Source organism: Acinetobacter sp. GSS19, from assembly GCF_028621895.1.
Lineage (GTDB): Bacteria > Pseudomonadota > Gammaproteobacteria > Pseudomonadales > Moraxellaceae > Acinetobacter.
The window spans coordinates 749,731-807,401 of the sequence record NZ_CP117520.1; the positions used below are offsets into that span (position 1 = coordinate 749,731).

48 protein-coding genes, 6 tRNA genes and 1 other RNA gene (2 of these 55 only partly in view) are annotated in these 57,671 nt (G+C 46.2%); 28 read left to right on the forward strand and 27 right to left on the reverse strand.

Translation table 11 applies throughout. The features are described 5' to 3' along the window. The 4 genes from PGW99_RS03625 to PGW99_RS03640 form a co-directional block, all read right to left on the reverse strand. A protein-coding gene (locus PGW99_RS03625) for a sensor domain-containing diguanylate cyclase (protein ID WP_273778758.1) crosses the window boundary here: on the reverse strand, positions 1-220 show its beginning. The gene continues 1,394 nt to the left of window position 1, outside the view; the window shows 220 of its 1,614 coding nt (coding positions 1-220); it begins with the start codon at positions 218-220; its stop codon lies beyond the left edge, outside the window. A 521-nt stretch (positions 221-741) separates the two neighbouring features. Next, positions 742-926, reverse strand: a non-coding RNA gene (ssrS, locus tag PGW99_RS03630) — 6S RNA. Between the two features lie 102 nt (positions 927-1,028). Beyond that, entirely contained in the window at positions 1,029-1,313 is a 285-nt protein-coding gene (locus PGW99_RS03635) for a cell division protein ZapA (RefSeq protein WP_273778759.1), read from the reverse strand. After that, positions 1,310-1,867, reverse strand: coding sequence for a hypothetical protein (locus PGW99_RS03640; RefSeq protein ID WP_273778761.1), 558 nt, complete (start codon positions 1,865-1,867; stop codon positions 1,310-1,312). The genes PGW99_RS03635 and PGW99_RS03640 overlap by 4 nt, the downstream gene beginning before the upstream one ends. A 64-nt stretch (positions 1,868-1,931) precedes the next feature. Here PGW99_RS03640 and PGW99_RS03645 point away from each other — a divergent pair, with 64 nt between their 5' ends. The 5 genes from PGW99_RS03645 to PGW99_RS03665 all read left to right on the forward strand — a co-directional run bounded on the left by PGW99_RS03645 (position 1,932) and on the right by PGW99_RS03665 (position 6,830). Further along, entirely contained in the window at positions 1,932-2,564 is a 633-nt protein-coding gene (locus PGW99_RS03645; protein ID WP_273778762.1) for a UPF0149 family protein, read from the forward strand. A gap of 60 nt (positions 2,565-2,624) precedes the next feature. Beyond that, positions 2,625-3,950, forward strand: a complete 1,326-nt coding sequence (gene pepP / locus PGW99_RS03650) for a Xaa-Pro aminopeptidase (protein ID WP_273778763.1) — start codon at positions 2,625-2,627, stop codon at positions 3,948-3,950. 28 nt (positions 3,951-3,978) lie between these two features. Continuing rightward, positions 3,979-5,184, forward strand: coding sequence for a 2-octaprenyl-6-methoxyphenyl hydroxylase (gene ubiH, locus PGW99_RS03655; RefSeq protein WP_273779420.1), 1,206 nt, complete (start codon positions 3,979-3,981; stop codon positions 5,182-5,184). Then, a complete protein-coding gene (locus PGW99_RS03660) occupies positions 5,181-6,413 on the forward strand; it encodes an FAD-dependent monooxygenase (RefSeq protein WP_273778764.1) in 1,233 nt (410 codons plus the stop codon). The genes ubiH and PGW99_RS03660 overlap by 4 nt, the downstream gene beginning before the upstream one ends. Positions 6,414-6,587: 174 nt before the next feature. Further along, entirely contained in the window at positions 6,588-6,830 is a 243-nt protein-coding gene (locus PGW99_RS03665) for a hypothetical protein (protein ID WP_273778765.1), read from the forward strand. Positions 6,831-6,889: 59 nt separating this feature from the next. On the opposite strand, the gene rsmI is transcribed toward PGW99_RS03665, so the two are convergent. After that, positions 6,890-7,729 carry a 16S rRNA (cytidine(1402)-2'-O)-methyltransferase gene (gene rsmI, locus PGW99_RS03670; RefSeq protein ID WP_273778766.1) on the reverse strand — a complete coding sequence of 280 codons (840 nt, stop codon included), beginning with the start codon at positions 7,727-7,729 and terminating at the stop codon, positions 6,890-6,892. A 179-nt stretch (positions 7,730-7,908) separates the two neighbouring features. Here rsmI and PGW99_RS03675 point away from each other — a divergent pair, with 179 nt between their 5' ends. The 3 genes from PGW99_RS03675 to PGW99_RS03685 all read left to right on the forward strand — a co-directional run bounded on the left by PGW99_RS03675 (position 7,909) and on the right by PGW99_RS03685 (position 9,961). Further along, complete coding sequence (locus PGW99_RS03675; RefSeq protein ID WP_273779421.1) at positions 7,909-8,313, forward strand: YraN family protein; 405 nt, start codon at positions 7,909-7,911, stop codon at positions 8,311-8,313. 84 nt (positions 8,314-8,397) lie between these two features. Continuing rightward, complete coding sequence (locus PGW99_RS03680) at positions 8,398-9,093, forward strand: BON domain-containing protein (protein WP_273778767.1); 696 nt, start codon at positions 8,398-8,400, stop codon at positions 9,091-9,093. Further along, positions 9,083-9,961, forward strand: coding sequence for an alpha/beta hydrolase (locus PGW99_RS03685; RefSeq protein WP_273778768.1), 879 nt, complete (start codon positions 9,083-9,085; stop codon positions 9,959-9,961). Before PGW99_RS03680 ends, PGW99_RS03685 begins: the two co-directional genes overlap by 11 nt. A 12-nt stretch (positions 9,962-9,973) precedes the next feature. On the opposite strand, the gene nudC is transcribed toward PGW99_RS03685, so the two are convergent. From nudC to dnaQ, 3 genes are all read right to left on the reverse strand, one after another. Further along, the gene (gene nudC / locus PGW99_RS03690) at positions 9,974-10,720 is read right to left on the reverse strand and encodes an NAD(+) diphosphatase (RefSeq protein ID WP_273778769.1); all 747 of its coding nucleotides are present in this window, start codon (positions 10,718-10,720) and stop codon (positions 9,974-9,976) included. After that, the gene (locus tag PGW99_RS03695) at positions 10,721-12,367 is read right to left on the reverse strand and encodes a chemotaxis protein (RefSeq protein ID WP_273778771.1); all 1,647 of its coding nucleotides are present in this window, start codon (positions 12,365-12,367) and stop codon (positions 10,721-10,723) included. 126 nt (positions 12,368-12,493) lie between these two features. Then, positions 12,494-13,852, reverse strand: coding sequence for a DNA polymerase III subunit epsilon (dnaQ, locus tag PGW99_RS03700; protein ID WP_273778772.1), 1,359 nt, complete (start codon positions 13,850-13,852; stop codon positions 12,494-12,496). A gap of 220 nt (positions 13,853-14,072) precedes the next feature. Between dnaQ and PGW99_RS03705 the strand changes: the two genes are divergently transcribed. The 6 genes from PGW99_RS03705 (at position 14,073) to PGW99_RS03730 (ending at position 24,179) form a co-directional block, all read left to right on the forward strand. Then, the gene (locus PGW99_RS03705; protein ID WP_273778773.1) at positions 14,073-17,297 is read left to right on the forward strand and encodes a lytic transglycosylase; all 3,225 of its coding nucleotides are present in this window, start codon (positions 14,073-14,075) and stop codon (positions 17,295-17,297) included. Between the two features lie 16 nt (positions 17,298-17,313). Further along, complete coding sequence (locus PGW99_RS03710; protein ID WP_273779422.1) at positions 17,314-19,158, forward strand: extracellular solute-binding protein; 1,845 nt, start codon at positions 17,314-17,316, stop codon at positions 19,156-19,158. 33 nt (positions 19,159-19,191) lie between these two features. Continuing rightward, on the forward strand, positions 19,192-20,262 hold the full coding sequence (locus PGW99_RS03715) for a microcin C ABC transporter permease YejB (RefSeq protein WP_273778774.1): 1,071 nt from the start codon (positions 19,192-19,194) through the stop codon (positions 20,260-20,262). Then, entirely contained in the window at positions 20,262-21,275 is a 1,014-nt protein-coding gene (locus tag PGW99_RS03720; protein WP_273778777.1) for an ABC transporter permease, read from the forward strand. The genes PGW99_RS03715 and PGW99_RS03720 overlap by 1 nt, the downstream gene beginning before the upstream one ends. Continuing rightward, a complete protein-coding gene (locus PGW99_RS03725) occupies positions 21,250-22,866 on the forward strand; it encodes an ABC transporter ATP-binding protein (RefSeq protein WP_273778779.1) in 1,617 nt (538 codons plus the stop codon). The genes PGW99_RS03720 and PGW99_RS03725 overlap by 26 nt, the downstream gene beginning before the upstream one ends. A 62-nt stretch (positions 22,867-22,928) precedes the next feature. Further along, positions 22,929-24,179: an NADH:flavin oxidoreductase/NADH oxidase family protein gene (locus tag PGW99_RS03730; RefSeq protein WP_273778780.1), complete on the forward strand. Its 1,251-nt coding sequence runs from the start codon at positions 22,929-22,931 to the stop codon at positions 24,177-24,179. A gap of 94 nt (positions 24,180-24,273) precedes the next feature. Here the strand turns inward: PGW99_RS03730 and PGW99_RS03735 are convergent. The 11 genes from PGW99_RS03735 to argG form a co-directional block, all read right to left on the reverse strand. Further along, positions 24,274-24,349: transfer RNA gene (locus PGW99_RS03735), tRNA-Glu, on the reverse strand. Positions 24,350-24,372: 23 nt separating this feature from the next. Continuing rightward, positions 24,373-24,448 (reverse strand) — tRNA-Glu (locus PGW99_RS03740). A 23-nt stretch (positions 24,449-24,471) separates the two neighbouring features. After that, positions 24,472-24,547, reverse strand: a tRNA-Glu gene (locus PGW99_RS03745). A gap of 194 nt (positions 24,548-24,741) precedes the next feature. Next, positions 24,742-25,656 (reverse strand): hypothetical protein, encoded by a 915-nt coding sequence (locus PGW99_RS03750; protein ID WP_273778782.1) that lies wholly within the window; start codon positions 25,654-25,656, stop codon positions 24,742-24,744. A 130-nt stretch (positions 25,657-25,786) separates the two neighbouring features. Next, entirely contained in the window at positions 25,787-27,205 is a 1,419-nt protein-coding gene (locus tag PGW99_RS03755) for an amino acid permease (RefSeq protein WP_273778784.1), read from the reverse strand. Positions 27,206-27,312: 107 nt separating this feature from the next. Next, positions 27,313-27,388: transfer RNA gene (locus PGW99_RS03760), tRNA-Glu, on the reverse strand. A 142-nt stretch (positions 27,389-27,530) separates the two neighbouring features. Further along, positions 27,531-27,683, reverse strand: coding sequence for a hypothetical protein (locus PGW99_RS03765; RefSeq protein ID WP_273778785.1), 153 nt, complete (start codon positions 27,681-27,683; stop codon positions 27,531-27,533). 147 nt (positions 27,684-27,830) lie between these two features. Next, positions 27,831-27,906: transfer RNA gene (locus tag PGW99_RS03770), tRNA-Glu, on the reverse strand. Positions 27,907-27,926: 20 nt separating this feature from the next. Beyond that, positions 27,927-28,586, reverse strand: a complete 660-nt coding sequence (gene rnt, locus PGW99_RS03775) for a ribonuclease T (protein WP_273778787.1) — start codon at positions 28,584-28,586, stop codon at positions 27,927-27,929. Next, entirely contained in the window at positions 28,571-29,605 is a 1,035-nt protein-coding gene (gene pyrC, locus PGW99_RS03780) for a dihydroorotase (protein ID WP_273778789.1), read from the reverse strand. The genes rnt and pyrC overlap by 16 nt, the downstream gene beginning before the upstream one ends. A 228-nt stretch (positions 29,606-29,833) precedes the next feature. Then, complete coding sequence (argG, locus tag PGW99_RS03785) at positions 29,834-31,192, reverse strand: argininosuccinate synthase (protein WP_273778790.1); 1,359 nt, start codon at positions 31,190-31,192, stop codon at positions 29,834-29,836. A 201-nt stretch (positions 31,193-31,393) separates the two neighbouring features. Here argG and PGW99_RS03790 point away from each other — a divergent pair, with 201 nt between their 5' ends. From PGW99_RS03790 to PGW99_RS03800, 3 genes are all read left to right on the forward strand, one after another. Further along, a complete protein-coding gene (locus tag PGW99_RS03790) occupies positions 31,394-31,828 on the forward strand; it encodes a hypothetical protein (RefSeq protein ID WP_326519140.1) in 435 nt (144 codons plus the stop codon). 169 nt (positions 31,829-31,997) lie between these two features. Beyond that, positions 31,998-34,019 carry an NADPH-dependent 2,4-dienoyl-CoA reductase gene (locus PGW99_RS03795; protein WP_273778791.1) on the forward strand — a complete coding sequence of 674 codons (2,022 nt, stop codon included), beginning with the start codon at positions 31,998-32,000 and terminating at the stop codon, positions 34,017-34,019. Positions 34,020-34,106: 87 nt separating this feature from the next. Further along, positions 34,107-34,196: transfer RNA gene (locus PGW99_RS03800), tRNA-Ser, on the forward strand. Positions 34,197-34,441: 245 nt separating this feature from the next. Here the strand turns inward: PGW99_RS03800 and PGW99_RS03805 are convergent. From PGW99_RS03805 to PGW99_RS03825, 5 genes are all read right to left on the reverse strand, one after another. Further along, positions 34,442-36,151, reverse strand: coding sequence for an electron transfer flavoprotein-ubiquinone oxidoreductase (locus PGW99_RS03805; protein WP_273778792.1), 1,710 nt, complete (start codon positions 36,149-36,151; stop codon positions 34,442-34,444). Between the two features lie 85 nt (positions 36,152-36,236). After that, positions 36,237-37,085, reverse strand: a complete 849-nt coding sequence (locus PGW99_RS03810; protein ID WP_273778795.1) for an IclR family transcriptional regulator — start codon at positions 37,083-37,085, stop codon at positions 36,237-36,239. 99 nt (positions 37,086-37,184) lie between these two features. Beyond that, entirely contained in the window at positions 37,185-38,402 is a 1,218-nt protein-coding gene (locus tag PGW99_RS03815; RefSeq protein WP_273778797.1) for a 3-oxoadipyl-CoA thiolase, read from the reverse strand. A gap of 48 nt (positions 38,403-38,450) precedes the next feature. Then, the gene (locus PGW99_RS03820; protein ID WP_273778798.1) at positions 38,451-39,971 is read right to left on the reverse strand and encodes a 3-hydroxyacyl-CoA dehydrogenase; all 1,521 of its coding nucleotides are present in this window, start codon (positions 39,969-39,971) and stop codon (positions 38,451-38,453) included. A gap of 19 nt (positions 39,972-39,990) precedes the next feature. Next, positions 39,991-40,767 carry an enoyl-CoA hydratase gene (locus tag PGW99_RS03825; RefSeq protein WP_273778799.1) on the reverse strand — a complete coding sequence of 259 codons (777 nt, stop codon included), beginning with the start codon at positions 40,765-40,767 and terminating at the stop codon, positions 39,991-39,993. Between the two features lie 288 nt (positions 40,768-41,055). On the opposite strand from PGW99_RS03825, the gene PGW99_RS03830 reads away from it, so the two are divergent. From PGW99_RS03830 to epmA, 9 genes are all read left to right on the forward strand, one after another. After that, positions 41,056-42,210, forward strand: coding sequence for an acyl-CoA dehydrogenase family protein (locus PGW99_RS03830; RefSeq protein ID WP_273778800.1), 1,155 nt, complete (start codon positions 41,056-41,058; stop codon positions 42,208-42,210). Positions 42,211-42,247: 37 nt separating this feature from the next. After that, a complete protein-coding gene (locus PGW99_RS03835; RefSeq protein ID WP_273778801.1) occupies positions 42,248-43,444 on the forward strand; it encodes an acyl-CoA dehydrogenase in 1,197 nt (398 codons plus the stop codon). 491 nt (positions 43,445-43,935) lie between these two features. Continuing rightward, entirely contained in the window at positions 43,936-44,703 is a 768-nt protein-coding gene (gene badH, locus PGW99_RS03840) for a 2-hydroxycyclohexanecarboxyl-CoA dehydrogenase (protein ID WP_273778802.1), read from the forward strand. A 60-nt stretch (positions 44,704-44,763) separates the two neighbouring features. Beyond that, entirely contained in the window at positions 44,764-45,546 is a 783-nt protein-coding gene (gene badI, locus PGW99_RS03845; protein WP_273778804.1) for a 2-ketocyclohexanecarboxyl-CoA hydrolase, read from the forward strand. 14 nt (positions 45,547-45,560) lie between these two features. After that, a complete protein-coding gene (gene aliB / locus PGW99_RS03850; protein WP_273778805.1) occupies positions 45,561-46,718 on the forward strand; it encodes a cyclohexanecarboxyl-CoA dehydrogenase in 1,158 nt (385 codons plus the stop codon). Between the two features lie 142 nt (positions 46,719-46,860). Beyond that, entirely contained in the window at positions 46,861-48,519 is a 1,659-nt protein-coding gene (aliA, locus tag PGW99_RS03855; protein WP_273778807.1) for a cyclohexanecarboxylate-CoA ligase, read from the forward strand. A 725-nt stretch (positions 48,520-49,244) separates the two neighbouring features. After that, on the forward strand, positions 49,245-49,742 hold the full coding sequence (locus PGW99_RS03860; RefSeq protein ID WP_273778816.1) for a hypothetical protein: 498 nt from the start codon (positions 49,245-49,247) through the stop codon (positions 49,740-49,742). A 107-nt stretch (positions 49,743-49,849) separates the two neighbouring features. Continuing rightward, the gene (locus tag PGW99_RS03865) at positions 49,850-50,917 is read left to right on the forward strand and encodes a 4-phosphoerythronate dehydrogenase (protein WP_273778817.1); all 1,068 of its coding nucleotides are present in this window, start codon (positions 49,850-49,852) and stop codon (positions 50,915-50,917) included. Continuing rightward, positions 50,914-51,885, forward strand: a complete 972-nt coding sequence (gene epmA, locus PGW99_RS03870) for an EF-P lysine aminoacylase EpmA (protein ID WP_273778819.1) — start codon at positions 50,914-50,916, stop codon at positions 51,883-51,885. The genes PGW99_RS03865 and epmA overlap by 4 nt, the downstream gene beginning before the upstream one ends. Positions 51,886-52,007: 122 nt before the next feature. On the opposite strand, the gene ruvB is transcribed toward epmA, so the two are convergent. The 3 genes from ruvB to PGW99_RS03885 are packed head-to-tail and all read right to left on the reverse strand — an operon-like array spanning position 52,008 to position 54,987. After that, the gene (gene ruvB, locus PGW99_RS03875; protein ID WP_273778821.1) at positions 52,008-53,015 is read right to left on the reverse strand and encodes a Holliday junction branch migration DNA helicase RuvB; all 1,008 of its coding nucleotides are present in this window, start codon (positions 53,013-53,015) and stop codon (positions 52,008-52,010) included. Between the two features lie 7 nt (positions 53,016-53,022). Next, positions 53,023-53,625: a Holliday junction branch migration protein RuvA gene (gene ruvA / locus PGW99_RS03880; protein WP_273778823.1), complete on the reverse strand. Its 603-nt coding sequence runs from the start codon at positions 53,623-53,625 to the stop codon at positions 53,023-53,025. Positions 53,626-53,646: 21 nt separating this feature from the next. Continuing rightward, on the reverse strand, positions 53,647-54,987 hold the full coding sequence (locus PGW99_RS03885; RefSeq protein ID WP_273778824.1) for a deoxyguanosinetriphosphate triphosphohydrolase: 1,341 nt from the start codon (positions 54,985-54,987) through the stop codon (positions 53,647-53,649). 198 nt (positions 54,988-55,185) lie between these two features. Here PGW99_RS03885 and PGW99_RS03890 point away from each other — a divergent pair, with 198 nt between their 5' ends. Together PGW99_RS03890 and purL are read left to right on the forward strand one after the other, a co-directional pair. Beyond that, positions 55,186-55,887 (forward strand): VIT1/CCC1 transporter family protein, encoded by a 702-nt coding sequence (locus PGW99_RS03890; protein WP_273778825.1) that lies wholly within the window; start codon positions 55,186-55,188, stop codon positions 55,885-55,887. A gap of 161 nt (positions 55,888-56,048) precedes the next feature. Further along, positions 56,049-57,671: the start of a phosphoribosylformylglycinamidine synthase gene (gene purL / locus PGW99_RS03895; protein ID WP_273778826.1), read on the forward strand. 2,211 nt of this gene lie beyond the right edge of the window; only the first 1,623 of its 3,834 coding nucleotides appear in the window; the start codon lies at positions 56,049-56,051; its stop codon lies beyond the right edge, outside the window.

Below are 57,671 nucleotides of genomic sequence, written 5' to 3' on the forward strand. Positions count from 1 at the left end.
CAGCATTAAGTGAAACTTTATGAGCATAATCATAGTTAAGTGATAAAGAATTCTCGATCAGCTGTTTTTTCTGAATGTAGTAACTCACGGCCAGTGAGATCAGAAATAAGCTGGCAACACTGAATATAACGAGATATAAAATTAAGGTTCTAAGATTAATCTTTAGCGAATCATTGTACTGACGGTGAAAAGCATGAATAAAATATTTGACCTTAGACATATTGTTGTCTATTCCGCGCCCCGATAAAAAGAAAAATTAGACTTTATTGCTAAACAAGCATAAGTCATTAAAATAATTGTGTTTCGTTTCTCATATTACAATATAAGTGCGCTTTGTATAGGATTATTTACCGCTTCAGGGTAATCCCTCGCTAAAAATAATAGGATCTAAAAACAGTAGAATTTTTTCTTAAGCTATAAAACTCGGTGAGGATAAGACAGGGCAGTATTAATGTAATGGTCTGGAAAAACTGATCATGCTCTAAGATCCAGTGGGCAGGGGAAATTTATTCGTGGGCTTGCGAGTCTCTATCAATGATTTTATTGTCTTGAGTGAATGGGAGTGAGCCTAAAACATTTTAGTTAATTTAACTTTTTTCCATATCATGAATTTATTTTAATAACAGTATTAAACTGCATTAAGCAACTTTTGAAGTTATACATGGAGTATAAAAAAGCTTGAAAATTAGATTGGAGTGGAATATGGAAGTTTTTATTATATTGTTGACATTAAAAGCTAAAAAATGCTCCGAAGATGCCGCTGCATGTCGTTACCCTTGAACCCTAAAGTTCAAGGTGGAGGCGACGCATACTTGCTGGGTTTCCTACTCGGGGTAGGCATACGCTCTAAATATGCAGAACGCCATCCTAAAGTGATGATATCGGCTCAGGGGAATCAGACCCGCTGGCGAACATCTCAGAGACAACTTTAGTATAACCCATCTTGCTACGATGGCAATGCTCTCGCGGCTGGATATGTAAACTTAGGTGACAACTGTTGCTGCTTTAAACAGAATGATTCAATTCATTCAGACCAAGCTTTCTACATCTTCTAAAATCGCGTCGAGAAGGCGTTCACAGTGTGCATATTCCTGTAGCGATTTATTGAGACTCAAAACTTCCTGCATTAATTCAAGTGCGACCATAATCACCAATTTGTTATGCTCAACACGTGGAGCTTTACGGCGGAATTCATGAAATTTTTCATTTAACAGGGCAGCCGCACGCTCTAGGTCTGCCTGTTCATCTGCAGTTGTTGCAACACGGAAAATCTGTTCAATCAGGCGTAGCTCAACGGTGACTTGTTCACTCATGATTCAACCTCTTCATTAACTTCTGTCGGGTGAGCAAGTTGCTGAATTTCTTGCGCGTTCTGATCCTGTGTGGTGCCAAGAATCGCCAAACGTTGGATAATCGCTTCTACTTTTGCACGTGCATGTTCATTTTTAAGCCGCAAACGTTCCCGATCCTGTTGCAGCTCCTGAATTTCCTGTTGACTCCGTCGTTGTTCATTTTGCAACTTTTCTTTTACAACGCGCAGTTCGTTACGTTCAGCTAAAATTTCCTGAAAACGGTTTTTTAAGTCGGTACTGCTTTTTTCAAGACGTCCATAACGTTCAGCCAAAGCGGTAGCATCTTGGTTAAGCTGATGATACTGGCTTTGTAAAGCTGACAGTTGCTCGGTCAGATTATCAATTTCTTCTTGTTTCTGGGTGATCAGACCATTCTTATGCACCACTTGCGCATGATGCTGTTCATCTGCCTGCGCTTTGTCGTGAATCAAAGCCTGATTTTCATTTTGGTAATCCGCTAAACGCGTTTTTAAAACGCCAATATGCGCTTGTAGACGCTGTAATTCTTCTAACATAACGTGGTCGCACAGTGTTGCAAACAAAGGTAATATATACGCAGTATAGAGATTGGATAAGCGAATGCAAGACGATATTTCAGGTTGGTCAGAATGGCACCGCAATTTTGTAGGCATTGAAGAAATTTCAAGCCCGAGTGAGTTACACGGGCTGTTGACCGGTATAGTTTGTGTTACACAGGCACCAAGTCGTGAAGAGTGGATCCAGATTTTATCCACCCTCAATGTGCCGGAATTACAAGATGATGCCCTGGTGATTTTGACGGATGAAGCTGATGATGTAGCGCATGCCTTGACAGAGGATGAACTGGACTATTTACCACTCTTACCTGATGACGATCACGTTTTGGCAGATCGTGTACAAGCCCTTGCGGATTGGTGTGCGGGTGTCGTGTTAGGTTTTGGTTTGGCATCGGGACATATCCGTGCTGATGAAATGGAACTGATTGAACATTTGCAAGATGTGGCGGCCGTCGAGTTTGAAGATTCAGACGATGATGAGGAAGGTGAAATTAGCTATCAAGAACTGTATGAATTTGTACGCTTGATTCCTGTGAGTTTATCGATTGGACGCAAGAAAATCAGTGTTGCTGAAAGTTCCTTGTTGCAAAACTTCCATGCGAAAGCAAAAAAGGGCCAAACAGCCTCTGAAAGCAATAGCGTTGTCGAAATGTTTACCCCGCACCGTCCGAGTTAATCGGACGCGTTGCGTCAATTTTTTTCTTTATCACCTTGCCGATTAAAAATAAGAGCCATCATGAAATTGACACAGACCGATTTTCGCCTCCGCCGAGACCGCCTTGCAGCCAAGATGGGGCCACAAAGTATCGCCATCATTGCGACCAGTCCGGTTGCGTACCGGAATCGTGATGCTGATTATAAATTTCGTGCTGATAGTAGCTTTTATTACCTGACGGGATTTGCTGAGCCGGAAGCGGTTGCGGTCATTGAAACGTTTGAGTCGGGTGAGGATTATTGCTATAGCCTGTTCTGTCGTGAACGCAACCGTGAAATGGAAATCTGGAATGGCTATCGTGCGGGGATGGATGGTGCAATCCAGGATTATGAGGCGGATGAGGCTTATGCAATCGATCTGCTGGATGAAGAAATACTGAAAAAACTGCTCGATAAACAGCGCTTGTATTATCGTATTGGACATCAGGCTGATTTTGATGCACGTGTGAGCCAGTGGATTAAGCAGGCTGATAGCCAGCAGCGCCGGGGGCATGGTTCGCCGGCTCAGGTCATACAGCTGGATCGGCTTCTGGATGAGATGCGTCTGATCAAGTCTGCTGAGGAAATTGAATTGATGCAGATCGCATCAAATATCAGTGCGCAAGCACATACCCGTGCGATGCAACGGGTACGTCCAGGCATGATGGAATATGCACTAGAAGCGGAACTGAATTATATTTTCGGTCAAAATGGCTGTGTACCTTCTTATAACAGTATTGTCGGTGGCGGGGCGAATGCTTGCATTCTGCATTATGTGGAAAACAATCAAATGCTGAAAAGCGGTGATCTGGTCTTGATCGATGCTGCTTGTGAATATGAATGTTATGCCTCGGATATTACGCGAACGTTCCCGGTCAATGGCAAATTCAGTCCAGAACAAAAAGCACTTTATGAGGTTGTTCTACAGGCACAGTTAGCCGCGATTGATGCTGTACGGATTGACCATTCTTACCGTGAGCCACATGAGGTTGCCGTAAAAATTCTCACTGAAGGTCTGCTGGATTTAGGCTTATTGCAGGGTGAGCTGAATGAACTGATTGAAACTGAAGCCTACCGTCAGTTCTATATGCATGGGACGGGACACTGGTTAGGGATGGATGTCCATGATGTGGGATCATATAAGGCAGAAGGTGAGTGGCGTCCTTATCAAGAGGGCATGGTGGTCACCGTAGAACCTGGCCTGTATATCGCTCCAGATGACGAAACTGTGGAAGAGAAATGGCGTGGCATTGGCATCCGGATCGAAGATGATGTCGTTGCTACAGCGGATGGACCTCGTATTTTAACAGCAGGTGTTGTAAAAACAGTCGCAGACATTGAACAGTTAATGGCTCAAGCCCAAGCATAATGGGTAGCAGCGATAAGGAGTAGAAATGGTGCAGCAGCAAGTCATGATTGTGGGTGGAGGGATGGTGGGACTCAGCTTGGCGCTGATGTTAGCCAAACAGAATATTGCTGTGAAGCTGCTGGAGGCCATTCGCTATCCACAAGAGCAGCAGGCTGAAGTGCCTTATCACTCCAGTTTTGATGCACGGAATACCGCTTTGTCACGTCGTACCGTACAGATCTATCAAAAGTTGGGGCTATGGTCAGCCTTGCAGCAGCATGCCACACCCATTTTGCAGGTTCATATTACTGAACAGGGCAGTTTTGGTAAGGCGCGTTTGTTGGCGGATCAGGAAAAAGTCGAAAGTTTTGGTCAGGTCATTGAAAATGCTTGGCTTGGCCGTGTGTTGCTGAGCCAGGTACGTCAGCAGCCTCTGATTGAACTGATTGATGGGGTTACCGTCACAGCGTTGCGTCAGGATGATCAGCAAGTCTATCTAGAAGCGACCCGTGGTGATGAAACCTTAAGCCTGAGTACCCAATTGCTGATCGCAGCAGATGGACGGGATTCATTCTGCCGTCAAGCACTCGGTGTGGGTGTGGATGTGCATGATTATGAGCAAGCTGCAATTGTAACCACAGTGCAAACCTCGAAACCGCATCAGCACATCGGTTTTGAACGTTTTAGCCCGCTTGGGCCATTGGCTTTATTGCCACTGCCTGGAGAATACCGTCGTTCCGTGGTTTGGCCAGTAAAAAAAGGCACTGAACAGGAATGGCTCGGTGAAGAAAATGACCAGCATTTTCTGGATGCCTTGCAAAAAACCTATGGTGATCGGGCTGGAAAATTTCTGAAAACAGCACAACGTTTTAGCTATCCATTGTCACAAGTACTGGCCCATCGCCAGGCTGTGGGACGTGTGGTATTGATGGGGAATGCTGCGCATACCATTCATCCGGTGGCCGGTCAGGGCTTTAACCTGTGTATGCGTGATGCCGATGTGTTATTACGCTATTTGAACCAGCAACAGGCAAATGATGCTGATTTGGGTGATCCAGAAGTATTAAAAGCCTATGAACAGGCACGTCTTCCCGATCAGCGACGCGTGATCAAGTTCTGTGATTCCGTGGTGCGTGGCTTTAGTAACAACAATCCATTGCTGAAATTATTACGCAATACCGGATTGATTGCTTTTGATGTCATTCCGGGGGTGAAACCACTGGTGGCGAATTATGCTATGGGGTTAAAAGCATGAATGAAACCAAAGATGTGGTGATTATTGGCGGTGGTCTGGTCGGGGGGCTGACCGCCTTATTACTGGCACAGGCCGGTGTACAGGCGACTGTACTTGATGCTGCACCGATTCAGGATGAGGCTCAAGTTTTGGCTGTTGCCAATCCACGGGTATTGGCACTGAGTCAGGCCACCATGCACTTGCTCCGCACAGTCGGGGTGTGGGACAAACTGGCACGTCATATGCCCTATACAGGCATGCACGTCTGGAACAAAAATGGCTATGGTGAAATCATGTTTGGCCAGGCATCTGACCGATTCCCCGCTGCTGAACAATGGTTAGGTTCCATGGTTGAACCGAGCATTTTGAACCTGGCGATCCAGCAACAGATGGTGCAGCAGGTGCAGGATTACCGTACGCAGGTCAAAGTGACACGACTGGAACAGGATGTGCAAGGATGGCGCATTCAGCTGGCAGATGGTACCCAACTCAAGGCTAAGCTAGTGATTGGTGCCGATGGAGCCAACTCTTTTGTACGCGAGCAGGCGATGATCGGTTTGGATCTCTTGGATTATCGTCAGGCAGCGATCAGTTGCGCGATTAAAACAGCCCAACCGCATTTACACGTGGCACGACAAATCTTCTTGCCGACCGGTCCATTGGCTTATTTGCCGATGGCCAGCCTGCATGCTGCCGAGCAGGGCTTCTGGCAGTCGATTGTCTGGACGTTGCCAGATGATTTTGCTGATGAGTATTCCGCCTTGGACGATGAGCAGTTCAAACAACTGCTTACACGGGAAAGTCATTATATGTTGGGTGAAGTGCTTGAGGTTCGTTCGCGTGCACAGTTTCCTTTAAAAGCACGTTCTGCACAGTTGTATGTGAAACCGGGGTTGGCTCTGGTCGGTGATGCAGCGCATGTCATCCATCCTTTGGCAGGACAAGGCGTGAATATTGGTTGTCTGGATGCGGCAGTGTTGTGTGATGTCTTGTTGCATGATTTACAGCGTGGGGTCTGGGCACACGAGCAAACTTTACAGCGCTACGCTCACCGCCGTAAAGGACAAAATGAGGCCATGATGCATAGCATGTCCGCGATTGGCTGGCTGGAAAGCTCTGAATTTTCTCCATTGATCTGGGCGCGTAATTTTGGTTTGAAGCAGGTCAATCAGTCTGAATTGCTTAAGCAGATGTTTATGCAGCAGGCCGCTGGATTACAGGCATTACAGGGAACCCGTTACGCCGCTTGAGGCAAGTGTGTTGTTTTTTAAACAAACATCAATATAAGATTACTAAGATGGCTAAAAAAAATACGATTTTTTCGTATTTAGCTCTTTGCGAAACTCAGAGAGATTGCTAAATTTCTTCGTAATTCATTCCCATGCAGGATGGGGTAACAGGATGTCATTTGTGGGGAGAGAGAAATGACGGATATTAATGATTTTGACGATGCAGAAGATGTAACAGTCGACGAAGACGAGGCGAAGGCTGCCGAAAAAGGTGCAGATAGCGAAGATGGCACCTCTGATGCAGACCTTGCTGAAGCTGAAACGCTCACTGTTACCGCAAAACAAAAACAGCGCCAGGCCCTAGAAGATGAAATAGCGGCTTTCTTGGCGCGCGGTGGAAAAATTACCGAAGTTCCACCGGATGAAGGTCAGGCGTAGTTAATACGACAAGCACAAAAAAGCATCACAAATGTGATGCTTTTTTTATATAAGGTTGCTTATTTTTGTTCGGTCAGTTCTAGTGCACGTTGATAGGCAATTTTCTTTTTGATCCCGGTAAGATCCGCAGCAAGCTGAGAAGCTGCTTTGACCGACAGATCTTGTAATAACCGTGTCAATAACTGATCCAGTTTTTCCTGTTCCATGTTCTTTTCTTGTGTGGCTCCACCTACCACCACGACAATTTCACCTTTCTGCTGGTGATGATCCTGTGCAATAAAGGTGGCCAGTTCACCTAAGGTCATTTTTTTGATGGTTTCAAAGGTTTTGGTGATTTCACGGGCAAAGCCAACGGGACGTTCTGCACCAAATACCTTAGCCATGTCTTGAATGCATTCCAGAATGCGATGCGGCGCTTCATAAAAGATCAGGGTTTGTGTCTCATCTTTGAGCTTTTCTAATTGCTGTAAACGTTGGGATTGTTTGGATGCAAGAAAGCCTTCAAAACTGAAACGGTCACTGGGTAAACCCACTGCACTTAAAGCGGCAATTGCAGCACAAGCGCCTGGAACAGGAATGACACGGATCTGATGCTCCTGTGCCGCACGTACCAGTTTAAAGCCAGGATCACTAATTAACGGGGTCCCTGCATCGCTCACCAAAGCTAGACTTTCACCAGCCAACAGTTTTTCAATCAGACTATGAATTTTGTTGCTTTCATTATGATCATGGCAGGCGGTCAAGGGGGTACTGATATTAAAGTGCTTGAGCAATTGTGCAGACTGGCGGGTATCCTCTGCAGCGATCAGCGAAACCGACTTTAACACTTCTACGGCACGAAAGCTCATATCATCCAGGTGCCCAATCGGGGTAGCAACAACGTATAGCGGGGCACTCATGTGGAACTCCAGGATCAGATCAGCAAAATCGGTGTTTCTCTTAAAGATGAGAAAGCGAAAGAAAGGATGCTGCTGATTGTACCTGAAATGCCTGTTGAGGTCTAAGCGCTTTGCAAATCAACAAAAAACTGTTATCACATCAGGTGTTCGCACAAGATAAGAAAAATAACGAGGTTCTGATGGCACTTGCATCACGCACTTTGGGTCAATGGGCTGAACAGCAAGCCAGCCATTTTCTGCAGCAGCAAGGCTATCAGCTGCTACGGCAAAATTATCATTCCCGTTATGGGGAAATTGATTTGATCATGCTACAGGCTCAGCAACTGGTCTTCGTTGAAGTGAAAGCACGTCAGCGAGGCGGTTTGCTGCGAGCTGAGGAGAGCATTAGTTCCAGCAAACAACGGAAAATTATTCAGACTGCCCAGCATTTTTTGGCTCATGCGATTGAATATCAGGATTTTTACTGCCGTTTTGATGTGATTTGCCTAGAGATTTCTTCAACAATTGCAAAAACAGTACAGCAAGATTTTCCTCACCTCATTTATGATCTGCAATGGATTGAAAACGCATTTACATTGGATTAAGAGTTCATTACTCTTTGAAATAGATCTAAATATAAACGCTGATTGAATAGACCAACATTGAAGATGAATAGGGAGTCTGACGGAGTGTCTAAACGTATTGTAATGGCTCTGCTCTGTGTAGCAAGTTTATCAGGTTGTGCAAGTTTTATTGCAAGTGGTACAGGGCCAGCACCGGTCGGGAATGACCTCGGCACTCGCTCTTTGGGGCAGGTATTTATCGATTCTTCGATTGAGCGGACGGCCAATATTAATCTTTATAAACTGGATCCACGCTTCAAACAGTCACGGGTAAATATTGAAAGTTTTCATAGCAATGTGTTGTTGACTGGGCAGGTGCCAGACCAGCATTTAAAACAGTTAGCTGAAGACAACGTCCGCGCGATGAGTGATGTCAAAGCCGTGCACAACTACATTACCATTGGCGATAAAATTGGTTATGCCAGCATCATGCAGGATGCTGCGGTAACAGCGAATACCCGTGGTCTGATTGTGAAAGCGCCAATTGTGAATAGCAATAAAGTGCTGGTGCATACAGAAAATGGCGTATTGTATGTCATGGGTCGTTTAAACAATGCTGAAATTAATGACCTGAATCAGGTCCTGCAGCAAGTTGGCAATGTAAGTAAAATCATCACCTTGATTGATAATACGGAACAGATGCAATCTGCCATACAACCCATCGCAATGGTGAATCCGGGGCAGAGCAATTTTGTACAGCCGGACGTGCAGACACCTGTTGCAATTGATCCTGATGCCGCCGAGCCAACAAATGCCCAGTAAACCACAACAAATTGTCCAGCGTCTGAATGATAAAGTACAGCAGGTCTCTCAGAATTTCCGGTTGTATGATATCGGCAGTTACGCACTGAACCGTTTTATTGCAACCGAGTATTTTGAGCTGCTGCCGAATATTGCCTATGGTTTGAAAGGGCGTCAGCGCTTAGATTTGTATCGCTCCTGCATGCCACGACCGCATCGCCCTTTATTGGTGTTTGTACACGGGGGTTCCTGGCAACATGGTGACAAGAAAGACTATAAGTTTATTGCCGAGGCTTTTTGTCGTGAAGGCTATGATGTGGCGGTGGTGAATTATCATCTGGCACCAGAACACATTTTTCCGGCTTACATTGATGACCTGACATTGGCATTAAATCATTTGCATCAACATCAGCACAAATATCAGATCTCAACCGAGAATCTGGTCCTGATGGGGCACTCCGCGGGTGCCTTTAATGTGATGTCCGCTTTGTATCATCCTGAGCCTTGTAGCCTGCATTGTCGTGAACAGATTAAAGCGGTTGTAGGGATTGCAGGGCCATATCATTTTGATTACAAGGGTGATCCACTATCACAGCATGCGTTCGATGAGCATATTCCTTTCCAGCAGGTCATGCCCTATTACTTCGTGGATCAAAATCCGGTACATCACTACTTGTTGATGGCAGCAAATGACCAGATTGTGCAGGAGAGTAACAGTTGGGATTTGCATCAGGTATTACAAGAAAAGGGGAATCACAGCCAGGTGGCTGTGATCCCGAATACCGGACATATTACCATTGTGGGCAGTTTGTCGAGCTGGTTTAGTCGTTATTTCAAGACGAAGGAGACCATCTTGCAGATGTTAGAGCAGACTTTTGCTCAGCGATGAAAGCATTTTGGCTTACATCGCATGTCCGTGAATGATGTGCATGATCATGGCATGTGCCACGCTACCTTTAAAAGGAATTTCAGGTAGCTGATCAAATTTAAAGAAAGCGGCATCATAAATTTCGTCTTCCTGAATTTTGATCTTACCGGAGTCATATTCAGCATGGAAAGCGATCATCAGATTGCTTGGGAAGGGCCAAGGCTGGCTAGAAATATAGCGAATATTTTTCACCTTAACACCGACTTCTTCTAATGTTTCGCGCTCAACCGCCTGTTCAAGCGTTTCACCCACTTCCACGAAGCCGGCAATCAGGCCATACATTTTGCCCTTATTGCGAATTGACTGTGCCAACAGGATTTCATTGCCTTTGGTAATAATCGTAATGACACAAGGCTGAATTCGCGGATATTGGCTGTATTTACAGGCCGGGCAGACCATGGCGTATTGTGTTGGGTGAATTTCGGTAGCATGGCCACAATGGCTGCAAAACTTGTGATTGCGGCGCCATTCTAGTAATTGAACCGCTCGGCTGGCCTGTTCAAATTGGGTGCGATCCCAAATGGTCACGAGTTGCCGAATGGGAACGAGTTGAAAACCTTCAGGAATGGTTTCGCTATCAAGTAGATCCCGAGCAATGACGTGGTCACCTTCAGTGAAGAGTAGATCGTCTTCTAGACGTTCAACTTGAGGGAGTTGAAACTGCTCGTCAACGAGCAGTTTCTGTTCATGAAAAATATAAGCAAGTGATAATTCAGACATTTAGATCGTTGCAGAAGCGAGTTGTTGACTACTCGATAATGCTACATCAAACATTGAATGTAAAACAGGTTGTTTATTTTTTAAATTCTCGATGAGCATTTCAGCACTGGCCAGTGTGTCCAACACCAGGTTGATCTGAGCTTTCTCAACACTCTTTTGTTGCTCAATCTGTTGCTGAATAAATATCGCAGATTGCAAGAGGGCATTTTGTCCTTCCTGAGCGCCTAAGAATAAAATGGCACCGCCAACCTCTTTCAGCTGGGCAGGAACAGCCGTTAAACTGTTCACATCCTGATCCTGTAAATATTGTACCAATGACTGGCTACAGAGCTCGATCAGACTTTGCGTTTCAGTTAATAAAACCACATGGGCTTCATCCAGACGATCCAGTGAAATTTTCATGTTGTTGACTGGAAGCTGCAGGCGACTAGAAGTATGGCGACGTTCCAGAATTCCGATGGCATTCATAGCAGACAAAATCGCATTCATCAGGTTGTGGGCAAAATTTTCCTCATGCAGAACGTCTGGCTGAGTCAACGCTGCGGCCTGATTACAGAGCTCATGATAGGCATCATGCAGATCTAATACTTTAAAGATATTCGCCAGTTCTTTCAGTTTACCTTGCAGTTCCTGGGTTTTTTCAGGACTCATGTTTTGGTAGTTGTATTCAATCTCGTTACGGATTTGTGCCATTTCGGTCGTTACCAGCGTACTGATATTGCGAATGGTGTCATAATCCGGACCATATAACTGTGTGCTAAACACACGTAATTGGGTGTCGGTGAGGGAATCTTCAGCAATATTTAGCTGTTCACGAATGTGATGCGAAATCTCATCTTCTTGGCTGATACATAAACTCAGTACATCTGCACTATCTGCCAAGCTAGCCTTGAATTCACTAGGTGCTGCAAAGAACTGGGCCATATTGTATTCGATCTGGATGAATGCGCGTAGACGGGCATCGTTCAGGAACAGTTCATCAATATGGTTGAAAGCGACATAAACCAGATTCCAGTATTGCTCGCTTGGCTGTTGCTGAGCGAGACCTGCCAGATAAGTACCGACCAGTTTAATTCCCTGACGATCTAATTCAGCGGCCTGTTGTTGAAGCAGCTTGTGCAGGCAGAGTTTATAAAGCTGATGCACATAGCCTGATTTTTCCAATTGTGGTGCTTGTGGAAGCTGAAAATTCGGGTTGACGCAGTCTAAGAGTGGCTCAATGTGTTGGCCTTCATTGGTGAGTGCCTTGCCCAAGGCGAGTTCTAATCGATTCAAGGTGTCATGCAAGAACTGCGGGACGGTCACTTCACGTAAGCAAATGAATTCGATATAGCGCTTCAACATGGTGGTGCCTTCACTCAGCGCCAGCATGTCCTGTGTATTAATTTCACTTGGATTGGCCATGATCTTGTGCATCAATTCTGCTGAATACTGCGCAATCCGGGCAAGTTGTGGCATGTCGATTAGAGCAAGGACTTGAGCACACTGTTCAAACTGATTGAGTGCATCATCTATACCAAAAGGAAGGGTCTGGTCTTCGGCCAACGCACTTACTGCAGATTCCACCAGTTTAATCGAGTTATCAACCTCATTTTTTATTATCAATAATGCAGTCGGGTCGAAGTGAATAGAGGTTTGGTAAGACATGTATCTGCACCTTTCCTAGTGTTATTTCTGTTGTGTAGGCCCCAAAAAAGGGGCTAATTTGTTCAAGCTCAAATATAGCCTAACTTTTCAGGCTTTAAATACAAAAAATAACAAAGCCTTCAAAATTTATTTAGCAAAAAAGCAAGACTCTCCATGTTTTTCTTCATATTGTTTGACCCAAGTCTCATGTATGGCGAGCTCTTGCTCACTTGGCAGAATAACCGGCAAGTCGACTTGCAACAGTGGTCGGCTACTTTGGCCGGACTGGCTTTCGTGATGTGAAAGAGCGTCCATATCGAAAGAGACCTGACCGCCGGTCATCGCCAAATAGACATCTGACAGAATCTCTGCATCAAGTAACGCACCATGGAAGGTACGATCACGTGCAGGGATTTCATAACGTCTAACGAGGGCATCCAAGGAGTTTTTCTGTCCAGGGTGTTTGCTCTTGGCCAAGGCCAAGGTGTCCGTCACTTCACAGACCTCGGATAATGCCAGTAGTCCTGCACGTTTGAACTCCATATCCAGAAAGTTCATATCGAAGGTGGCGTTGTGCGCAATAATTTCGGCGCCTTTTAGGTATTCGAACAAAACATCGGCGATTTCGGCATAGGTCGGTTTGTCCTGCAAGAACTCATCAGTAATACCGTGCACGTTCACTGAATCACCGACCGGTTTTTGCGGATTGATATAAATGTGAATCGAGCTACCCGTAAGTTTGCGGTTGACCATTTCAATCGCACCGACCTCAATGATGCGATCCCCATCTTGATAATAAAAACCGGTGGTTTCTGTATCGAGGATTAGTTGGCGTGGACCATGTAATTCGAGTTGAGCTGGGGTGATTTTAATTTGTGGATGTACTGCACCTAATCCTATTTCTGATTCTTGAGTGGTTACAGTTTCTTCTGCCGCTTCCATTAAGGTTGTTTCTTCCTCAGCTGAATCATCGTCTAATAATTCAAAGCCGAAAGGATCATCGAGGAGCCAGTCCTGTTCTTGAGGTGTATCCGTATCGATGACTGTTTCGCTCAGCAGGTTTTCACTACTTTTAAGATGGTTCTGGCTGACCTGATCTGCACCGAGATTGGCCAGTTGGTCGGCCATTTCATTACCGGGATGACCGGCATGGCCTTTGATCCAGTTCCATTCAATCTGGCGTTTTTGACAAACGGCATCCAGTTTTTGCCATAAATCCGGATTTTTGACATCTTTCCAGTTTTTCTTTTTCCAGCCCTGAATCCACTCTGTAATGCCCTGTTTGACGTAATTGGAGTCAGTCCAGACAATCAGTTTCGCCTCCATTGGGCAAAACGAAACGCCTTCAATCGCGGCAGTTAGCTCCATGCGGTTATTGGTGGTTTGTGCTTCACCACCAAACAGTTTGTGCTCACCTTGTTCAGTAATGATATATGCGCCCCAACCGCCCAAGCCCGGATTGCCGCGGCAAGCTCCATCAACATAGAGAGTGATTGTTTGTGACATAGATCAAAAATCCAAAAACGTGTGAGTGGGAAAAAGCGAAAACATGAAAAGTTATTGTATACGGAAATGGCTTTTTTCAACCTTGCCAAAATGCTTTTTTTAAATTTCTTGTAACATTTCTGCCTGAAACCCGCTAAATTATGGCCTTGTCTCTCAGACATGCTTCAATAAAATGGCATATCTAAAAAATAAATTTTCACGCGAGTTGTTGGAACTTTTTATGTATAAATCCACCACTGCGATGTGGCAGCCTTCTGCATCGGTCTTTTTTAAAATTACGCTCTTAAGTTCGGCCTTGGCAGCGTTGGGGATTACGACAGGTTGTTCTTCCACTCAAAGTGCAACAACAGTAAATAAATCTAATAACTTAAACTCGAATTATTTAGATGCAGACAGTCTCGATTCACTCGAAGATTTGTTATCCGCAACGGATATGCAGGCAGTAGAGGGGGATCGTCTGCTCATTCTGAAGCATGGTGATGTGTGGAAGCGCATGACGGTGGGTTTCAAAATGGATCTGGATCATTGGGATCCGCGTATTGAAGCACAGCGTAACTGGTTTATTTCGCGTCAGCCCTATCTGGATCGTCTAAGTGCGCGTGCCAGTCGCTATTTGTATCACACGGTGAAAGAAGCCGAGCGTCGTGGCTTGCCTACTGAACTCGCTCTGTTACCTGTGATTGAAAGCTCTTATGATCCCGCAGCGACCAGTAGTGCAGCAGCAGCGGGTTTATGGCAGTTTATTCCGAGTACCGGACGCATCTATGGTCTAAAGCAAACCGATTTATATGACGGCCGTCGTGATGTCGTGGAGTCTACCCGCGCTGCCTATGAGTTTTTAGGTGGCTTGTATAATCAGTTTGGTTCTTGGGAGCTGGCATTAGCGGCATATAACGCGGGCCCAGGCCGTATTCAGCAGGCAATTAACCGCAATAAAGCAGCCGGTTTGCCGACAGATTATTGGTCATTAAAACTGCCGCAGGAAACCATGAACTATGTGCCGCGTTTCCTGGCTGTCGCTCAAATTATCAAAAATCCGCAAGCATATAATGTACGTTTGCCTGCCATCGCGAATCGTCCGCACTTTCGTGAAGTTCAGGTGCCAGCTGCCGTATCCTTGAATGAAGTATCGGCCATTACCGGTTTGAGTCGTGCTGAACTGTATTCATTAAACCCAGGTTACCGTGCTGAGCATATTGATCCGTCTAGTCCAATGCGGATTTTGATTCCAGCCGATCTGAGTCCTACAGTGGACAGTAAATTACGTGGTTTAAAGGCAAATACAGGATTGTTGGCCAGTACACAGCCGGTTTTATCTGATTCAACTGCGGGAAGCAGTACCTCTACGGTACAAACCATTCGTCCTTCTAAAAGTACTCCACCGCCGATGCAGGCTAGTGTGACGCCTGTAAAAACGCCAGTGGCGCCTGCAGTGAGTCACAGTAAAAAAATCTCGACACCACGTGGCTCGGATGCGCTGGCTGCCTTCGCAGGTTCTGCGGATATTCCAAGTGCACCGCGTATTCCAGTGGCTGTTACACCTGCAAGCAATATTCAGCCGGTTAGGATTGAACCACCGATCAGCGCTCAAGAACGCGAACAGTTACAGGCTGCGGTAAAAGCAGAAAATCAGAGTAAGAGTGTCGAAGAGGTTCTACAGCCCAAAGCTTCTCAGGCTGAAAAAGATCAAGTAGTGGCCGAGTTAACAGCTTTGGCACCTCAAGGGACAGAAATTGTCGATCCTTATGATGGCAAGATCAAGCTTACCGCGATCCAAACCAGTCAGTCCGTAGCAGAACAGCAGGGCAAAGAAGTGAGCAAAGGGTTTGCTTATCCAAAAGCCTTGGCTGAAGTGACACCAGCAGATTCAGCTGAAGCCAAACTCAACCGTGGTAAAAACTACGTCAAGACAGATGCTGAAGTAGTTGTAGTACCACCAAAAGGCAAACGTAGTACTTATACTGTCATGTCAGGAGATACCTTGGCACTCATCGCCATTAAAAATGGGGTGAACTGGCGTGATGTCGCGAAGTGGAATCAAATTGATCCAGATGCGACCTTATATGCGGGTACGCCGTTATATCTCTATGATGCAAAACCGCAAGCTGCGATTGATAAACCAAGTCCAAAACCTGCAAGCAAACCTGAAATTTATCTGGTGAAAGCCAATGATAGCTTAACCAGTGTGGCGAATCAGTTTGAACTGTCTTTGCAGGACTTGGCACAGTGGAATGATTTGACAGTGAGCAGCGGATTGCGAGTGGGGCAAAAACTGGTGTTACAGGCACCAGTGGATGAAAACCCAAAATCAGCTGCAAAACCGGTATCCACTACTGCCAATCCAATCAAGACAAAATCTTATACTGTACAACGTGGCGAATATTTGCAGTTGATCGCGGAACGTTATGATCTCTCGAATCAGGAATTGGCGGATTTAACACCAGGACTGACCGCAGGTAGCAAGTTACTGGCTGGACAGAAAATTAATGTACCGGCCAAAGCAGTCACCGGCATTGAAAAACCTGCAGAGGTGAAAGTCCGGGCAACGAAAGCTGAAACTACCAAAGCCCCACCAGCTTATAAAACTGAAAGCTATAAGGTACAACGTGGAGATACCTTGTATAGTATTGCCAACCAGTCAAAAATCAGTTTGAGTGAACTCGCTGAACTGAATGATTTGAGTAATACGAGTGGCTTGCGTGTGGGGCAAACAATTCAGATTCCGGCGGGTAGTACGACTCCAGCGACGTATGTTGTGCAGTCTGGCGATACCCTGATCGGCGTGGCGAATAAATACAATCTGCAATTGGATGACCTTGCTGATCTGAATGGATTAAGTCGTCAAGCCGGTTTGCGTGTTGGCCAGAAAATTAAGCTGACCGGTGAGCCCGTTGCTGCTGTCAAAGAAGAAATGACTTCTAAGGCCTCTCCTGAATTCCACGTGGTGAAGTCCGGTGAGACTTTAACGAGCATTGCAAAGAAATACCATTTACAGTTGAACTATTTAGCTGAATTGAATGGATTGTCACGTGGCAGTAGTGTTCGTGTTGGGCAGCGTTTGAAGTTAGAGGGTGAAATTGACAAAGCTGAAGTTGTGGCCAAAACTGAAATAAATTCAAAAGCAGCAGTTAAAACCAGTAATGCAAATACTGAAAAATATACCGTCAAAGCTGGGGATTCTTTAACCTCAATTGCTGCACGTGTCGGCATTTCAATCAAAGAATTGGCCGAATTGAATGACTTGAGCCCACGCAGTAGCTTGCAACGTGGACAGACCATTTTGGTACCCAAACGCTTCACGGAATATAAAGTGAAACGTGGTGATACCTTGATTGGCCTGGCCAGCAAATATGGTCTGCAAAGTCAGGAACTGGCTGAAATGAATGATTTGAAACCAAGCACTACATTGCGTATTGGTGATGTGATCAAGGTGCCAAATTTATAGGAAGGACATGAGCACGATGCGTCAGTTTTATACTCGGGTTCCATCACTCGCACTTGTATTCGGACTCAGTATGCTGGCGCAAGCTGTGTCTGCTGCCTTGCAGACCACGCCGTATATCGCCTTACATACCCAGCCACGCTATAGTGGCTTGGCCGCCCTGCCTTATGCGAATCCCAAGGCTCCTAAAGGCGGTTTGCTCAGTACCGCTAGCATGGGAACCTTTGATAATTTAAACAGCATGAATGGCAAGGGGAGTTCCACCGAAGGGGTTAATTATCTATTTGATTCCCTAATGGACAGTTCATTGGATGAGCCTGGTGTACTGTATCCGCTGCTGGCAGAGAAAGTCACCTTTGATCCAGAAAAAACCAAATTCGTGATTTTTCATCTTAATCCTAAAGCCCGTTTTAGCAATGGTCAGCCGTTGACTGCACAAGATGTCAAATTCACCTTTGATACCTACCAGAGCAAAGCCAACCCGGGATTGCAGATGTATATTTCGGATCTGGCAAAAACTGAAGTCTTGTCCAAGTACCAAGTCAAATTTCATTTTAAATCTGACAATAACTCGGAAATGCCACTGATTCTGGCGACCTTGCCGATTTATTCCAAGCAGGACTGGCAAGGCAAGGACTTCAGCCGTATCAGTATGCAGCCGATTTTGGGGTCAGGACCCTATGTGATTGACCGGATTGATGCCGGACGTAGTATTACCTATAAACGCAATCCCAATTATTGGGGGAAAGATCTGGTCATCAATCGTGGCCGTTATAATTTTGACAAAATCAAATATGTCTATTACCGCAATCTAGATATTGCCTTTGAAGGTTTTAAATCTGGGCAATATACCCTGCATGAGGAAATGACTGCGCGTAAATGGGTCACCGAATATCGGTTTCCTGCAGTGACGGCCGGAATGGTAAAAAAATACCGTTTCCAGCATCACAACCCGATTGCCACACAAAGTTTTATTTTTAATACCCGCCGTAGTCCTTTTCAGGATATCCGTCTACGCCAAGCTTTAACATATGCCTATGATTTTGAATGGCAAAACAAGGCGCTGTTTTATGGTCAGTATCGACGCCTGCAGAGTTATTTTAGCAACAGTGAGTTAGAGGCACGCGGTACACCAAGTGCTGCAGAAATGCAGATACTCAAACCGTTATTGTCGGGTTTGCCGCCCTTACAGCGTCAAGGGGTCATGTTGAACTGGAAATATCCGGTTTCCGATGCCAGCGGATTTAACCGCAATAACCTGTTGGTTGCCCGTCAAATGCTGTTAGACGCGGGTTATCCAATTCGCGGAGGGCAACTTTATGATCGTCAGGGCAAGCCGATCCAGATCGAATTCCTGATTCATCAGGATGGTTTACAGCGCACCTTGATGCCATTTGTCCGCAATCTGAAAAAACTCGGGATTGTGGTGAATATCCGTCAGGTTGATTTGCCGCAATATATTGAACGGATGCGCCGCTTTGATTTTGATATGACCACTGGGGTCATGCCGCAGTCACTGACGCCGGGGAATGAACAGGCTCAGCTCTGGGGTAGTGCTGCTGCGGATCAGGTTGGCAATTTCAATTATGCCGGGATCAAGAGTCCGGCAATTGATCAAGTTGTACAAAGTGTGATTCGTGCGCCGAACCGGCAACAACTGGTGATTCGTACCCGTGTATTGGACCGTTTATTGCGTGCAGGTTATTATCAGATTCCAACCTACGGTAAAGGTGAGAACTGGCTGGCTTATTGGAACATGTATCGTCAGCCACAAATCAAGCCTAAACTGTCTACCGGGATTGATTATTGGTGGGTCGATTCTAGACAGGCACAAAAAGTAAACCAATACCTACGTCAACAATAACTACAGCTTAAAGTCATAAGGAACCTCGTTTCGATGGGCACATATATATTAAAAAGACTGCTGTTGATTATTCCTACGCTGTTTTTCATCTTGCTGATTAACTTTGTGGTGATTCAGCTGGCACCCGGAGGCCCTGTCGAGCAAGCCATTCAGCAGGCAGAAAGCTTTCAGGGAATGAAAGGTGCTGCTGGGGCGGAAACGGCAAATACGCCGAATAGTCATTATCAGGGTGCACGTGGTCTCAGTGAAGAAATGGTGGAGAAAATTAAGGCCCAGTATGGCTTTGACAAGTCAGCGCCAGAACGTTTCTGGATTATGCTGAAGGGGTATCTGACGCTGGATTTTGGTACCAGTTTTTTTAAAGACAAACCAGTGACTCAGCTTCTCTATGAAAAAATGCCGGTCACCATTTCCCTGGGATTATGGAGCACCTTGCTGATCTATCTGGTGTCGATCCCGCTGGGCATCAAAAAAGCCAAACAGCATGGCATGATCTTTGATAAAGCGACCTCCTTGTTGCTGGCCGTGGGTTATGCAGTTCCGGCTTTTGTGTTTGGTGTATTGTTGATTGTTTTTTTTGCTGGGGGAAGCTACTTTCAATGGTTCCCGTTACAGGGGCTGGTTTCAGAAAATTTCTATGAACTCAGCTGGCTAGATAAGATTCAGGATTATTTCTGGCACATGACCCTGCCATTATTGACCATGGTGTTGGGCAGTTTTGCCGGCCTGACCTATCTCACGAAATATTCTTTTATGGAAGAGCTGAACAAGCAATACGTTCTGGCGGCGCGCGCCAAAGGCTTGAGTGAAAACCGTGTATTGTATGGACACGTGTTCCGCAATGCCATGCTGATTGTAATTGCGGGCTTGCCTGAGGCATTGATTGGCATTTTCTTTGTCGGCAACCTGTTTATCGAAATTATTTTTAATCTGGATGGCTTGGGGTTACTCGGTTTTGAAGCCGTGGTGCAACGTGATTATCCGGTAATTTTTGGCACCCTGTTTATTTTTACCTTGTTGGGACTACTCTTGCGGCTGGTCAGTGATGTGTTGTACCAGATTATTGACCCACGGATTAACTTTGATGCACGAGGAGTGAAATAATGTCTCCTCTCATGCAAGCGCGTTTACAGCGATTTAGAAAAAATAGACTCGGCTTTGGCTGTCTGATCGTTTTTATCGTGGTCTTTGTGTTGTCTGTTGCGGCAGAGTTGATCGCGAATGACAAACCGCTATTGGTTCGTTATGACCAGCAATTTTATCTTCCTATCCTGAAGCGTTATCCCGAAACCACCTTTGGCGGTGTATTTGAAACAGAAGCCGATTATAAAGATCCGGTGGTGCAACAATTAATTGAGGACAAAGGGTGGGCGATCTGGCCACTGATTGAATATTCCTATCAGACACCGAATCTGGACTTGGCTGTTCCAGTGCCTTCCCCCCCGACAGCTCAAAACTGGCTCGGCACCGATGATCAGGGGCGTGATGTCCTGGCACGGATTCTTTATGGCCTGCGGGTTTCTCTGCTGTTCGGTTTTGCCCTGACGTTTATTTCGGCCATTCTCGGCATTTTGGTCGGTGCATTGCAGGGCTATTACGGCGGTTGGGTGGATCTGTTTGGACAGCGGGTATTGGAAGTCTGGGGTGGCCTACCGATGCTGTTTATGGTGATGATTCTGGTCAGCATGTTTACCCCGAATGTGTACTGGCTGTTTTTGATCATGTTGCTGTTTGGCTGGCCGGCACTGGTCGGATTGGTGCGTGCAGAGTTTTTACGCGCGCGTAATTTTGATTATGTCCGTGCTGCGCGTGCACTCGGGGTGAGTGATCGTACCATTATGTTCCGGCATATTTTGCCCAATGCGATGAGTTCATCGCTGTCACAATTGCCTTTTATGCTCACGGCGAATATTACTGCTTTAACCGCTTTAGACTTTCTGGGTTATGGTCTACCACCCGATGCAGCCTCCTTGGGGGAACTGCTTTTACAAGGTAAAAACAACCTGAATGCCCCTTGGTTGGCACTGTCTGGCTTTTTTACCTTGGCCCTGGTGTTGTCACTGTTAATTTATATTGGGGAGGCGACACGCGATGCATTCGATCCAAGACGCCAATAAGCCGATTGAGCCCTGTCTGAGCGTACGGCATTTACAGATTCAAAATGCCCAGCAGCAATCTTTGGTCCAAGACCTGAGCTTTGATCTGTATCCCGGTAAAACACTGGCGATTGTTGGGGAAAGTGGTTCAGGAAAGTCGATCAGTAGTCTGGCACTGTTGGGATTGTTACCGAGTAGTCTATCTGTTTCCGGACAGGCTTACCTGCAAGAGCAGGATCTGCTGGCTCTTCCTGAAGCTCAGAAACGTCAGATTCGCGGCCATAAAATTGCAATGATTTTTCAGGAACCGATGACTGCGCTTAATCCACTGCATCGGGTTGAAAAAATCATTGGTGAAACGCTGTTGCTGCAAGGCTGGCCGAAAGCTCGCGTGCGTGAGCGGGTTATTGATCTATTAAATGACGTGGGTATTCCTGAGCCAGAAAGTAAACTGCGACGTTATCCGCATGAGCTGTCTGGAGGGCAGCGCCAGCGTGTGATGATCGCAATGGCACTGGCCTTGGATCCCGAGATTCTGATTGCAGATGAGCCGACGACTGCACTGGATGTCACCTTACAAGCACAAATCCTGAACTTGCTGCAATCTTTGCAACAAAGCCGTTGTATGGCACTGATCCTGATCAGCCATGATTTGAATCTGGTACAGCGTTATGCAGATCAGGTGGTTGTAATGAATCAGGGCCGCGTAGAGGAACAGGGGGCCGTGCAGGATATTTTTAGCCAACCCAAGGCGGCTTATACTCGGCATTTGCTTAACCATGATTTTGGCGAAGCATTACAGTTGCAGCCTCAGCAAACACTATTGCAGCTTAGCGCTGTTGGCGTGAAATTCCCCATCAGACAAGGCCTGCTCAACCGGATCAAAGATTATTATGTCGCGGTTGAGCCCTTGGATTTGACCCTGTTACAGGGGGAGTCGATCGGAATCGTCGGTGAGAGTGGTTCCGGTAAAACTTCTCTGGCTTTAGCGATTGCACGGCTGATCGAGAGTGATGGTCGAATTGAGCTGCTGGGTCAGGATTTGAACCAATTTTCAGAAAGACAGTTGCGCCCCTTACGTAGTCAGTTTCAGATTGTGTTTCAGGATCCGTTTAGCAGCTTGAATCCACGCATGACCGTACAGCAGATTATTGCGGAAGGCTTGGCTCTGCAGTCATTATCGCAGGAGCAGATCGTAGAGCGGATTGATGAAGCCCTGATCAAGGTTGAGCTGCCTGTAGAGTTTAAACAGCGCTATCCACATGAGCTATCAGGTGGCCAACGGCAGCGGGTGGCTTTGGCACGTGCTTTAGTGCTACAACCGCAGCTCATCATCATGGATGAACCCACCTCAGCATTAGATCGTACTACACAACGTGCGATTGTGAAACTGCTGCGTCGTTTGCAGCAGGAACAGCAGCTCAGTTACCTGTTTATCAGTCATGATTTGCAGGTCGTACGTGCACTCTGCCAGAAAGTGCTGGTCCTGCGACATGCTCAGGTTGTGGAACTGCAACCGACAGCTCAACTGTTTGCCCAGCCACAATCGGAATATACCCGACAGTTGATTGCCGCAAGCCAATATACATCAAATGGAATTGAGCGTGGCTGAATCGGAATAGTTAGAATAATAACCAATGGCTGATCTCGCCGGACAGGACAGAGGAGAACAAGATGAATCGACTGGCTGAACCGCTGATCCTTCGCGGCATTACGCTGAAAAATCGAATTGTTAAAGCCGCGATGAGCGAAGCTCTGGCCAATGATCTAGGGCAGCCCAACCAGCAACATTTACGGCTGTATGAAGCTTGGGTGAAAGGTGGTTTGGGCTGTGCCATTAGTGGCAATGTCATGGTAGATGGTCATGCCAAAAATGAACCCGGTGTTGTGGTCATTGAAAATGAACGGGATCTAGATGTGTTGCGGCAGTGGGCTGAGATCGGCAAGCAATACGCGATGGTGCAACTGATTCAGTTGTCGCATCCGGGTCGACAATGTCCCAAAGGCTTAAACCGTGAAACAGTTGCCCCTTCAGCGGTACCATTTAGTGCGAATTTGGCCTCGATGTTTGCCACGCCCCGTGAACTGGCAGAGTCTGAAATTGAAGACATCATCCAGCGTTTTGCACGTGCGGCACAGATTTGTGAGCAGGCTGGATTCGAAGGTGTGCAATTACATGGTGCGCATGGCTATCTGATCAGTGAATTTCTATCTCCCTTGACCAATCAGCGTCAGGATCAATGGGGTGGTTCGATTGAGAACCGTTGCCGTTTCCTGTTGCGGATCTATCAGGCCGTACGTGAGGTCACATCAGCAGATTTTATCGTTGCGGTGAAACTGAATTCGGCGGATTTCCAGCGTGGTGGTCTGACTGAGGACGAGGTGATCAGCGTATTTAAGATGCTCGATCAAGCGGGTGTGGATCTCATTGAAATCTCGGGTGGCAACTACGAAGTACCTGCGATGACAGGTAAGATGGATCAGCCATTAAAAGCCAGTACGATTGCACGCGAGGCCTATTTCTTGGCCTTTGCCGAGAAAATCCGCCATTATGTCCAATGTCCATTAATGGTTACAGGGGGCTTTCGTACGGTACAGGGCATGAATGCGGCTTTGCAAAGTTCTGCATGTGATTTGATTGGTATAGCACGACCTTTTGCACTGCAAACTGATCTGACCGAACAGTTGATCACTGGGCAGGATGTGAAATATGCCATACGGCCAGTGAAAAGTGGCTGGGCTGCACTCGATAAAAAAGCCATTCTGGAAATTATCTGGTATGCCGCACAATTTAAAGCCATTGCGCAGGGTAAAGCCCCCAATCCGAATTTATCGCCGATCGGGGTGTTTCTCAAATACGCCCGGCGTAATGCGAAAGCGATTCTATATGGACGCTTAAACTCGCGTGTGCAATCTGGCCAGTGAGGGGTAATATGAATGATCGCGATTTGAAAGCAAGCAATAAAAAAGCCTGATTCATAATGATCAGGCTTTTTTATGAAGATAACATCTTCGAATATGGCGTCCCTACGGGGATTCGAACCCCGGTTACCGCCGTGAAAGGGCGATGTCCTAGGCCTCTAGACGATAGGGACTTATTTGAGGCAGATCTGAAAATTGGCGTCCCTACGGGGATTCGAACCCCGGTTACCGCCGTGAAAGGGCGATGTCCTAGGCCTCTAGACGATAGGGACTTATTTGAGGCAGATCTGAAAATTGGCGTCCCTACGGGGATTCGAACCCCGGTTACCGCCGTGAAAGGGCGATGTCCTAGGCCTCTAGACGATAGGGACGTTTCAGAGGTGGGCGTATATTAGGGTGAATTCTGAGGTCTGTCAAACAATTTTCTGCCATGAAATTATAATATTCTTTTGATCGCCTAAAAAGACAGCATCTTGCTGTGTGGTGTTATTTGCTTTGAAGCAGAAATACTTGAGATGAGTTCAAGATAAAGGCGTAATGTGCTGAGTTTGCTCATTCCTATGCTTCAAGTTAAGACCATGGGTTTTTGTTCAGGATTAGACAGGGTTTCAACAATGCATTGGATAACTGTGGGATGTTGTAAGTAACCACTAATGTCATGGGGATCGACCAGAAAGGTACGAATGGAATGGTTAATAATTGCTGGCTCAAATTGGAATGGAGGAGCATCCAAGGCGAAACAGCTGACAAAATCATCGGGGGAGTAAAAATTATACCAATGCCCGTGCAGGCAGTCGGGATAAACAATCGGTTGGGGGATCTTGGACTGAATAACATGAAAAGCCAGTGGTGAACCCAAAGTGATGAGTGCTTTCAGCCGAAAGTGAGCTGGGAGCTGTCGAATTACGTTATAGGCGACCACTGTCCCCAGAGAATGGGCAACGATCAGATAGTCTTCATCAGTTTTTAGGCATTGCCGAATCCGGCAATTTACCTCATCAATAAACTGGTGATTACTGAGGTAAAGATAGGCTTCCACAATAAACTCATGCATTAAGTCTTCATGCAGTTTGGGGAAATAATTCAGCATCATAATGAAATCTTTCAAGACATAGTCTTTGGCCATCTGTGAAAGCAGATAAATTTTGCTGGAAAAAGACAAATTCGGATTGCTTAAAAATCGGGGCAGGAACGGAGTCTGATTGGTGGTGGTGAGATCAAGCAGATGCGGTTTGAGCAAAGAATGCAGTGGCTTGCTCGGTGTCTGATTAAAAGTGAAACTGCCAATGTTGAGCGTATTACGCAAGCCATAATGCTCGAGTACATCACCATAGAACGGAAACTCCAGGCTACATTCACTTAGCATGCGAGTACAGTTCAGGTTCTGAAAACCCAGTTGTAAAACTTCAAGCCAGTACTGTTTTAAGGCAATCGCATCCAGATTCTGCTGGTTGATCCCATGAATAAATACTATTTTCATGCTGCTTGGCCTGTCTGACATCAAGCTTCTTTTTACTTTACGCTTGAACAGCCTGTCCAGCTAGAACCGCATGCATAAAAAAGTGTAGCCTTTTGCTACACTTCCAGAACTGAATAAAAATCACGGCATCCTAGGCACGCGGATGGTATAAGAGAAAATAACTCAGGTAGCATGCCGCCATAAAAATGAGGCAGCCGATAAATCCGACCAACATTTCCGGATCTGCAGCCATACTGAGACAGGTAATTAGGCAGAACACCAAGCCTAGAATCGGAATTAGAGGAAACCATGGCACAGCAAACTTTAATTCCTGCCGTTGATGGCCTTGACGATACCATTCGCGACGGAAATTAAACTGGCTGAGACAGATACTCATCCAGACCACCACCATGGTAAAGGCGGCGATACCCAGCAAGTTCTTAAAAATAGTTTCTGGAGCAAACTGTTCTGAGAGCAGGCCTGGAATGGCACCCAATAGGGTCACAAGAATTGCGATATACGGCGTGCCCGACTGGCTGAGTCTAGAAAAAATGGCGGGTAATTGTTTGCGAACCGACAATGACCACATCATGCGGGAAGCCGCAAACAGACCGGAATTGGCTGCCGATAACAGAGCTGTAATAATCACGAAACGCATCAGGTCTTCTGCATAAGGAATACCCAGATAACTAAAAACCGTAACAAAAGGACTGCTACTCACGCCAGCTGTATGCAGACCGGCTTGCTCATACGGGAGCAGGGCACTGATGACGACAATGGTGCCGATAAAGAAAATCAGCAAACGCCAGATGGCCGTGTTAATGGCTTTTGGAACCTGCTTCGCCGGATCCTTGCTTTCACCTGCTGCGACACCGATCAGCTCAGTACCAGAAAAGGCAAAGTTCACGATTAACATAGTGGCAAAAATTGGAAAAATGCCTTGTGGAAACCAGCCATGCGTGGTCAGGTTACTGAACAACGGGGCAGTTTCTTGTCCCTGAAAAGACAACAGTCCAAATATTGCCAGGAGGCCTAATGCGATAAAGCTCGTCACGGTGATCACTTTGACCAGTGCCAGCCAGAATTCAGATTCGGCAAAGATCCGAGTTGAGCTGATGTTGAGAATCAAGACCAGTGCGGCAAACATCAGCGTCCAGATCCATACGGGAATCGTTGGAAACCATTCTTGCATCAGTAAGGCGGCCGCAGTAAATTCGGTGCCGAGCGTTGCTGTCCATGTCAGCCAATATAGCCAGGTGATCATGTAACCGGTGGCCGGGCCAATAAAATGCTGGGCATAGACCCCGAAAGAACCCGAGGAGGGCATGTGTACGGCCAGTTCACCTAGACACAACATCACCATATAGGCGATTAGGCCACCGAGAAAGTAGGCAAGAATTGCCCCTATTGGTCCTGTTTGAGCAATCACCTCACCTGAACCTAGGAAAAGTCCTGTTCCGATGGCACCGCCCAAAGACAGCATGACCAGATGTCGGGTACTCATCGCACGTTTTAAGGAAGCAGAAAGATCCTGATGCAAGACATCATTCGGAGAATGTGAAGGCAGCATGCAATAAGAAAAAATCAGAATAGAAGAAGGACGCTATTTTAGATAAAAAGCAGGATTGTTCAATGTGATTTTTATGGTAGGGTAAAATGAAGTAAAGCAGATATAGATGGCGTCCCTACGGGGATTCGAACCCCGGTTACCGCCGTGAAAGGGCGATGTCCTAGGCCTCTAGACGATAGGGACGTCGTAAGGTGGTGCTATATTAGGAATTTACCCAGGGACTGTCAAACAATAATTGTGTTGATTTATGCCAAAACGATGTGTTTGTTCAAAAAATGGTTGAAAAGCGGAAAGCACCATATGATCAACACACATAGGAGTTAAATTAGCGATCTGGCGTTTGGGCGCTGGAACTTGGCTTAGCGGTCACTGACTTGGCGGATGGTTCAGCTTTATTCTGGTTGACGATGTATAAATACAGGATAGAGGGTGAAATAATCAGGGCAACCAAGAGAATCTTTTTCAGGATTTTGTTCATAAGCTCATTAAAAATAAACAATATTTAGACATTATAAACGGAAATTTGAGCTTTATCGCGCGTGAGCGATAGGTAGTAATACATTCTGTCGATAGAGAAGTAAAATCTTAAAAGAAATCGATCGTAATGAAACTAAAGAGGAGAGATTGGCGTCCCTACGGGGATTCGAACCCCGGTTACCGCCGTGAAAGGGCGATGTCCTAGGCCTCTAGACGATAGGGACGTTTAGAAGATGGCGGTATCTTATTGATCCGCCACCGTATTGTCAAGCAAGTGGGGTCCAAGTTTGTTTAAAATATAGCAAAACAGTTCGGCCGTCTTTTGCGTGTCATATAAGGCAGAATGGGCTTCTTTGCCATCAAATTCAAGCCCAGCCTGAATACAGGATTTTGCCAGGACGGTTTGACCAAACATCATCGCACTCAAAGTTACGGTATCAAAGACCGAAAAACTATGAAATGGATTCTGGTTTTTGGTTCCGGTACGGGCAATCGCAGCCTGCAGAAAGCCGAGATCAAAATGGGCATTATGGCCGACCAAAATCGCATGCGTACATTGCTGTTGGCGGCGTGTCTCATTGATCACTTTAAAGAGACGTTTTAAGGCACTTTTTTCATCTTCAGCCATGGCAACACGCATCGGATTAAACGGATCGATGCCAATAAAGTCCAGTGAGCGGCGATCCAGATTGGCCCCTTCAAATGGATTAATGTGTGCATGTACCGCTTCACCCGGTATAAATTGGCCATGCTCGTCATAAATAATCGGAATACAGGCAATTTCGAGTAAGGCATCGGTTTTGGAATTAAAACCTGCCGTTTCTACATCGACAACGACAGGTAAAAATCCACGAAAACGTTGACCGATGACTGGGGGGGCATCAGTGGTCACACTTTCCTCCATTGGATGGTTTGTCCAGCATACAACGGAATGATTTTTTCACCATCAAGATAGTCGAAACTTTCAGGAATGACCTGAGCTTCTTTGACTAGTGTAATTGTGCTGGTATTGCGTGGCAGACCATAGAAATCCGCACCAAAATGGCTGGCAAAACCTTCAAGGCGATCCAGTTTGTTGACCTGATCAAAGGCTTGCGCATACAGTTCAATCGCTGTTGGTGCGCTATAACAACCGGCACAACCACAGGCATTTTCTTTAGCATTTTTCGAGTGCGGTGCACTGTCTGTGCCTAAGAAGAATTTTGGATTGCCACTGGTCGCGACTTCCAGCAACGTTTGCTGATGGGTCTGACGTTTCAAGATTGGCAAGCAGTAAAAATGTGGCTTGATGCCACCGACCAACATGTCGTTGCGGTTGAATAACAGGTGCTGTGGGGTAATGGTTGCAGCAACGTTGCGATCCTGTTCCAGTACAAACTGGGCTGCATCTGAGGTAGTGATGTGTTCAAGCACCAGTTTTAGTTTCGGGAATTGCTTTAACAATGGTGACAATACTTCATCCAAGAAGCGTTTTTCACGGTCGAAAATATCCACATGTGAATGGGTCACTTCACCATGTAACAGTAAAGGAACCTGATGTTCTTCAAGCTGCTCGATCACCGCATACACTTTGCGGATGTCACTGACACCATTGTCCGAGTTAGTGGTGGCACCTGCTGGATACAATTTTATGGCATTAACATGTTCAGACGCTTTGATTTTACGTACTTCATCGGGTGAAGTTTGATCGGTGAAATACAACACCATGCGTGGATCAAAATTCATGCCTTCAGGAACATGCGCCATAATGCGTTCACGGTATGCCAAGGCTTCTTCAACCGTTTTCACTGGTGGAACCAGATTCGGCATACAGATCGCACGGGAAAACTGGCGTGCCAAGTCAGGAACCGTTCTTTTAAGCGCAAGGCCATCACGCAAATGAGCATGCCAGTCGTCTGGCTGGAGAATCGTTAGGGTATTCAAGGCAATTCAGACTTAAAAATAAAACAAATGATAATCGATAAACTGTGAAAATGGTAACGGGATTTCTGATCCTGCGGAAAAATTCGGCAGATCAATAAGTACAGTATGTCTGAACGTGGATAGATGAAGAAAAAAGCTGCAATGAGAGGGTTAAGAGGCGGACTAACACTGTAAAAATGAAGCATGAAAAAACCGCCTGCAGGAGGCGGTTTTTCTTGAAAGTAAAACTTATTTGTTTTTGTCTTTCAATTGTGGAACTGCAGAGCCTGCACCAATAGAAAGCAGGCCAGAGTTGGTATAGATGCCCAATTTTGCACGGGTATCGGTGATGTCAAGATTACGCATAGTCAATTGACCGATACGATCCATCGGCGTAAACATCGAGTCACCTTTCTCCATAGTCAAACGCTCAGCTTCATAAGTGAGGTTTGGAGATTCAGTGTTCATGATGGTGTAGTCATTACCACGACGCAACTCAAGCGTTACTGTACCGGTAATGGCTTTTGCCACCCAACGTTGGGCAGTTTCACGTAGCATCAAGGCTTGAGAATCAAACCAGCGGCCTTGGTACAACAAGCGACCTAAACGTAAACCGTTAATGCGGTATTGTTCGATGGTGTCTTCGTTATGAATACCTGTTACCAAACGCTCATAGGCGATATGCAGGAGCGCCATCCCCGGTGCTTCATAGATCCCGCGAGATTTTGCTTCGATGATACGGTTTTCAATTTGGTCGGACATACCCAAACCATGGCGGCCACCAATGCGGTTGGCTTCAAGGATGAGTTCAACCGGGTTTTCAAAACGCTGACCATTCAACGCAACTGGCATACCTTCTTCAAATGTCACGCTGACTTCTTCAGCCTTGATTTCAACGTCGTCTTTCCAGAACGCGACACCCATGATTGGCTCAACAATTTTGATGCCTGCATCCAGATATTCGAGATCTTTGGCTTCGTGAGTTGCACCGAGCATGTTGGAGTCAGTCGAGTAAGCTTTTTCTTTTGACATTTTATAGTCAAAGCCATTGTCGATCAGGAACTGTGACATTTCGGCACGGCCACCCAATTCATCAATGAATGTTTGGTCTAGCCATGGTTTGTAGATTTTAAGATTCGGATTGGTCAACAGGCCATAACGGTAGAAACGCTCAATGTCGTTACCTTTATAGGTCGAACCATCACCCCAGATGTTGACTTCATCTTCTTTCATTGCAGTTACCAGCATGGTACCGGTTACTGCACGGCCAAGTGGTGTGGTGTTGAAGTAAGGAACACCACCCGTGCTGATATGGAATGCACCACACTGAATCGCAGCAATACCTTCAAGTGCCAACTGCAGACGGCAGTCTACAAGACGTGCTTTGATTGCACCGTAAGCTTCAGCTTTCTTTGGAATCGCATCGTAGTCATCTTCATCTGGCTGACCAAGATTGGCTGTGTAGGCATAAGGCATTGCGCCTTTTTGTTTCATCCACAATAAAGCTGCAGAAGTATCTAGACCACCTGAGAAAGCGATCCCGACTTTTTGACCTACTGGTACATTCTGCAAGATGGTTGCATTATCAGTCATTGCTTGTCCTAACATTATAAAATAGGCACCACGAATTGGCTGCCTTGGAAAATCGTAAAATGGGGATATTGTAGCACTTTTCCCGCCGCTTGTTTTCGATAAACCGATCAAGTCCTAAAAAATTCTCCGTGATGCAGTAATGGCACGAATGGTAGTTTTGGTGTGTGCCAAACCTGAAGTGTGCTACACCTTAAATTTAAAACAGCAATACATGAAATGCTGTGTGTAGGCAGGGTAAATGGCAGGACTGTTCCTGAGCCGAATTTGCGTTATAGTGGACGTTATTTGGGGGATCTGTTGATGTTGCATAAAACACCTTTCTCGGGCTTTCCCGTTGCATCACTAAACCAGACCGTTGCCATGGTGCATGCCCTATATGCGGGTTTGATGGCTTTTGCTTTGGTTTTATTTGTTTATCTCGAATATCAGAAATCCATGACGGACCTGCCGACCTTATTGAGTTTGGTGCTGGTTTTACTGCTCATCTTGATTCTCAATTTGAAGGCCTACCGAGATGTGAAGCAGGGGCAGAACAAGGGATTATGGTTATCTCGGATTTTGGCCGTGTTGATGTTACCCAGTTTTCCGATTGGCACCGTGCTTGGCCTGATTGTGTTATGGAAAACTTTACCGAATCAGTGGCAATCTTGAGCAGCGCGTTAATCCTTGTGACTCGTATAAGTCTGTATTGATCATAACTTCACTTGCCATTGACCGGATTGCCCAATATTTGTGGCTACCTGGTCATCCCTTCGCTGAAAAAAATCATTAAAGTAACGTAGAACGGATAAAAAACTAGAATTTATAACAAGGAGAACGCATGACCCAGTTTAGCCATGTGCTGAGTCCATTGTCGTTGGGCTTCACTACTTTAAAAAATCGTGTTGTGATGGGGTCCATGCACACTGGTCTGGAGGATCGTTTCTATAATTATCCTAAACTCGCGGCATTTTTTGCGGAACGGGCCAAAGGTGGTGTTGGACTGATTATTACGGGCGGTATTTCTCCTAACCGTCAGGGCTGGTTGTTGCCTGCGGGGGGCACCATGAGCAGTCTGGCCGATTTACCCCATCACCGTTTGCTGACCCATGCTGTACATAAGCATGGCAGCAAGATTTTATTGCAAATTCTTCATGCTGGACGCTATGGTTATCAGCCTTTTGTGGTTTCTGCGAGTCCGGTTAAATCTCCCATTTCTCCTTTCAAACCGCGGGAAATGACCGAAAAACAGATTCTAAAAACGATTGAAGATTATGCTCAGAGTGCCCGTTTGGCAAAAAAAGCCGGTTATGATGGTGTTGAAATCATGGGATCGGAAGGCTATCTACTGAATCAGTTTCTGAGCCAGCAGGTCAATCAACGCAAAGATCGTTGGGGTGGACCGATTGAAAATCGGATGCGATTCGCTGTCGAAGTGGTCAAAGCTGTGCGTGCTGCAGTCGGTGAGCAATTTATTCTCTCTTTTCGCTTGTCATTGCTGGATTTGGTACCACAGGGCAATACCATGGCAGAGGTGATTATTGTTGCAAAGGCACTGGAAAAAGCCGGCATCACTTTGCTGAACAGCGGTATTGGCTGGCATGAAGCGCGTGTGCCTACCATTGTAACCTCTGTGCCGCGTGCTGCATTTGTTGACTATACAGCCGAGGTAAAACAGCATGTGAGCATTCCAGTGATTGCTGCCAATCGTATCAATATGCCAGAAGTGGCGGAAAAGATCCTTGCGGAAGGTAAGGCTGACCTGATCCAGATGGCGCGGCCATTTTTAGCGGATCCTTTCTGGGTAAATAAAACGGCAAGTAACCGCGTCGATGAAATTAATACCTGTATTGCCTGTAATCAGGCCTGTCTGGATCATACCTTCAAACATCAGCGCGTGACCTGTCTGGTGAATCCACAGGCAGGCTATGAAACGGAATTGCATTATCCGAAAACCCGTCATCCCAAAAAAGTGGCGGTGGTAGGTGCTGGGGTGGCCGGATTATCTGCGGCAACGATTGCTGCCCAGCGCGGTCATAATGTGACCTTGTTCGAAGCTAAAGCTGAGGTCGGTGGTCAATTTAATTTGGCTAAGGTGATTCCGGGTAAAGAAGAATTTTATGAAACCTTGCGCTATTTTCAGGTGCAGCTAACTAAGACTGGTGTTGATTTACGGCTGAATACCCGAATCAACCGTGAACAGTTGGAGCGAGAAGGTTTTGATGAAGTACTGATTGCGACTGGGGTCGTGCCACGTGGCCTTAAAATTCCAGGCTCAGATCTGCCTCATGTATTGTCTTATGCCGAGGTGCTCCAAGGCGCAAGCGTTGGAAAACGTGTTGCAGTCATCGGTGCAGGCGGCATTGGTTTTGATGTGGCTGAGTTTTTATTGAAACCGACAACACCACAACCCCTGTCTGAATGGCAACAGGAATGGGGGGTAGACGCCCATCCACATTACACAAGTGCAGGTGGACTGGTTCAACCTCATATTGAAGCCCCATTACGAGAAATTTTTTTATTGCAGCGTAAAACGACTGCCTTTGGTGCAGGATTGGGGAAAACCTCCGGTTGGGTGCATCGTGCACAACTGAAAAAGCACGCGGTGCGGATGTTGAGTGGCGTACAATATAAAGCTGTAACCCAAGAAGGATTGTGGATTGAATATCAGGGACATGAACAGTTATTGCGTGTTGATAGCATTGTGGTTTGTGCAGGGCAAGAATCTGTCAATGCGCTGATGCCAACAGCTGGTGAGTCAACTTTAGCGCGTTATCAGATCATTGGTGGGGCTAAACTGGCTGCAGAACTTGATGCCAAACGTGCGATCCGTGAAGGTGCTGAATGGGCAGCCAAAATTTAGCAAGTTGATGAAACAATATGCATTTGAATCATTTGGATTAAGATTTTTCTTGAATGAGCGACCGAAGCTTTGTATTCTTAGGCCTATGGAAGCGTGGCAGAGCGGTTTAATGCACCGGTCTTGAAAACCGACGAGGGTTCACGCCCTCCGTGAGTTCGAATCTCACCGCTTCCGCCAAATTCAAAAATAAAGCCCTGATCATTGTCAGGGCTTTATTTTTTTATGCTTATAAATCTTTAAAGAAAATTTTTACGATCAATTTTTTAATCCTAGCCCCCGAAGAGGCTAGGATTACCTTAAAAATAACCATCGAAACGTTTCCGCTCGAAGTGTTGGGGTAACAGATCCAAACGATCTCTATGCCTGCTAAATCTGAACCCAAAAAAGGGAAATGGGATCTTCTTTGGGTTCATCATGCAGCATTACATATTCGGATAGTTTGGACCACCACCACCTTCCGGCGTTACCCAGGTGATGTTCTGTGAAGGATCCTTGATGTCACAGGTCTTGCAGTGCACGCAGTTCGCCGAGTTGATCTGGAAACGTGGACCACTTTCTTCCTGCACAATCTCATACACGCCTGCAGGGCAGTAACGCTGTGCCGGTTCATCCCATTTTGGCAGGTTCACATTCACCGGAATTGAGGCATCGGTCAGTTTGAGATGCGATGGCTGGTTTTCTTCATGCACCGTGTTTGATACAAACACCGAAGACAGACGGTCAAAAGTGATCTTGCCATCCGCTTTTGGATAGTCCGGTTTAAAGCTCACCGCATCGACTGTTTTCAATGCGCTGAAATCCGGTACCAGGTCATGCAGGGTAAACGGCACTTTAAACAGGTTCTGGTCAATAAAGTTAAACGCACCGCCGCCCCATTGACCGAACTTGTGCATCGCCGGGCCAAAGTTACGTGCGTTGTACAGTTCTTCTTTCAGCCAGCTGTTGTTAAATTTGTCGGTATAAGTAGTGAGTTCTTTGGCAAAGAAATCTTCACCTTCAGTCAGACGGGCATAACCCAGATCACCACCTTTTTCCACACCCGCTGCAATCGCTTCAAACACCGCTTCAGCACATAACATGCCGGATTTCATTGCGGTATGTGAACCCTTAATCTTGGCAAAGTTCAGGAAGCCAGCATCATCACCAATCAGACAGCCGCCTGGGAACGTCAGTTTAGGTAAAGAGTTAAAACCACCTTTGACGACCGCACGCGCACCATAAGAAATACGCTTACCACCTTCCAGATACTGTTTGATTAACGGATGGGTTTTCCAGCGCTGCATTTCCATGAACGGGAACATGTGCGGATTCTGATACGACAAGTCCACGATCATGCCCAGCGTCACCTGGTTGTTTTCAGCGTGATATAACCACCAGCCGCCAGATGATGCAGTTTCAGCCAAAGGCCAGCCTGCACCGTGCATCACCAGACCCGGCTTATGTTTCGCTGGATCAATTTCCCAGAGCTCTTTAATGCCGATGCCGTAATGCTGCGGATCCGCTTCTTGATCCAGATTGAACTTCTGGATTAAACGCTTACCGAGATGACCACGGCAGCCTTCAGCAAACAGCGTGTATTTGGCATGTAATCCATAACCCGGCGCAAAGTTATGCGTTGGTTGGCCATCTTTACCAATGCCCATATCTCCGGTCTGGATGCCTTTGACCGTACCATCTTCATGATAGAGCACTTCCGCAGCAGCAAAGCCCGGGAAGATCGACACTTCCAGTTCTTCCGCTTTCTGGCCTAACCAGCGCACTACATTGCCCAGCGAAACAACATAGTTGCCGTCATTATGCATGGTTTTTGGCACCATCCAGTGCGGTGCTTCCTTGTGCGTACTGTCCGACATGAGGAAATAGGTTTTATCTTCAGTCACTGGCACATTCAAGGGTGCACCCTGTTCTTTCCAGTCGGGGAACAGTTCATTCAGTGCACGGGGTTCAAGCACAGCACCCGAGAGGATATGCGCACCCACTTCAGAGCCTTTTTCAACCACACAGACGGAGAGGTCTGCCAGGTTGTTTTCGATTGCTAATTGACGGATGCGAATCGCGGCGGAAAGACCTGCAGGTCCGGCACCAACGATGACGACATCAAACTCCATAACTTCGCGTTCTAATTCTTCCATAATATAAAATCCAGTTTCGTATCGTGAATTATTTTTTAAAAAAGCTGAAATATTCTGATTTCAGCTTATTGTTTTATGCGGGTTGTTAAAGGGCGTTTAGCGCATCTTCAATGTTCTGTACCATGTGAATCAGGCGAGGGCCAATCTCATTTTCCAGCTTTTCCTGATTCACCAGATAACTTGGTGCACCACAGTTAAAGACCAATAAACCATGCAGCGGATGCACCATTGGCACGGCGACGGAATTAACTTCTTTATGCCATTCACTCAAGGATAAACAGTAACCATAGTTCTGATAATCATGGAAAGCACGTTCCAGTCCACGTTTAATTGTTGGCCATTCATCACCATGACGTTTTGCCAGCGCATCGAGGATAAAAATACGTTCATTTTCCGGCATGGCCGCTAGACAGGCACGTCCCATCGATGTGTTATGCAGTGGTAGGGTAGACCCCACCGGGCGACGCATGGTCAGGTTAGTCTCTGTCTGTACCACATCCAGATACACCATGGTGAGGCGGTCACGAGTTGCCATGGCAACCGGCGCCTGAGCATATTTGGACATTTCTTCCATATACGGATGCGCGTGTAGTCGTGCCGAAATGTTGGATAATGCAGCGTATCCTAGTCCTAACACCCCGATATCCAACGTGTATTTGGTTGAATTGGGGAGCTGCTTTAAATAACCCAAGGAAACTAGCGTATTGGTAATCCGGGCAATCGTGGGTTTAGGTAAATTGGTCATGGCTGCCAATTCCTGATTACCTAAAATCTGATTCGATGCGGAGAAACAACGCAAGATTTCTAAACCGCGTGCTAAAGAAGCAATAAACTGTGGATTATTCTCGCGATGAATATGCGAAATTGGATCCAGACGGATTTCATCAAAATTAATTTTTTTCTCTACGCAGTCTGCGCTATGCTCTGAATGCATATCATCCCCACCTTTCATCCAGTCCAATTTCGTTATCATAACAACTTATTTTGCTAGACAAAAATTTATGTTGTTTTTATCAGCGTGCAATTTAAAAAATTAGCTATTAGTCACAGCAGGATTCTCAATGACCATCGCCAAACCCTGACCCACACCGATACATAAGCTCACCACCGCATATTTTTTCTGGCGACGTTGCAGCTCTCGTGCAGCCGTCAAGGCGAGGCGTGCACCAGAACATCCCAATGGATGGCCGATTGCAATTGCCCCCCCATTCGGATTGACGCGTGGATCATCAAAGGCCACGCCTAAACCTTTGAGACATGACAATACCTGTGAGGCAAAGGCTTCATTGATTTCAATAATATCCATGTCGTTCAGGGTCAAATGTGCACGTTGCAAGGCTTTTTTAATGGCTTCAATCGGGCCGGCACCCATGATACGTGGTTCAATCCCGGCAGCAGCTGCAGAGACAATTCTGGCCAAAGGTTGCAGACCATATTTTTCTCCGACATTTTGATTGCCAATTAATAAAGCTGCCGCACCATCATTGATGCCTGAAGCATTTCCTGCAGTCACGACACCCCCTTCAAAGAGTGGCTTCAATTTCTGCAAGGCAACAAAATCAGAACTTGGGCGCGGGTGTTCATCTTCACTGATCAGTTTGGGTGGGGCTTTGCGACCTTGTGAGATTTCAATCGGTAAAATTTCATCCTCAAAAAAACCTTGCTGCTTGGCACGTTGGTACTTAGCCTGAGATGCGGCAGCAAACTGATCGGCCTGTTCACGCGTCACGCCATATTGCTCCGCAACGTTGTTACCGGTTTCGGGCATGCTGTCATTGCCATATAAACGCACCAAAGTGGGGTTCGGGAAGCGTGAACCGATCGTGGTATCAAAAATTTTCGCTTCACGACTAAAGGCAGATTCTGCTTTGGCTAAAACGAATGGTGCACGAGACATGCTTTCGACACCACCGGCAATATACAGCTCGCCTTCGTCACAGCTGATGGCACGCGCCGCATCAATCACTGCAGCCAGACCGCTGGCACACAGACGGTTTACCGTTTGTCCAGCAACGGATGGTGGCAGTCCAGCCACTAGCAGGGCATTACGTGCAACATTACGGCAATCTTCACCGGCCTGATTGGTGTCACCGAGAATGACATCTTCAATAGCCTGAGCCGGGACACCGCTTTTTTGCAGTACCCCCTGAATGACATGGGCCGCCAGATCATCGGGACGAATTGAAGAAAGGGCACCTGCATGGCGACCAATTGGGGTGCGAACACCGGCATAGATATAGGCATTTAACATTGTTTATTCCTTTAAATTTAATCATTATTTTTCGTTATTTAGCTGAGATCAGCTGTTAAACGTCAGCGGCAATTTCAATTTGCAGCGGCGTTGTAGCCATGGACTTGGTCGATAACGTGGATCACCAGTCAGCGCCAGCATGCGTTCTAAGGTCAGGAGGACTTTGTCTGCTCCAATAAAATCTCCCCACTCAATTGGCCCATGTGGATAGCCCAAGCCTAAGCGGACTGCAGCATTAATGTCCTCTACAGTGGCAATCCCTTGTTGCGCCATGTCACAGCCCAGATTGACAATCATGGCCAGTACGCGCTGGCTGATGAGCCCGATACTTTCTGCAATCCAGGTCACTTGACTCATCTCATCCTGAAAAATGCACTGAGCCGCCTGTTTCATCTCTGCATTGGTCAGTAAGCTGGGCATCAGGGTACGTTGCTGGCTGAAACCCGCGATTAAATCAAGACAGACGACCTGTTGTGGATTAACCCCTAAACGCAGCGCACTGCTGGTGGCATCTTCACCATAACTGGCAATCACGACCAGAGAGTCAGTGGCTGGATGTTCTGCTGTATCCAGTTGAATCCCTTTGACCGTTAAATATTCACTTAACAAGGCTTTATCTTGGGTAAAATCGGTAGAGAGCCAGACTTTGGGCAACGGGCCAGCATATGAAAAGTCCGGTTCAGCGCTAGTCGCAGTTTGTTTTTGTTGATCAACATAGCGATAAAATCCCTGGCCAGTTTTACGTCCGAGTCGTTTGCCGGTAAGCATTTGCTGAGTCAGGATACTTGGGCGATAACGCGGTTCTTGATAATACTGCTGGTAAATAGACTCCATCACCGGATGTGAAACATCCAACCCGGTGAGGTCGAGCAGTTCAAAAGGCCCCATTCGAAAGCCTAGGGCTGATTTCAACACTTGATCAATCTGCTCCACACTCGCGACGTTTTCACCCAGAATTTTTAACGATTCGGTCAGGTAGGCACGCCCGGCATGATTGATGATAAAACCGGGAGTGTCTTTGGTGCGGACCGGCCGGTGTCCCATATGCTGTGCCAGTTGTGTGAGATGATCAAGCACTTCGGGCTGGGTATGCAACCCTTGAATCACCTCAACCACTTTCATCAACGGTACCGGATTAAAAAAATGGAAGCCGGCGACACGTTCCGGATTGTGGCAATGTGCAGCAATCGCTGTTACCGAAAGTGATGAAGTATTGGTGGCCAAAATGGTCTGTGGCGAGACAATACTTTCAAGCTGCTGCATCAACTGTTGTTTGATGTCGAGTTTCTCTATAATCGCTTCAATGACCAGTTGGCAATCTTTCAGTTCTAGCAATTGCTCTGCCACGTGTAAATGTGTCAGTGCCGTAATCACCTGTTCCTCGGTGAATTTTCCTTTGCTCGCCAGCTGCTGTAAAGTTTGGCCCAGTCTGTCTTTGGCCTGCGTGGCAGCTTCTGCATTGGCATCGTACAGATAAACGTCATGGCCAGATAAAATGGCGATCTGGGCAATCCCTGTTCCCATGATGCCGGCACCAATAATCCCGATCTGTTGAATCTTGTATTGCATAATGGTGTCCTGTGAATGGTTATTTTCCCTGATATTGCGGTTTACGCTTTTGCTGAAAGGCCTGAATCCCTTCTTTCTGGTCTTGTGTGTCAAAGAGCAGCTGGAAAGATTTGCGTTCCAGCGCCAGTCCGGCATGTAAAGGAACATCCTGGCTCAGCAAGACATTTTCTTTGATCTGCTCCAGTGCAATCGGTGGCAACTGGGCAATCTGCTGTGCCATTTTTAGTGCTGTTGGGAAGGTCTCCTGATCCTCAGTCATCTGTGAAACCAGTCCCATCCTTAAAGCTTCTTCAGCAGGGATCAGACAACCTGTCATAATCATGCGCATGGCTTGAAACTTGCCGACAGCGCGCACCAGTCGTTGCGTTCCACCGGCCCCGGGCATTAAGCCAACTTTGATTTCCGGTTGGCCAAACTGTGCACTTTTCCCGGCGATAATTATGTCGGCATGCATGGCCAGTTCACAGCCACCCCCTAAAGCAAAGCCATTGACTGCGGCGATCACCGGTTTGGGGCATTGTGCAATCTGCTGCCAGTAACGTTCGGTATGACGTAAATAAATCTCAATGGATTTGGCCTGTGCCATTTCATTGAGGTCTGCTCCAGCGGCAAATACGCTTTCACTTCCTGTTAAGACAATCACTCTGACTGCATCATTTAGGCTTTGTTCTGCAAAAGCTTGTGCCAATTGCTGGCGAACAGCGGTATTCAACGCATTTTTGACCTCTGGGCGATGGATCCGTATCACGGCAATGGCAGGATGCGATAAATCTATTTGTACGAATTGGCTATCCATTATTATAAAAATTCCGTATAGCAAAAATTATTTTCAATAAAAATTAATCTAGATTGCGGTTAGATACAACCTGTTTTTTGCAAATTGAGTCAGTTGAGAGAGAAAATATTGCAAATATTTGGAATTTTATTTTGCTTAACGAAATTTACCTTAATTTCTGTCTTGTTTTTTAATTTTTATATTGATATGGTATTTCGTATAACGAAACATAATATTATTTTGTTGGAGAGATGCAGGAGCGCATCGGAGACAACAATAAAGACATCACAAAGAATAAAGGAGTAAAAGATGATCCGTGATCCGCAGATGCTAGAGCAACTGTTAGCGACAATCCGAGACTTCGTCGACCATGAATTACGTCCGAACGAGCATATTGTGGAGGAATCTGAAGCGATTCCTGAGCCGATTGTGCAACAGATGCGTGAGATGGGACTATTTGGCCTGACCATCCCTGAAGAATATGGTGGTTTAGGTCTGACCATGGAAGAGGAAGTTTTGGTGGCACAGGAGCTGGGTCATACTTCAGCGGCGTTTCGCTCCCTGATTGGCACCAATAATGGTATCGGCTCAAGCGGCATTATTATTGATGGTACAGAAGCACAGAAACAAAAATATTTACCCCGTTATGCCAGTGGTGAAATTATCGGTTCTTTTTGTCTGACTGAACCGGATTCAGGTTCTGATGCCGCAGCATTAAAAACCACAGCTATTAAAGAGGGCGACTATTATGTCCTGAATGGCACCAAACGTTTTATCACCAATGCACCGCGTGCTGCGACCTTCACAGTCATGGCACGTACGAATCCTGAAATCAAGGGTGCAGCGGGGATTTCAGCTTTTCTGGTTGAGGCTGGAACGCCAGGTTTATCTTTAGGCAAAATCGATAAAAAAATGGGGCAGAAAGGCTCTTATACCTGTGACGTGATTTTTGATAATTGTCGCGTACATCAGGATCAACTGATTGGTGGAGTTGAGGGTGTGGGTTTTAAAACGGCCATGAAAGTGCTGGATAAAGGCCGTTTACATATTGCTGCCTACAGTGTGGGGATGGCAGAACGGATGCTGGATGATGCACTGCATTATGCCATTGAGCGTAAACAGTTCGGTCAGCCGATTGCCAATTTTCAGCTGATTCAAGCCATGCTGGCAGATTCTAAAACCGAGATTTATGCAGCGAAATGCATGGTGCTCGATGCGGCACGTCGCCGTGATGAGGGAGAAAGTATTGTAACTGAAGCCTCTTGTGCCAAGATGTTTGCCACTGAAATGTGTGGTCGCGTTGCAGATCGTTGTTTGCAAATTCATGGCGGTGCCGGATATATCAGTGAATACTCGATTGAACGTTTTTATCGGGACGTGCGTCTATTCCGTCTATACGAGGGTACTACGCAGATTCAGCAACTGATCATTGCCCGCGATATGATTAAAGCAGCTAGCGCCTAACTCTCCAAGAATTCGAGACATGAACAAGGAATAAAAAATGAAAGCAATAGAATTTAACTGGCAGGATCCTTTTTTACTTGAGCAACAACTGACCGAAGAAGAACGCATGATTAGGGATACGGCCTATGCGTATTGTCAGGATAAATTAATGCCACGTGTCTTGGAGCAGTTCCGTCACGAAAAAACTGATGCCCGCATTTTCCGTGAAATGGGCGAATTGGGTTTGTTGGGTCCAACCATTCCGGAGCAGTATGGCGGCGCGGGTCTCAACTATGTCAGTTATGGTCTGATTGCCCGTGAAATTGAGCGTGTTGATTCTGGCTATCGTTCTATGGCCAGCGTACAAAGCTCTCTGGTGATGGTACCGATCAATGAATTTGGGACAGAACAACAAAAGCAGAAATATTTACCGAAATTGGCGACCGGTGAGTTTATTGGTTGCTTCGGTTTAACTGAACCGGATTACGGCTCAGATCCGGGTAGCATGATTACCCGTGCCAAAAAAGTCGATGGCGGCTATCGTCTGACCGGTGCAAAAATGTGGATTACCAACAGTCCAATTGCCGATGTGTTTGTGGTCTGGGCCAAGGAAGTTTCTGCTGAAGGAAATGTGGGGGCCATTCGCGGCTTTATTCTGGAAAAAGGCTGGGAGGGACTGTCAGCTCCGGCCATTCATGGCAAAGTGGGCTTACGTGCTTCGATTACCGGTGAAATTGTCATGGATAACGTGTTTGTACCGGAAGAAAATGCTTTCCCTGAGATTCGTGGACTAAAAGGTCCATTTACCTGTCTGAACAGTGCGCGTTATGGTATTGCTTGGGGTGCAATGGGGGCGGCAGAGTTCTGCTGGCATACTGCCCACCAATACACCATGGATCGTAAACAGTTTGGCCGCCCCTTGGCCGCTAATCAGTTAATCCAGAAAAAACTGGCGGATATGCAGACGGAAATCGCTCTGGGCTTGCAGGTCGCACTGCGTTTTGGCCGGATGAAAGATGAAGGTATTGCTTCGGTTGAGGGAACATCACTGATCAAACGTAATAACTGTGGTAAGGCTCTGGATATTGCGCGTTTGGCTCGGGATATGATGGGAGGCAACGGGATCAGTGACGAATTTGGTGTGGCGCGACATCTGGTGAATCTGGAGGTGGTGAATACGTATGAAGGTACACACGATATTCATGCCCTGATTTTAGGCCGGGCGCAAACGGGAATTGCAGCTTTCTGTAATTAAATTTTCTGAACTTTGCTTTTGCTCCAGAGAATATGCTTTGACCGGCATATTCTCTTTTTTTTAGAATAAAATTTTGTTATACGAAATGATGGGTCTGGCCAGTTCATTGTATGAACTGGCTTTTTTATTTTTCTTAAATGTTTGTATTTTAAATAATATTTAGTTTTTAATGGATGTTTTTTAGGGGCTTTGGGGGTGAGCTGAGTTTGTTTTAATCAGTATGGGATTGTTTCTTCGAATACCCAGTAGGAGCATAAAATTTACAAAAAATGATGCTGGTGAAGATAAATATGTAACATTTTATTTCATAAATAAAGGTTATATTTAATTAATATTTATAAAATACAATGACTTGTAAAATTAATATTTTTAATTATTTATTTCGTATAATGAAACATGAATATTGATAATTGAAATTAATTTTCTTGTTCAGTATGTTTGAGACATACATAAGAAGATTGAATATTAATTCAGTAAATAAGGAAAAAGAGATGAAAGGATTGCAAGGTAAAGTCATTATTGTAACCGGTGGTGCAGGTGGAATTGGTTCTGCAACATGCAAACGCTTAGCCCAGGAAGGTGCCAAAGTCGCAGTATTTGATATGAATATGGCTGCAGCAGAAGCCTTGGTGGCTGAAATCCAGAATGCACAAGGCCAGGCTTTAGCGGTGCAATGTGATATTACCAATCGTGAAATGGTGGATCAGGCTGTGGCCAAAACGCAAGCCGAGCTTGGGCCGGTAGATGGTCTGGTTAACAATGCCGGTTGGGATGTTTTCAAACCTTTCCTTAAAACCAATGCCAATGAATGGGATCGTTTGATCCAGATTAACCTGGTGGGCATGCTGAACATGCACCATGCCGTATTGCCGGGTATGGTTGAACGCAATGCGGGTCGTATTGTGAATATTGCTTCTGATGCCGCACGTGTCGGTTCTTCCGGCGAGGCTGTTTATGCGGCGTGTAAGGGGGGCTTGTTATCGTTCTCTAAAACACTGGCACGTGAGCACTCTCGTCATAACATCAACATCAACGTGATCTGCCCGGGGCCAACGGACACCGCACTGCTAGCAGGTGTCACGGAAGGTGCATCGAATCCGGAAAAACTACGTGAAGCATTTATCCGTGCCATTCCTTTGGGCCGTTTGGGTCAACCGGATGATCTGGCTTCTTCGATTGCCTTTTTCCTGAGTGATGACGCCAGCTTTATCACCGGTCAGGTACTGAGTGTCTCTGGTGGTTTGACCATGAATGGTTAAGCCCAGACTGAATCAATTTGCAAAAACTTAAAAACGATAAAATTACAGGAAGTGAACAACATGAATTTTGAAGACATTTTATATGAAGTAAAAAATGGCGTGGCATGGATCACCATTAACCGTCCAGAAAAAATGAATGCCTTCCGTGGCCAAACCTGTGATGAAATTATCAAAGCTTTGAATAAAGCCGGCTATGACCGTGATGTGGGTGCGATTGTATTGACTGGTGCCGGCGAAAAAGCATTCTGTACCGGTGGAGATCAGTCTGCACACAATGGTAACTATGATGGACGTGGCACCATTGGCTTACCGATGGAAGAATTGCATACGGCGATTCGTGATGTGCCTAAGCCGGTCATTGCACGTGTTCAAGGTTATGCGATCGGTGGCGGCAACGTACTGGCAACGATTTGTGATCTGACGATCTGTTCAGAAAAAGCCATTTTCGGTCAGGTGGGCCCGAAAATGGGTTCAGTAGATCCTGGTTATGGGACTGCATTCCTGGCGCGTGTGGTGGGCGAGAAGAAAGCACGTGAAATCTGGTATATGTGCCGTCGTTATTCTGGACAAGAAGCTGTTGAAATTGGTCTAGCAAACAAATGTGTACCGGCTGATCAACTGGATGCTGAGGTTCAGGCATGGGGTGAAGAGCTCTGCCAGCGTAGCCCGACAGCATTGGCTATCGCAAAACGCAGCTTCAATATGGATACCGCACATCAGGCGGGTATCGCAGGCATGGGCATGTATGCCTTGAAACTCTACTACGATACCGAAGAGTCGCGTGAAGGCGTGAATGCGCTCAAAGAAAAACGCCAACCTGAATTCCGCAAATACTACAAATAATAAGGAGCCAGTCCATGAGTAAAAATCCTTATATTGATGAAGATTTAGAATTTCTTGCGGAAACAGCAGAAAAATTTGCCCAAAAATATGTGGCACCGGGCTTTTTAGAGCGTGATCAGACCCGTGTTTTAGACCGTGCTTTGATGAAGCAAATGGGAGAAATGGGTTTTATTGCGCCTGAGTTGCCGGAAGAATATGGCGGTCAAGGTTTGGGCTGCTTGGCAGCGGGTGTGATCCATGAAGCGATTGCCAAAGCGGATCTCAGTTTTTCCTATATCAATTTGCTGGCGTCTCTCAACGGACAGATTCTAGCTCAACATGGTCAGCCGGAAGTGGTTCGTCCATGGCTAGAAAAACTCACCGCGGGTGAGGCGATTTTCGCGATTGGATTGACCGAGCCACGTGGCGGTTCGGATGCAGCCAATTTGCGTTTAAAGATCGAGCGCGATGGTGATGAGTATGTCATCAATGGTGAAAAAACTTCGATTTCGGCTGCCGATCAGGCCGATGCCGCGGTGATTTTTGGCCGTACCGGTTCAATTGAATCCGGGGCACATGGGGTAACTGCATTGTTGGTACCGATGGATTTACCAGGCATCACCACCACACGTTTCGACTGTCATGGTCAGCGTGCGATTGGTCGCGGTTCAATTTTCTTTGATAACGTGCGCGTGCCAGTGAACCATCGTCTGGGTGAAGAGAACAAAGGTTTTGTTCAGGTGATGCAGGGCTTTGATTTTTCACGTGCCCTGATCGGTTTACAGGTGTTGGCTGTGGCACGTGTTTCACTGGATGAAACCTGGGCTTATGCGGCGCAGCGTGAAGCGTTTGGTAAGCCGTTAACAGCTTTTCAGGGTGTATCCCATCCTTTAGCCGATTATGAAACGCAGGTGGAAGCTGCACGTTTATTGTGCCTACAGACCTTATGGTTAAAAGATCATGATCTGCCACATACTGCAGAAGCGGGCATGTGCAAATGGTGGGGGCCAAAACTGGCCTATGATGTGGTTCATCAGTGTTTACTCACGTTTGGTCATGCCGGTTATGATCGTGGGGTGATGGAACAGCGCCTACGTGATGTCATGGGCTTTCAGATTGGTGATGGAACTGCGCAGATTATGAAAACCATTATTGCGCGTGACAAGGCTGGTCGTAAGGCAGTACCTGCTTAATCAATATATTGCAACATGCATCGCATGCTCAGCCGTTCAAGGTAGAAAAGAACAGCTGAGCATTGTTTCGGTTTGCCGGATGGCAATCTATGGATGAGTGGATGCGAAAAGCAACAGGATAATTATAATTAGGAGTAATGGAATGGATTTCGATGCAGTACTATTGGCACCGCGCCGGGAACAAATGTTGCAACAGGGTTATTGGGTGAATAAAACCATTTTGCAATCTTTAAATGAGGCGGTACATCAACATCCCGACAAAATCGCCCTGGTCAGTTATAAGACTGAACAACAAACCGAAAAAAGCTTGACCTATCGGGAAATGCTGCATACAGCGAACCGGGTTGCTCTGGGCCTCAAACGTTTAGGTGTACATAAGCAGGACATTGTTTCTTGCCAGTTGCCCAACTGGTGGGAATTTACCATTTTGTATATTGCCTGTCGCCGTATTGGTGCCGTGTTAAATCCATTAATGCCAATTTTCCGTGAACGTGAACTCAGCTTTATGCTGAAGCATACGGAAAGTAAGGTGTTAATCGTGCCAAAAACCTTCCGTAAATTTGATCACGAGCAGCTTGCCTACCAGTTGCAAAAAAATATCGATACGCTTGAGCATATTGTGGTGATTGGGGGCGAAGGCGACAACAGTTTTGAAAAGCTGATGCTTAATCATGGGCTGGATCAGGATCCACAAATCCTCAACACCCTGAATGATGTTAGCATCACGGCTGATGATATTGCGCAATTAATGTTTACCTCAGGAACTACGGGTGAACCAAAAGGCGTGATGCATACGGCCAATACCTTATTTGCCAATATCGTTCCTTATGCTAAACGTCTGCATTTGGGACCTGATGATGTGATTTTGATGGCTTCGCCGATGGCCCATCAAACCGGCTTTATGTATGGTCTGATTATGCCGGTCTTGTTGAAAGCCAAAGCGGTTTTGCAGGATGTATGGGACGTCAACAAAGCGATTGACCTGATTCATGAGCATCAGGTGAGCTTCACGATGGCTTCAACACCCTTCCTGAATGATTTATCTACCGGGGTTGCCGAAACGCATCAAACAGTGGAAAGTTTAAAACTGTTCCTTTGCGCAGGTGCCCCGATTCCAAGTGCACTGGTACAAAAAGCCCGCCAGAATCTGGGCGTGAAAGTGATTTCCGCCTGGGGAATGACCGAGTGTGGTGCAGTGACCCTGACACGACCAGAAGATGATGATGAACGTTCGTTTAATACCGATGGGCTGCCATTACCGGGTGTTGAACTCAAAATCGTGGATGAGCATGGTCATACCTTGCCACCGAACCATTCCGGCAGCCTGATGATCCGCAGCTGTTCGAATTTTGGTGGTTATCTCAAGCGTCCACATTTGAATGAAACTGATGCCGATGGCTGGTTTGATACCGGTGATATTGCCACTCAGGATGAGCAGGGCTATATTCGGATTTGCGGTCGCAAAAAAGATGTGATTATCCGGGGCGGTGAAAATATTCCAGTCTCCGAGATCGAATCTCTGCTGTATAAACACCCGGATATCGCCATGGTCGCTTTAGTCCCTTATGCCGACGATCGTCTCGGTGAGCGAGCCTGTGCAGTGGTTAAACTGAAAGAGGGTAGTATCAAATTGCAGTTATCGGACATAGTCAATTTCTTGAAAGCGCAGAACTTGGCCATTCAATATATTCCTGAGCGTCTGGAAGTCTGGGATGCCTTGCCAATGACCCCATCAGGTAAAATCCAGAAATTCAAAATCCGCGAGATCCTAGCTCAGCAGGCTGAACAGGCTGCTGTCTAAGCGAAGCAAGCCTCTCAATTATTCAAGAGAATTCAACCCTGAAGTGTGTGCCTTGCACACGCTTTGGGTCAAATCATGTCTTGAAAAGTGCAAAAATAAAAAATAACGGTAGATAAACATTCCATCAGAATAAAAAAGTAGCCATCTTTGCAGGTGACTAGTTGTTGCGGTGTACGAAGCACTGGACTGTCGTGAAGGTGCAAGGGCGGTGAGTAAAAAAGCAATATCGAGCATGAAGTAATTTAAATGTTACTGAAGTCAAACCCCTTTGGTCAGGGGGAGGGGGCTCTAATTCTTCACTGCATCGTCTCAGTTACAACAGTTACATATATTAAGTCCGTCAAGCAGTATGCCATCAGGCATTGAAGTCGATTTTTAAGGTTATATTCGTGCCGATGCTACTTACCAAGTAGAAGGAGCATCTACGAAATTTTTTATTCCGTGGCGGAGATGAGTACGAGCATCTGAAATTATTCATCGCTGAATATACTTGAAAAATGATGTTTTTGGTGATGATTAATACAAGAACTAAGTGTCTGAGGATTTAGAGTGTATCTGATTTATAAATCGTTACATTTTACTTTTTATTCTAAATCCTTAAAAAAATTATGTATTTTAAGTAAATGAAAATATTGTAATTCATCTTTTGTGTTAAAGGCTTGTTGCTTTTTTATGCATTTGCTAAATTGCATCACATAACAACAATAACAAAGGAAGCTCTCACCATGACCTCACTCCATTCAACTGAATTTTCTCCTTTATTGGGTTTGCCGTTTTCGATTGCTCATGATGACCTCATTGCAGCGAAATCCAGCATTCAGTACTTCCGTTTTATTCAACAGTCTATGCGTCTGATTCAGCGTACCTATGCAAGTCTGCTTAAAACGGAACAGTTGGATAAAGCACAGCAACGTTTACAGCATCTACATCAGGCCATTCTGGATTTAACGGCACATCTCGATGGAGTCGAGAGCCAATGGTATCAGGACCTGATGAAATGGATGGATACCATCATGCGTGAAGCACATACCCATTTTTATATCCAGCATTATTTGCTCAGTCTTGAGCAGGCTGCTGAGTCGAAATGTCCATTAGTGGTACAACAGTATGTGCAGCGCGGTTTGGATATCTTAATGACCGGGTTGGATGATCTGTACGCAAATCATGCACTGTTGCAGCAATATCTACAGTTGCATGGCTGGAAAACAGCCAGTGGCTTATAAGGAAACTGAGTGCAGGCCAGAGAAAATCCTACAATTCACCAACTGTGCCTAGTATCCATAAACCTGAAAAGTTATGATGCGATTTTCGAAGTTGTTGGATCACTGCAATGAAAATTGTCGCGGATGAAAATCTGGCTTTTACCGAATATTTCTTTTCAGCGTTTGGAGAAATCCAGCAACGTCCCGGACGAACCTTAACCCATACGGATGTGCAAGATGCGCAGGCTTTACTGGTTCGTTCGGTGACACCCGTCAATCGTGCACTGATTCAAGATACGGCTTTACAGTTTGTGGGTAGTGCCACCATCGGTACGGATCATTTAGAGATTCCTGCTTTACAACAACAGCAGATTCAGTGGGCCAATGCTGCGGGTTGTAATGCACAGGCAGTTGCCGAATATGTCATTACGGCTTTAAACCATGTTCGCCCGGAATTATTAAAAAATAAACCTGCCTTTACTTTAGGAATTGTCGGTCTGGGCAACGTGGGAACACGTCTGGCGAAAATGGTACAGTTACTGGGCTGGAACGTGCTGGGCTATGATCCGTTGGTGTCGCGTGAACAGATCAATCAGGTTGAATTTGAACAGCTACTGACTGAAAGTGATGCGATTTCCATTCATGTGCCACTGACCAAAACAGGGCCTTATCCAACCTATCATTTATTCGATACTCAAACTTTGGCAAAAATTCCGGCACAGACCATTCTAATTAATAGTGCACGTGGTCCGGTGATTGCTGAACAGGCTTTGTTAGACGATATTCAACGTACTCAGCGCACAGTGATTCTGGATGTGTTTGAACATGAACCGGTCATTTCAGCGCAGTTGCTGGATGCGGTTACGCTGGTCACACCGCATATTGCGGGCTACAGTCTGGAAGGCAAGGCACGTGGTACAGAAATGATTTATCAGGCTTTCTGTGCACATTTTGGCTTTAGGGCAGATAAGCATTTTGAAAGCCAGTTACCTAACTGCAGCAATTTATTTGCCGGACAGAATTTACATGATGTGCTGATTCAGCATTTATCTGAAATTTATGATATTGCCCGCGACGATGCTGCCCTGCGTGCCTGTTTAAAAGATGGTTTTGTGGAGCAGCCTGCTTTTGATCAGCTACGTAAGACTTACCCGCTACGCCGTGAGTGGTCTGCTTATGGAGGACCACAGGCATGATGGATTATCAACCGACTTGTGATCTGACCGCCATGCAGGCGCGGGCCAAAATGTATGCGCGGATTCGCCAGTTTTTTGCCGAGCGTAACGTGCTGGAAGTGGAAACTCCCATTTTATCGCAAGCGGGTGTGACGGATGTGCATTTGGCTTCGGTCGCAGCCCAGCGTCATGTGGCGGGGCAGTTGCAAACCCATTATTTACAGACTTCGCCCGAATTTGCCATGAAACGCTTGCTGGCCAGTGGCAGCGGACCGATTTATCAAATCTGTAAAGTATTCCGTGATGATGAGCATGGCCGCAAGCACAACAGTGAATTCAGCATGCTGGAGTGGTATCGCCCGGGTTTTAGCTTGAAAGAGCTGATGTTTGAAACGACGGATCTGCTATCTGTCTGTTTGCAAGAACGCTTTAGCGAGTTGCATCCGCTGGTGCTGAGTTATAAACATGCTTTTCAGGACCGTCTGAATATCAACCCTTTACAGGCGACGTTAAAACAGCTTAAAGACACTGCGAATCGGGTCGGACTGAATTTGGACTTGGGCGACGATCGTCTAGGTTATATTGATTTGTTATTTTCCCATTTTGTTGAGCCGAGTCTGGGATTCGATACTCCGGTTTTTCTGACCGACTTTCCACCTGAATTAGCGTCCTTGGCCAAAGTGAAGCAGGACCAAGATGGCGAATGGGTGGCTGCCCGTTTCGAGCTGTATATTGAGGGTTTGGAGCTTGCAAATGCCTATGATGAGCTTGTGGATGCAGAGGTGTTGCGTCAGCGTTTTGAGCAGGATAACCAGCGCCGCGCTGACTTGGGGCTTAGCATCATGCCCGTGGATGAATATCTATTGGCGGCCTTACCGCAGATGCCGGCAACCTCGGGAATTGCTTTGGGGCTGGATCGCTTATTGATGGTGGTGACGCAACAATCACGTCTAGATAAAGTCATTACTTTCCCGGCACATTTAGCCTAAGTAGTTCTGAAACGTTATTTTTAGTAGTATAAAGATTTACTGTGTTAAGTAGTTGGTTAAACAGGCAATTAGCGAAAAACAAAATAAAGGGAGCAAACTGCTCCCTTGATCATCAGCTAGGATTACGCGTTTTTTGGCTCTGGTGGCGTCAGGCCAAATTGTAAATAGGCTTGGTTAGTGGCAATGCGGCCACGTGCAGTACGCATGACATAACCTTGCTGAATCAGATAGGGTTCAATCACGTCTTCTAGTGTCCCGGAATCTTCCGCCATAGCCGCAGCCAAAGCTTCAACCCCAGCGGGTCCACCATCAAAACGCTCCAGTAGCATGCTCAGATAACGCCGGTCAAGCGTGTCGAGTCCGGATTTATCCACATTCAACATATCCAGTGCACGCTGTGCCATGTCTTGGGTCACTTCTCCAGTACCTTTGACTTGCGCATAGTCTCGCACTCTGCGCAACAGGCGGTTGGCAATCCGCGGTGTACCTCGCGAGCGACGTGCGACTTCCGTGGCACCTGCTGCGGTCATCGGTACATCCATCAGACTTGCAGAACGCGCGACAATATGGGTTAAATCTTCAACCGAATAAAACTCCAGGCGCTGCACAATTCCAAAACGATCCCGCAACGGAGAGGTGAGCAGACCGGCACGGGTGGTCGCAGCGACCAAAGTAAACGGGGGTAAATCCAGCTTAATCGAACGTGCGGCAGGACCTTCACCGATCATGATGTCCAGCTGGTAGTCTTCCATGGCTGGATACAGAATTTCTTCAATCACGGGTGAAAGGCGATGGATCTCATCAATAAACAGCACATCGCCTTCTTCGAGATTGGTCAGCATGGCCGCCAGATCACCGGCACGCTCCAGAACAGGCCCTGAGGTGGATTTGAGATTTCCTCCCATTTCCCGCGCAATAATATTGGCCAGGGTGGTTTTACCCAGACCCGGTGGACCAAAAATCAGGGTATGATCCAGTGCTTCACCACGGCCACGCGCTGCGCCAATAAAAATTTCCATCTGTTCGCGTACCACAGGTTGACCAATATAGTCATCGAGTGAGGTCGGACGAATGGCACGATCAAAATGATCTTCTGGGCGTTCAGTGCCCGTGATTAAACGGTCTTGCATACAATATTTACTTCATCATCGATTTAAGCGCAGCACGGATAATATCGGCAGATTCGGTGAAATCGCCCTTCGCTGCGGCAACGGCTTTTTGTGCTTCAGCAGGTTTATAGCCCAAGGATTGTAACGCTGCTTCAGCCTCGGCAACGGCGGAATTGGCGGTAAACTGGATTTGTGCAATGGTATTGGTATTCGAATTGCTGCCATGAGAAAGCGCTTTAAAACGATCACGTAATTCAATCAACAGACGCTCCGCGGTTTTTTTGCCGACCCCGGGGACTTTGATCAAGGTATTCACATCATCATGTTCAATACTGTGAATCAATAGATCAACACTCAAGGTGGATAAGATCCCGAGCGCCATTCTCGGACCAACACCGTTGACTTTTAATAAGGTTCGGAAAATAGTTTTTTCTTGTGCATCGCTAAAGCCAAACAGCTGCTGTGCATCTTCACGGACCACCAAATGGGTCCACAAGGTGACTTTCTGGCCTTTTTGCAGCTGGCAAAAAGTCGATAGCGGTGTGTCAATTTCATAGCCGACGCCATTGACGTTCAATAATACTGTCGGTGCTTCGAGTGCAAACACTTCACCGATTAAACAACCGATCATTTGATTTCGATCTTCCTAAAATTAGATAAATGCAACCCGACGTCCTTGCAGAACCTGAGCCAGTTCATAGGCTTGATGATCAGAAAATTTACTGATGATATCCAGCACTTGCATGATGTTCTGATAATGATTGTGCTGAAAATTGGCACCAAATTGCTGCAGGATGGACATGAGTCGCTGTTCTTTAAAGCTTAAAGACTTTTCTGGCAAGGTTAAAGGAATAAACGCATCTAAAATATGCTGCAAGCTCATATGTGCGACAATTTCCAGATCGGATTTCTGTCGATGCTCGAAAATTTTCTCTCGTGCCATATTTTTTGCACGCTGGATGCCAAGCGCAATATCGGGAGAGCAATACTGTAATAATCCCCCTTCGAGTCTCCCGGACAAAATTTCATAATGGTGTTTGGCAAATGCACTGGTGACTTCTTCAACGAGACGTTTCATGACCCGGCCACGCAGTGCAGCAATTTTTTGCTGCCAGGTACTGTGTGGCAGATTTAATTCAGCAGGCAGACCATAATCACCGAGTAAATTCAGGAATACCGGTTCAACCTCTTCATAACTCAGCATATGCAGAATAATGCCATCTTCGAGATCAATTAGCGCGTAACAAATGTCATCCGCCGCTTCCAGTAGATAGGTCAGAGGATGGCGGCAGTAGTGATAGTCTCCGAGCTGAATTAAACCCAATTGTTCAGCAATTTGTTGCAAAGTCTCTTTTTCCGACTGATAGCAGCCAAATTTGGCTCGTTGATGTGACGGCCGATCACCTTGTGAGGCAATCGTTTTGGATAACCAGGGGTACTTGAGATAGGCGCCGAGAGTGGCATGGGTAAGACGCATACCGCCATCATCTGGATGGTAATCAATTTTGGTGAGCAAGCGTAAGCCTTGTGCATTGCCTTCAAACTGGCGTACATCCGCTTCTTCTTCCGGGGAGAGTTCCTTCAGGAAATCACGGTGTGAAGCATCATCAAACCATTCACGAATGGCATATTCACCGGCATGACCAAACGGAGGATTGCCAATATCATGCGCCAGACAGGCGGCCTGAATAATCGCCCCCACATCAGCCGGAGTAATCCACATCGGTAATTCTGTTTTGATTTTTTCCGCGGCCAGCATGCCGAGGGAACGGCCAATACAGGACACTTCTAGAGAATGGGTGAGACGGGTATGGATGCCATCGTGCTGGGTTAAGGGGTGGACCTGGGTTTTACGGTTCAGTTGCCGGAAACTTTGCGAGAAAACAATACGATCATAATCTTTGTGAAAAGGACTGCGTGCCAGTTCATTACTACTTTTTTTACTGCCTAGACGAACCGCGGATAACAGTTCCAACCAACGCATTTGGGTCATTTATTTATTCAATCGAAATAAAATTAGATCATGCCAAAATTTAATGACGATCTCTAGAGTGCAACGTCACAATATGTCGTGTAAAAGTAAACAAAAAGGTAAATGAGAATACTTTAAAAAATTCAATAAATTTATCTATTTACAGAAAGGGTGGGATGGTTGATCATGACAGTCATCCTATCAATATGAGCAAGTATTGTGCGTCATTCTTATCATTTGGAAAAACATTTCCTTGAACGTGCGGGATGGTTGCGTGCTGCAGTTTTAGGTGCAAATGACGGAATTATTTCCGTTACGAGTTTGGTGGTGGGGATGGCGGCGAGTGGTGCCAGCACACAAACCTTGTTAGTCACCTGTGTGGCCGGACTGATTTCTGGTGCTGCTTCCATGGCCGCTGGAGAATATATTTCCGTAAAGTCGCAGCAGGACATTGAAAAAAATGACCTGTTGATGGAAAGCCGTGCACTGGAACGGCATCCAGAAGAAGAATTACAAGAACTGAAACATATTTATATCGAGCGTGGTCTGGAACCTGAGTTGGCAGCGGAAGTTGCCAAACAGCTTACTGCGTATAACGCACTGGAAGCACATGCACGGGATGAGATCGGGATTATCGAACATACCGCAGCACAACCGTTACAGGCTGCAGGTTCCTCGGCCTTGGCCTTTACCGTGGGATCACTTTTTCCACTGGTGGCGATTTTACTGCTGCCTGAACAGGCGCTGGAACGAAGCATCATGCTGGTGGGCGTGATTACCTTGGGGCTGATGGGGGCCTTGGCCAGCTATGTAGGTGGTGTCAGTGCCTGGCGTGGTGCGATCCGGGTGATGATTTGGGGGGTGATCGCCATGCTATTTAGTTACTGGGTGGGCTCTTTGTTTCAGGTTGCACCAGTATAATTTGAGCTAAATCGTTGTTTTTATTTGTTGGGTAGGAAAATGCCAGTTTTTTTCCTGCCCGAATCACTAGCTCAAAATGACCTTTCACAGTAGAATATGCGTTCTCTCTAAGTCACATTGCGGTAAGGTCCAAAAGACTTGCCCGTGGAGCCAAAATCAGCATGTTTATCGTGGCCGGTGCACCAGCACATTCTTCTTTTAAGAAAACTCAACTATTAACACGTTTAGCGTCAATTAGTTCTGTTCAATCAATAGAAAGCCAATGGGTTTATCTGTTTGATCAAGCGCTCAACGAGCAGCAACATCAATCTGCTTTACAGCTTTTGAACGATGGTACCGCTTTTGAACTGCGCCAGGCAGCGAGTGATGAAATCCAGATTCTGGTTACACCGCGTGTAGGTACGATTTCGCCGTGGTCTTCTAAAGCGACCGATATCTTCCAAAACTGTAACACCCCCGTACACCGTTTAGAACGCGGCGTGTTGTATACGCTTAAAGGCGTGACTGAGCTTTCTAAAGAAGTTTTACTGGCTTTACACGACCGCATGACAGAAAACGTGTTTAACCAGATTGACGATGCCAAGGCATTGTTCACTGAAACTGCACCGAAGCCTTTAAATGCGATTGATATTTTAGGTCAGGGCAAAGATGCTTTGGTGAAAGCCAATAATGAATTTGGCTTTGCTTTATCTGAAGAAGAAATTGATTATTTGACCCGTGCCTTTACTGAGCTAGGCCGTAACCCGAATGACATCGAATTGATGATGTTTGCGCAGGCCAACTCTGAGCACTGCCGTCACAAAATTTTTGGTTCTGAATGGACCATCGATGGTGAAAAACAGCCACTATCTTTGTTCCAGATGATTAAAAATACCTACAAAGAATCACCAACAGATGTATTGTCAGCCTATAAAGACAACGCATCCGTGATTGTTGGTTATGACACCCAGCGTTTCTATCCAAAACAGGATGAAACTGGTCATTATGTGTATAAATACAAGAGCCAAGCGGCTCACATCCTGATGAAGGTGGAAACGCACAACCACCCAACCGCGATTTCCCCATTTGCGGGTGCAGCAACCGGTTCAGGTGGTGAAATCCGTGATGAAGGTGCAACTGGTCGTGGTGGTAAGCCAAAAGCTGGTTTAACCGGTTTTACCGTATCCAACCTAAATATTCCTGGTTTTGAACAGCCATGGGAAGAAAATTACGGCAAGCCATCGCGTATGGCATCTCCGTTACAAATTATGATTGAAGGTCCGTTGGGTGGTGCTGCGTTTAACAACGAATTTGGCCGTCCAAACCTGAACGGTTATTTCCGTACCTTTGAACAAAACGTTAATGGTGAAGTGAAAGGTTTCCATAAACCAATCATGATCGCCGGTGGTTACGGTAACATCCGTCCGGATCATGTAGAAAAAGACGCGATTCAGCCGGGTGATTTGCTGATCGTTCTGGGTGGTCCAGCGATGTTGATCGGTCTCGGTGGTGGCGCAGCGTCTTCTGTAGACAGCGGTACCATGGGTGAAAGCCTGGATTTCGCGTCAGTACAACGTGAAAACCCGGAAATGGAACGTCGTTGCCAAGAAGTGATTGATACCTGCTGGCGCATGGAAGACTTTAACCCAGTGGTTTCCATTCATGATGTGGGTGCCGGTGGTTTATCCAATGCGATGCCAGAACTGGTTAATGATCATGAACTTGGTGCGATCCTAAACCTGCGCAAGATTCCTTCACTTGAGCCAGGCATGTCGCCAATGGAAATCTGGTCGAATGAAGCACAA

Bases quoted from the DNA above. Each gene is read 5' to 3' on its own strand.
- PGW99_RS03635 (WP_273778759.1), bottom strand. From the start codon at position 1,313: ATGAGTGAACAAGTCACCGTTGAGCTACGCCTGATTGAACAGATTTTC.
- PGW99_RS03640 (WP_273778761.1), bottom strand. From the start codon at position 1,867: ATGTTAGAAGAATTACAGCGTCTACAAGCGCATATTGGCGTTTTAAAA.
- PGW99_RS03645 (WP_273778762.1), top strand. From the start codon at position 1,932: ATGCAAGACGATATTTCAGGTTGGTCAGAATGGCACCGCAATTTTGTA.
- pepP (WP_273778763.1), top strand. From the start codon at position 2,625: ATGAAATTGACACAGACCGATTTTCGCCTCCGCCGAGACCGCCTTGCA.
- PGW99_RS03660 (WP_273778764.1), top strand. From the start codon at position 5,181: ATGAATGAAACCAAAGATGTGGTGATTATTGGCGGTGGTCTGGTCGGG.
- PGW99_RS03665 (WP_273778765.1), top strand. From the start codon at position 6,588: ATGACGGATATTAATGATTTTGACGATGCAGAAGATGTAACAGTCGAC.
- rsmI (WP_273778766.1), bottom strand. From the start codon at position 7,729: ATGAGTGCCCCGCTATACGTTGTTGCTACCCCGATTGGGCACCTGGAT.
- PGW99_RS03675 (WP_273779421.1), top strand. From the start codon at position 7,909: ATGGCACTTGCATCACGCACTTTGGGTCAATGGGCTGAACAGCAAGCC.
- PGW99_RS03685 (WP_273778768.1), top strand. From the start codon at position 9,083: ATGCCCAGTAAACCACAACAAATTGTCCAGCGTCTGAATGATAAAGTA.
- nudC (WP_273778769.1), bottom strand. From the start codon at position 10,720: ATGTCTGAATTATCACTTGCTTATATTTTTCATGAACAGAAACTGCTC.
- PGW99_RS03695 (WP_273778771.1), bottom strand. From the start codon at position 12,367: ATGTCTTACCAAACCTCTATTCACTTCGACCCGACTGCATTATTGATA.
- dnaQ (WP_273778772.1), bottom strand. From the start codon at position 13,852: ATGTCACAAACAATCACTCTCTATGTTGATGGAGCTTGCCGCGGCAAT.
- PGW99_RS03705 (WP_273778773.1), top strand. From the start codon at position 14,073: ATGTATAAATCCACCACTGCGATGTGGCAGCCTTCTGCATCGGTCTTT.
- PGW99_RS03710 (WP_273779422.1), top strand. From the start codon at position 17,314: ATGCGTCAGTTTTATACTCGGGTTCCATCACTCGCACTTGTATTCGGA.
- PGW99_RS03715 (WP_273778774.1), top strand. From the start codon at position 19,192: ATGGGCACATATATATTAAAAAGACTGCTGTTGATTATTCCTACGCTG.
- PGW99_RS03720 (WP_273778777.1), top strand. From the start codon at position 20,262: ATGTCTCCTCTCATGCAAGCGCGTTTACAGCGATTTAGAAAAAATAGA.
- PGW99_RS03725 (WP_273778779.1), top strand. From the start codon at position 21,250: ATGCATTCGATCCAAGACGCCAATAAGCCGATTGAGCCCTGTCTGAGC.
- PGW99_RS03730 (WP_273778780.1), top strand. From the start codon at position 22,929: ATGAATCGACTGGCTGAACCGCTGATCCTTCGCGGCATTACGCTGAAA.
- PGW99_RS03750 (WP_273778782.1), bottom strand. From the start codon at position 25,656: ATGAAAATAGTATTTATTCATGGGATCAACCAGCAGAATCTGGATGCG.
- PGW99_RS03755 (WP_273778784.1), bottom strand. From the start codon at position 27,205: ATGCTGCCTTCACATTCTCCGAATGATGTCTTGCATCAGGATCTTTCT.
- PGW99_RS03765 (WP_273778785.1), bottom strand. From the start codon at position 27,683: ATGAACAAAATCCTGAAAAAGATTCTCTTGGTTGCCCTGATTATTTCA.
- rnt (WP_273778787.1), bottom strand. From the start codon at position 28,586: ATGGAGGAAAGTGTGACCACTGATGCCCCCCCAGTCATCGGTCAACGT.
- argG (WP_273778790.1), bottom strand. From the start codon at position 31,192: ATGTTAGGACAAGCAATGACTGATAATGCAACCATCTTGCAGAATGTA.
- PGW99_RS03790 (WP_326519140.1), top strand. From the start codon at position 31,394: ATGCTGTGTGTAGGCAGGGTAAATGGCAGGACTGTTCCTGAGCCGAAT.
- PGW99_RS03795 (WP_273778791.1), top strand. From the start codon at position 31,998: ATGACCCAGTTTAGCCATGTGCTGAGTCCATTGTCGTTGGGCTTCACT.
- PGW99_RS03805 (WP_273778792.1), bottom strand. From the start codon at position 36,151: ATGGAAGAATTAGAACGCGAAGTTATGGAGTTTGATGTCGTCATCGTT.
- PGW99_RS03810 (WP_273778795.1), bottom strand. From the start codon at position 37,085: ATGCATTCAGAGCATAGCGCAGACTGCGTAGAGAAAAAAATTAATTTT.
- PGW99_RS03815 (WP_273778797.1), bottom strand. From the start codon at position 38,402: ATGTTAAATGCCTATATCTATGCCGGTGTTCGCACCCCAATTGGTCGC.
- PGW99_RS03820 (WP_273778798.1), bottom strand. From the start codon at position 39,971: ATGCAATACAAGATTCAACAGATCGGGATTATTGGTGCCGGCATCATG.
- PGW99_RS03825 (WP_273778799.1), bottom strand. From the start codon at position 40,767: ATGGATAGCCAATTCGTACAAATAGATTTATCGCATCCTGCCATTGCC.
- PGW99_RS03830 (WP_273778800.1), top strand. From the start codon at position 41,056: ATGATCCGTGATCCGCAGATGCTAGAGCAACTGTTAGCGACAATCCGA.
- PGW99_RS03835 (WP_273778801.1), top strand. From the start codon at position 42,248: ATGAAAGCAATAGAATTTAACTGGCAGGATCCTTTTTTACTTGAGCAA.
- badH (WP_273778802.1), top strand. From the start codon at position 43,936: ATGAAAGGATTGCAAGGTAAAGTCATTATTGTAACCGGTGGTGCAGGT.
- badI (WP_273778804.1), top strand. From the start codon at position 44,764: ATGAATTTTGAAGACATTTTATATGAAGTAAAAAATGGCGTGGCATGG.
- aliB (WP_273778805.1), top strand. From the start codon at position 45,561: ATGAGTAAAAATCCTTATATTGATGAAGATTTAGAATTTCTTGCGGAA.
- aliA (WP_273778807.1), top strand. From the start codon at position 46,861: ATGGATTTCGATGCAGTACTATTGGCACCGCGCCGGGAACAAATGTTG.
- PGW99_RS03860 (WP_273778816.1), top strand. From the start codon at position 49,245: ATGACCTCACTCCATTCAACTGAATTTTCTCCTTTATTGGGTTTGCCG.
- PGW99_RS03865 (WP_273778817.1), top strand. From the start codon at position 49,850: ATGAAAATTGTCGCGGATGAAAATCTGGCTTTTACCGAATATTTCTTT.
- epmA (WP_273778819.1), top strand. From the start codon at position 50,914: ATGATGGATTATCAACCGACTTGTGATCTGACCGCCATGCAGGCGCGG.
- ruvB (WP_273778821.1), bottom strand. From the start codon at position 53,015: ATGCAAGACCGTTTAATCACGGGCACTGAACGCCCAGAAGATCATTTT.
- ruvA (WP_273778823.1), bottom strand. From the start codon at position 53,625: ATGATCGGTTGTTTAATCGGTGAAGTGTTTGCACTCGAAGCACCGACA.
- PGW99_RS03885 (WP_273778824.1), bottom strand. From the start codon at position 54,987: ATGACCCAAATGCGTTGGTTGGAACTGTTATCCGCGGTTCGTCTAGGC.